Below are 56,415 nucleotides of genomic sequence, written 5' to 3'. Positions count from 1 at the left end.
CCTGGCGGAAGAGAATCCCGACAAACGCAATGGTTTCGCCAATGCGGTGGCCTACTATATGAAGCTTGCTTACAACAACTGGCACAAGGAGACCGTCCATGACGACGCCATCCAGGCCGAGCTTTCGCAGCTGACCCATGGCCAGTTGCAGTTCTCGAATACGCCTTATGTGAAGAGCTTCCGGCCCAACGAAGGCCAGGGCGGAAGAGAGGCCAACGGCAACCGGGCCTATCCTGTCAATGACAATTTCCGGAAGAACCGGAACCAGAAATTCCAGCAGCGGAACAATAACGGCAACCGCAACAATGACCGCAACAACGACCGGGGCGGGAACAAATTCAAAAAGAAACGATACTAGGGGATCAAATCAACGCGCGTGCATTCATTTGAAGTCATCGGCGGCAAAAAGCTCAGGGGCGAGATCATCCCGCAGGGAGCCAAGAACGAAGCTTTGCAGATCATCAGTGCCGTCCTGCTGACACCGGAGAAGATGACCATCTCCAACATCCCAGACATTCTTGACGTCAACCTGCTGATCGACCTGCTGGCCGAGATGGGGGTTAAGATAGACCGGCCGGAGCGGGACACCTGTATCTTCCAGGCCGATGACGTCGACACCGATTATCTGCGCAGCGAGGCTTACCGCCAGAAGAGCGGGCGGCTGCGGGGATCGGTCATGCTGGCGGGTCCCATGCTGGCGCGATTTCGGAAGGCCTTTATCTCCAAGCCAGGTGGGGACAAGATCGGCCGCCGGCGGTTGGACACGCATCTCATCGGCTTCGAGAAACTAGGGGTCCGGTTCCAATATCAACAGGAGGAGGGACTTTTTTATCTCGACGGGCGGGATCTGAAGGGCACTTATCTTTTACTGGATGAGCCTTCCGTCACCGGTACGGCCAATATCGTGATGGCTGCGGCGATGGCCGAGGGCACGACCACGATCTATAATTCAGCCTGTGAGCCCTATATCCAGCAGCTGTGCAAGATGCTGAACCGGATGGGGGCAAAGATCAGCGGTATCGGCAGCAACCTGCTCACGATCGAAGGGGTAGGCCGGCTGGGTGGTACGGATCACCGGATGCTGCCGGACATGATCGAGATCGGGTCGTTTATCGGTTTGGCCGCCATGACCCAGAGCGATATCACCATCCGCAACGTCTCCCTCGAGAACCTGGGCATCATCCCGGATAAATTCAGGCAGTTGGGCATCCAGCTGGAGTTTCGTGGGGATGATATCCGCATACCCGAGCAGGATGTCTATGAGATACAAAACTTTCTCGATGGGTCGGTCCTTACCATTTACGACCATCCCTGGCCGGGGTTTACGCCCGACCTGCTGAGCATCGTACTGGTTGTGGCCACGCAGGCCCGGGGTTCGGTCCTGGTCCATCAGAAGATGTTCGAAAGCCGGCTGTTCTTTGTCGACAAGCTGATCGATATGGGTGCGCAGATAATCCTTTGTGATCCGCACCGGGCGGCCGTAATTGGAATGGCCCGGGAACAGCGATTAAGAGGGATCACCATGAGCAGTCCGGACATCCGGGCCGGGGTTGCGCTGCTGATCGCGGCGCTGAGCGCCGAGGGCCGGAGCGTTATCCAGAACATCGAACAGATCGACCGGGGCTACCAGGAGATCGATCACCGGCTGCGGCAGCTTGGGGCGCAAATCAACAGGATATGAGCGAGACCAACAAGATCATCATCATTACGGCCCCATCCGGTGCGGGGAAAAGCTCCATTACCCGTTACCTGTTGGGGAAATACCCCGACAATCTTGCTTTTTCCGTCTCCGCCGCCACGCGCAACTCGCGTCATTATGAGAAGGACGGTGTAGACTATTATTTCATCGGTTTGGAGAATTTCAAGCAGAAGATACAGCACAACGAATTCGTGGAATGGGAGATGGTGTATGAAGGGAAATATTACGGCACGCTGAAGAGCGAGCTGGAGCGGATCTGGCAGGCGGGCAAGACCCCGTTGCTGGACATCGAGGTAAAGGGGGCGATCCATATCCAGGAGCAATATCCCCAGTCGACCCTTGCCCTTTTTATTGAACCCCCGTCGGTGGACGAGCTGCGCAGCCGGCTGGAAAAGCGGGGTACGGAGACCACGGAAAGCCTCATGGCCCGGGTGAATAAGGCCTCCTATGAGTTGTCTTTCAAACATCATTTCGATCAGATAATCGTCAATGACAACCTGGACAAGGCTTGTCTGGAGGCTGAAAAGGCGGTCACGGGGTTCCTGGGCCTGCGGATGCGCCAGCCTGGGACGCCGGCTACGAAGGCGGACTAGGGGTTTGCCGGACGCGCCTACCTTCAAAATGTCGAATTTTCCGACTATTTTTAACTGTCGAAAGATATGATGATCAATAAATTTACCCTTGCAGGAACCGTGTTTGCATGGCTTATGGTCGCTTTTTTTGCGGGCATCGAGGTGGCGTTCCTACGAGCCAACCGGCTTACCATCGAGCTAAAGAAAAAGCAGGGGCTTCGCAGCGGGATCATCCTTGGCCATTTTACAGACCATCCGACCCAGTTCATCGGCACATCGATCGCGGGTTTTTCCATCTTCCTCGTCCTTTTCGGCCTGCTGGTAGGCGAGACCTTTATACCGGCCTGGGACTACCTGATCAACAAGGTGCAATGGCCGTTAGGCATTACCAACGCGATCCGGCTTTGTGCCGAGACGCTCGTCGCCTCCATCTTCATCCTTTTCTTCGGGGAATTCATTCCCAAAGCCCTTTTCCGGGCCAAGAGCGACTCCCTGCTGAGCTTCTTTGCGAAGACGATGGAGATGTTCAACCGGCTGCTCTTTCCGCTCGCGAACTTCTTTACCGGGATCGCCGAGTGGATCCTGAAATATATCTTCAACGTGCGGATCGACGAGCGGAAGGACACGTTCACCGGCACCGACCTGGAGCGTTTCCTGCAGCAGACGGGCGATCTTGAAGAGGATAGTAAGGACCTGAATAAGAGCCTGTTCGAGGCTGCCCTGGCGCTTCCCAAGGTACGGGTGCGGGAATGCCTCGTTCCCCGCAAGGAGATCGAAGGCATCGATATCCACCTGGGGATGGAGGACGTGCGCAAGAAATTCGTCCAAACGCGGTTGAGCAAGCTGGTGGTCTATGACGGCAATCTCGATCACGTAACGGGATATATTCACCAGCTGGACCTTTTCAAGGACCCGCCTTCTATAAAGACGATCCTCCATCCTATTCCGGCGGTGCCGGAGAGTATGAGCGCCACCGATCTGATCAACAAGTTCAGCCGCGAGCGGAAGAGCATTGCCTGGGTGGTGGACGAATTTGGCGGCACTGCGGGGATCGTGACGATGGAGGACCTGCTCGAGGAGATCTTCGGCGACATCCGGGATGAATATGATACGGAGGAATTCGAGGAGAGAAAGTTATCCAACGACGAGTTCATCCTTTCCGGCCGGCTCGAGCTGGACTATCTCAACCGGAAATACGGGTTCGATCTGCCGGAGAATGGGTCGGAGACGCTGTCCGGCTATATCATCAACCAACACGAGACCATTCCCCATTTAAAGGACCGGATCATCATTGGCGACTATGAGTTCGAGATCCTCGATGTCAGCGATACGCGGATCGAGATGGTGCGGCTCAAGGTGCTAAAATGAATCTTTTGCGCTAAAATTGCGCCATTTTCCAGGTCCCTGTCTTTGATGCGCGTCGGGACGCGCCGTTGGTGAAGCGTTAACGTTGGCCCTTCGGGCAACAAGCCTGTGGCTTGTTAACCCGTGGTTAAGGAGGCCTTATAATTTTTCCATTATAGAGTTTATCAGCAATTTTGTTCTCGTAACGACAACGAAACACTCAAACGTTTTTCATAGGTCAGTTAGGAGTAAACAATGCACTCTGTAATGGAGTGCTTGTTTTTTTTATATATACCCCAAAAAATCGCGTTTTTCTCCACTTTTTGGCATATTTCAGGTTAATTTCGCGGAGCTTTTTTTGAAAGTCTTTTAGAAACCAATGGCTTTAAATCTGTTAAACAGGAACCGGGGCGAGGGCGAGGACGAGATGTCGTTTATCGATCACCTGGAGGCGCTTCGCTGGCATATTGTGCGTTCGGCCTTTGCGATAGTTATCGTGGCGATCGTCATCTTTATCAAGATGAACTGGATCTTCGATACGATCATCCGGGGACCTATCCGCAAGGATTTTATCAGCTATACCGGGCTTTGCAACCTGGGGCATAAACTGCATATGGGGGACGCCCTTTGCCTGGATTCCGTCGCGGGTCTGCAATTGCAGACCACGCAGTTCGGGTCGCAGTTCATTTCCAGCATCAATATTGCCATTGTGGGCGGCTTCGTAGTAGCTTTCCCTTATGTGTTTTGGGAGCTCTGGCGTTTCGTTAAGCCCGCGCTTTCTCCTAAAGAGCTGAAAAGCAGCCGCGGAGGCATTTTCTGGGTCAGCTTCTTCTTCCTGTTGGGGGTGGCCTTCGGTTACTTCCTGCTGGCGCCCTTCACCTTTAGCTTTCTCTTCAACTATTCGATCGGTGCGGCCGGCGCGATCAAGACCATCCCCACGCTGGACGATTATGTCGAGAACCTGGTGGATATCATCATTGGATCGGGCCTTGCCTTCCAGTTGCCGTTGGTGAGCTATGTTCTCACGTCCATCGGGTTGATCACGCCGAGATTCCTGCGTACTTATCGTAAGTATGCGTATGTGGCGATCCTTTTCATTGCGGCGATCATTACGCCGTCACCGGACTGGATGAGCCAGACCATCGTGGCTTTGCCGCTGATCCTCCTGTATGAGCTGAGCATTCGTGTATCGGTTCGCGTCACCAAGCGCCAGGAAAAGCGGGATAATGAAGAATGGAGCTAAGTGATGGGAGGGAAAACCCCGGTGGTATTAAAGCCACCGGGGTTGGAATGACTAAGAGTTATGCTTTTTCGAGATCTCCATTTTCATCTGGCATCTTTCGATGTCGCCGCGGTAGTCCTTGATCTTTTCGTCGTTTTGGCTGGCCAGGATCGCCTTTTCAAAGTAGAAGATGGCCTTGTCGTAGTTGAACCGCAGCTCTTCGGACAGAGCTGATCTTCCATAGACCCACGATTTGTCGATGGTGCGGACCTTCAGGCACCGGTCGAGGTGCTGCCGCAGCTCATCAAAACGCTCCATGTCCATCAGCAGGGCGGCAATATGAAAATAAGAGTGGGGATATAACGGATCGCATTTGATGGCGGTTTGGAAATGGTTCTCCGCCTTCGCATAGTCGTCGAATTGGGTCTTATACAACCAGCCCATCGAGTTATGTGCGGGTGCGCTATCGGGCTCCTCATAGAGGATGCTTTCGTATTTCTTAAATGCCTCGGCGTAGTTGTTGTTCTTTATGTCCGCCTCGGCCTCGAGGTACAGTTCTTCTGAATTTGCGTTCATATCGTTTATACTTTTTTACCAGCCAAGCACCCACGCAAAGATGAGCGGGGCTACGATGGTGGCATCGCTTTCAACAATGAATTTCGGGGTATGGATGTCCAGTTTGCCCCAGGTTATCTTCTCGTTGGGTACGGCGCCGGAGTACGAGCCGAAGGAGGTCGTGGAGTCGGAGATCTGGCAGAAATAACTCCAGAAAGGAACATCGTGCCATTCCAGGTCCTGGTACATCATGGGCACCACGCAGATGGGGAAGTCCCCGGCGATGCCGCCCCCGATCTGGAAGAAGCCGACGCCTTTGCCGCCGCTGTTCTCACGATACCAGCCGGCCAGCCAGGTCATATATTCGATGCCGCTCTTGACCGTGCCGGCCTTCAACTCGTTCTTGATGACATAGCTTGCAAAAATATTGCCCGTGGTGCTGTCTTCCCAACCCGGCACGACGATCGGGATATTCTTTTTCGCCGCCGCGATGATCCAGCTGTTCTTCGGATCGATCTCGTAATATTGTTCGAGGTCACCGCTGAGGACGACCTTATAGAGGAATTCGTGCGGGAAATAGCGTTCGCCTTTTGCTTCGGCGTCCTTCCAGACCTTTACGAGGTGTTTCTGCAGACGGCGGAAAGCCTCTTCTTCGGGGATACAGGTATCTGTTACCCGGTTGTAGTGATTCTCCAGCAGGTTCCATTCATCCTGCGGCGTCAGATCCCGGTAATTGGGCACTCTTTTGTAGTGGCTGTGCGCCACCAGGTTCATCACGTCTTCTTCCAGGTTAGCCCCGGTACAGCTGATGATATCGATCTTCCCCTGGCGGATCATTTCGGCCAGGGAGATACCCAGTTCGGCCGTACTCATCGCACCCGCAAGGGTGACCATCATCTTGCCTCCTTCGAGTAAATGCGTCTCATACCCTTTGGCAGCGTCCACCAGCGCTGCGGCGTTGAAATGCCTGTAGTGATGCTCAATGAATTGTGAGATAGGACCTTTGTTCATGATCGATTTGTTTGAAGATATTTGAGGGGCGAAAATACGAAAAACCGGACGGCCTCCCAAAAGGAGGGAGACACTAAAAACAAATGGCCCTCCAAAAGGAGGGCCACTGCCAACTAAAAACTAACCTCGAAAAATTTTACAGACCAGCGCCCTTCTTTTCTTTCTTGAATTCGCTCCAGAACTCTGTGCCTTGCGATTTCAGGACAACCTTCTTATCGCTATCTTCCAATGTTACATAATAACTGGTCTGGTCGTCGGATACGATCTCGAAGAGATCGGAGATCCAACAGTTGCCATATTCCTTTCTCAGGGAGGACAACAGCGAGATCGGCAGCTGGTCGGAAGTGATGTTCCTTACCACGGCCTGAAGATCGCCGTTATTGTTGTAGTAGGCGAAGAGCACCTGCCCGTGCAGGGAGAAGGTGGCCTTCGTATACGTGTCACGCTGTTCCCAGATGATATTGCTTGCTCCGTTGAAATCTTTCTTGAAGGATTTAACGATCAATTGATTGACGGTACCGTCTTCATTCTTTGCAGCGAAAGCGCTGATACTAACACCCATCATAAGCATGGTAGCGATGGATAAAATGAACTGTTTACTCACCCGCATAATTGATTTTTTAGGGTGTTCGTGAATCTTCGATTTCATAAACTGATTTTTTATAAGTTTTTAAAAGTCTTTTCTTTTTCGCGTTTTGTTCGAGCTCTGTTTATAAGACGCAGGTTTTTGAAGCATGTTGCAGCTGTCTCAAAAAAAATTTTCGCTGCTTGTTTTCTTTGACGCTGCAAAGCTATCTTAGGTTACAGCGATGTGCAAGCCAATCTTGGATAAGTGGAGAGTTCGGCGGTAGGAACGGCGAAATTCGTTAAATTGTAAGAATGAATTATCTCGCACATGCGTATCTCTCATTTGAAATACCGGAAATAACGGTGGGCAACCTGATCAGCGATTTTGTTAAAGGAAAGCAAAAAGAAAAGTATCCCGCAAAAATTCAACAAGGCATCCTTTTGCATCGGGCGATCGACAACTTCACCGATACTCATCCGGCGACTAAAAAAGCAAAGACCTATTTTAAGGAAGAATATGGATTGTATGCAGGGCCGTTGACAGACATTGTTTACGATCATTTCCTGGCTAAAGATAAACTTGTCTTTCCCTCGGGGGAATTGGGTAGTCCGTTGAAGGCCTTTGCGCAAAGGACGTATGAACGGTTAGCGGCGTTCGAAGCCCTGCTGCCGGAACGCTTTGCCCGGATGTTCGGATATATGCGAAGGGAGGACTGGCTCAGCCACTACGGGCATAGGGAACTGATCTTTCAAAGCTTTGAGGGGTTGGCCCGGAGGGCGAAGTACATGCCGCCGGCGGATGCGGCAAAGAGGCTGTTTGAAGCCCACTATGAGCAGTTGGAGAGCTGTTATCTGGAATTTTTCCCGGAGGTGAAAGATTTTGCGCTGCGGACGTTGGGTGAAAGTCAAATGTGATAATTTTGAAGTATGAAGAAGATTGCCTTGATCGCGTGTATGAGCCTGGGTATGACCCTTGTAAGGGCGCAGCTGCCCACGCAGCCTTCCAACCTGGACAGTTCTCCGCTGGATATGAGCTATTACCCTGTGGATTACCCGGTTCTGAAGATCCAGGACAAGATCTCCGAGCCGCTTGTGGCCCGGGTCGTTTATAGCCGGCCGCAGAAAAAGGGCCGGAAACTGTTTGGCGATCTGATCGGCTATGGGCAGGTATGGCGGCTTGGCGCCAACGAGGCGACGGAGATCGAGTTCTTCCGGGATGTGAAGATCGATAAGAAGGTGGTGAAAAAGGGCCGGTATACGTTGTACGCGCTGGTCAATGAGGACAGGTGGACGCTGATCTTCAACAAGGAAACAGACACCTGGGGCGCCTTCCGGTATGACTCTTCCAAAGATGTGCTCCGGACGGTCGTTCCGGTAGAAAAACGGCCCGACATCGCAGAGGCTTTCTCGATGGCCTTTCAGAAGGCCGGTAAGGGGGCTGAACTGCTGATCACCTGGGACGACGTGCTCGTCAGACTTCCTATAAACTGGTAGTTTTATATGTGCGGTATTGCAGGCATTCTCTCAGCCGATGCGGCGAAGATATCTCCAAAGCGGCTCAAAGACATGTCGGCCGCCATCGCCCATCGCGGACCCGATGGCGACGGAGTCTGGACGAGTCCCGGCGGAATGGCCGGGCTGGCTAATCGCCGCCTCTCCATCCTCGATCTTAGTGCTGCCGGCGCCCAGCCGATGCACTATCTCGACCGGTATACGATCGTCCACAACGGGGAACTTTATAACTACCTGGAGCTGCGCAGCCTCCTGCAATCAAAAGGCTATCCTTTCTCTTCCCGCACCGACACGGAGGTTATTGTTGCAGCCTTCGATCATTTCGGAACGGACTGTCTCCAACACTTCGACGGGATGTTTGCCTTCGCCATCTGGGACGAGCGGGAACGGCAACTGTTGATTGCAAGGGATCGTTTTGGCGAAAAGCCGCTCTTCTTTTTCCATGACGACGTGGAATTCCTCTTTGCCAGCGAAATGAAGGCGCTTTGGGCGGCGGGCGTGCCGAAGGTCAGCAATCCGCGCATGATCTTCAATTTCCTGACGATTGGTTACACCCAAAATCCTGCCGACAGCTCGGAGACCTTCTTCCAGAATATCTTGCGGTTGCCGGCCCGATCGTTCCTGGTCTATCGTCCCGAGACGGGGAGTCTCGAGATCTCGGCCTATTGGGATATCGAAGCCGGGCATACCCAGACTATAAAGGAGGATATTGCGATCGACCGGTTCGGCGAGCTGTTGCATGCTTCGGTACACCGGCGGCTTCGCAGCGATGTGCCGATAGGAACCAGTCTCAGCGGCGGATTGGACAGCTCCGCCGTCGTAGCCACCATTCTTCGCCAGCCCGACCGGCCGGCCCGGCTGGCCAGCTTTTCGGCGCTGTTTCCCGGTTTTGAAAAAGATGAATCCGCTTTTATCCGGCTGTTGACCCAGCGCTTCCCGTTGGAAGATCATTCGACGACGCCTACCGCCGCCGACCTGGTCCGTGATCTTGAACGGCTGATGTATCACCAGGAAGAACCCTTTCTCTCTTCGAGCATCTATGCGCAATGGAGCGTTTATGGGCTGGCCGCGCGTCATTCGGTAAAAGTGCTGCTGGATGGGCAGGGCGCCGATGAGGTGCTGGCCGGTTATCATAAGTACTACAGCTGGTATTGGCAGGAGCTGTACCGCACCGATAAGAAGGCCTTTGTGCTCGAACTGGAAGCCGCGCGGCAGTCGGGCGTCAGCGATCGTTGGACCTGGAAGAACCGGCTTGCCGCGTATCTGCCGGTCTATGCGGGGCTGTTCCTGAAGAAACGGCGGTCGGCAGAGCAGCGCCGGAGCAGCGATCTGTCGCGGGAGTTCGTCAGGGAGTTCGGGGTGTCGTATTATGATATTCCACATATCGATAGATTGAGCGGAATTCTGTACTACAACACGTTCATGAACGGATTGGAAGAGCTTTTACGCTACGCCGATCGCAACTCAATGGCTCATGGCGTGGAAATACGGCTTCCTTTTCTCGATCACAGCCTGGTTGAATTTGTGTTCTCGCTGCCTTCGCATTTTAAGATCCGGGAAGGTTGGACGAAATGGTTGCTGCGGCAAAGCATGGAAGACGTGTTGCCGAAGGAGATCGTCTACCGGCGGGATAAGATCGGTTTCGAGCCGCCGCAGCGGCTTTGGATGCAGGACCCCGTGTTGCAGGAGTATATGCATGAGGCGAGACGGAGCCTGGTGAAAGCGGGTGTTTTATCCCCGGGTGTCTTGCAAAAAAAAATTCAGCCGCAGGATGCCCATGCGGCTGAAAATAAGGATTGGCGATATCTGGTTACGGCAGCTGTGGTTTAGCTGGCCTTCTTATATTTCTCGACGACCTGCATCAGTCCATCCACGTTTGACTTCACGGTGATCCAGTTCTGGGCGTCCTCCAGTTTGATATAGTATTCAACGTTGGAGTCCGAAGTGACTTCGGTGACGCCGAACACCTTTTTATCGGCATATTTCTTTTGCAGCCGGCAAAGGATATTCACGGGCAGGCTCTTCTCCGAATAATAACGGAGGGAGTTGAGGAAATTACCATCCTTGTCATACTCCACCTTGGTGAGGATTTCTCCCTGTTTGAAGTTGACCATGTACCGGTCTTCCGTCTCCGCCCATTTCACCTGTTGAGCATCGGGGAAGGTCTTGTGGAAGGCCTGCAATAATTTGTCGCTGATGTTTCCATCCGTGCCTGCGAAGACTCCTGTGGAAAGGGTAAGGAGGCAGCAAGCGAGGAACAATTGGGGGAAGAGACGGCGTACCATAACATTCTATTTTAAGATTTGTTGATAGCGCGAATAGGACCTACTCTGGAAATTAGCCCTATTCGCGCTATCGGCTAATGTCTGACCTTCGGTCGAACCGCCTGTGGCGGTTTAGAACCTGTTTTATTCGATCGACGACATAAAACTAAATCGTATTTAAAGTGAAGTCAAGTGATTCTACACTTCCGGCGATAGTTGTTTGGGATGGTTCGGAGGGCATTGTGAACGACTTCGACCCAAGGGTGTAAAACTTATTTTTAAACCGGCGAAACTTTGCGCGAAACCGCCGGGAGCATGTTGCACTCGGGCGGTTAAGTTTTTGTTAAAGCGGACAACTGGTTTTCGCTTCGTATCTTTAATCAATGAAACTCTCCACCAAACTCATACATGCAGGCGTAGAACCCGATCCTTCGACGGGCGCCATTATGACCCCTATTTATCAAACGTCGACCTATGTGCAGAGCGCGCCGGGTGTGCATAAGGGCTATGAATACGCCCGGTCGCAGAATCCCACGCGTGCCGCGCTGGAAACAGCTATTGCGCAGATAGAGAATGGCAGGCACGGCCTCTGTTTTAGTAGTGGCGTTGCGGCCACCGATGCGGTGCTCCGGTTGCTGGTGCCCGGCGACGAGGTCATCGCGGGTAACGATATGTATGGAGGGACGTACCGGCTGTTCACCAAGATCTTCGAAAAGGCGGGTATCCGTTTTCATTTTGTAAATATGGCGGATGCCAATGCCATTCGTCCTCATATCAATGCCAATACCCGTTTGCTATGGGTGGAGACGCCGACCAACCCGCTGATGAATATCATGGACATCGCGGCACTGGCGGGCATTGCCAAAGAGAAGGGTATCCTGCTGTGTGTCGATAACACTTTTGCCTCGCCCTACCTGCAGAACCCGCTGGACCTGGGTGCGGATATCGTGCTGCACAGCGCCACCAAATACCTGGGCGGACATAGCGACGTGATCCATGGTTGTTTGGCGATGAATGACGACGGGCTTCGGGACAGGCTGTATTTTATTCAAAAAAGCGTCGGCGCCGTTCCCGGTCCGCAGGACTGTTTTTTGGTTCTGCGGGGATTGAAGACCCTGCATGTCCGGATGGACCGGCATTGCTCCAATGGCGCAGCCATTGCGCATTGGCTGCGGGCTCATCCCAAAGTGGGAAAGGTGTATTGGTGTGGGTTTGAAGATGCTCCCGGCTACGCTGTTGCAAAGAAACAGATGAGGGGTTTTGGCGGGATGATGAGCTTCACGCTGAAGGATGACAGCCTCGAGGCGGCGAAGAAGGTGTTGTCCTCCACGAGGCTGATCGCGCTTGCCGAGAGTCTTGGCGGGGTAGAGTCGCTGATCAACCATCCGGCTACGATGACCCATGCGTCCATTCCCAGGGAAGAGCGGTTAAAAAACGGGTTGAGCGATTCGCTGATCCGGTTGAGCATTGGGATCGAAGATGTGGACGACATAAAAGCGGACCTGCGTGAAGCGATCGGGTAAGCGGGCTGCCGCCGGAACGGGTAAGCGGGCGACTGATGGAAGGGGCGAGCTGCAGGCTTTCCTGGACAAGAAGGTGGCGGAATATAATCGGCCGGCGTTTGTTGCCGACGATCCGATCCGCGTTCCGCATGGGTATAGCCGGCAGCAGGACATCGAGATAGCGGCCTTTTTTACGGCGATCTTTTCCTGGGGGAACCGGACGACGATCATTCGGAAGTCGGAGGAGTTGATGCGGTTGATGGACCAGGCGCCTTATGAATTTGTCCTGCATCATACGGATAAGGATCTGAAGCGGCTGCTGGACTTCCGGCACCGGACCTTTAATGCGACGGACCTGCTTTATTTCGTCGCTTTTTTCCGGCATCACTATAGTCATTACGATTCACTCGAGGATGCCTTCCTGCGGCCCTGGGAGGAGCGGGGGTCCGCGAGGGAAGGATGGGAGGCGGAAAGGTCGTTGTCGGCCTTTTATCATTACTTCTTTTCGCTCGACGAGGCTCTCGTCGATCGGCCCGTCGGAAAAGCAGGCCTCCGGCAAGAGCCGGCTAATGATTGGCCTTTGGCCGAGAGGGGCTCCGCACCCCTGGTACCCCCCCGCACGCGGAAGCATATCGCCTCACCGGAGAAGAATTCCAGCTGCAAGCGGATCAATATGTTCCTCCGGTGGATGGTGCGCAAGGACAATAACGGCGTCGATTTTGGCCTTTGGAGGCGGGTCGGGCAGGATCGCCTTATCTGCCCGCTCGATATGCACGTGGCCAGGGTGGCCAAAAAATTCGGGCTCCTGACGCGGCCTTCGTCGGACTGGCTGGCGGCGATAGAACTGACGGGACATTTGCGGGAGTTTGATGCGGACGACCCGACGAAATACGATTTTGCCCTTTTCGGATTGGGTGCGCTGGAGAAATTTTGAGGTATTTATGGAACTACATGCCCTTATAACGGATTTGAATCAAACCCATGCGCTGCAGCTGCGGGAGGTTGCGGCGATCGACGAGCTTGAATCGTTGCTGGCGGAACGGGTCAATACGATGATCCAACGGGACTTTGGGGCGCTGGTCCAATTGCTGTACCGGGTTGATGTCAGCGAATCGAAGCTGCGCGGATTGTTACAGGAGAATGCCGGGGAAGATGCCGCGAGGGTGATTGCCAGGCTGATCATCGAAAGACAATGGCAGAAGATAGAAACCCGGCGCCGGTATCGGCGGGATGTGGGCGGCGATGAAGAAAGATGGTAGTGTCAGATCAGAACATCAGTTCCTTTACCTTCTCTTTATCTTCTTTTTCCTTTTTCAGGTCGAACATGGTGCCGAAGACTCGGTCCCAGAGAGTGCTGCTGACGCCATATCCTTTGTGTTCGTCCTTATAGTGATGAAGGTGGTGGTTGCGCCACAGGGGTTTCATCCATTTGAAAGGAGGATTCCAGGCGTGGATCGCATAGTGCATGCTACCGTAAAGAAGATAACCCAGCATGAAGCCGGGGAAGAACATGAATACGTAGTTGCCGATGATCAGCCTGTAAATGAAAAAGAGCGTCGAGGCGATGATGAGGCTGGGTACGGGAGGCATGAACAACCGCTCTTTGTCGCGGGGGAAATGGTGGTGGTTGCCGTGCATCGTATAAATGAACTTCTGGGCCCGCTCGCTTTCGGCAACGGCATGGAACGCATAGCGGTGCATCAGGTATTCAAAGAAGGTCCAAAAGAACATGCCGGCGAAGAATACAAGGGCAATGCGCCAGGGGTTGAAGCCGAGGTCGGAGCCCGCATGATAGAGGAAGTAAATGATAATAGGCAGGTACATCCCCCAAATCACGAGGGGATGTGTCTTGGTCAACATTTCCAGGTACTGATTCTTAAATAATTGTGCCTGTCCTTTGTTATTGATCTTTTCGAATTTCATGGTTTCCAGTACTTGAGGGTACAAAAGTACGGAATGTGCGGGAAATGCGACCGGAGGAAAAATACGCATTCCCCGCACTTCGCTAATGTCTGTCCTTCGGACAAGAGGCCTACGGCCTCTTAAAGGCCCTTAAATCGGGGGCAACTTTCCGGGGCCGGGTGAGCTCATACCGGTAGATGATCTCCCCCACTTGCTGGAAGAAAGGATAGCCTATCTCGTCATAGTCGTACTTGTCGTCATTGAGCACTCCGTCACTATTGGTATAGATCGTCCCTGTCAGCATGAACTCCACGTTGTGCTCAAAATCGGCGATATAGGCGATATCCGTCAGGAACCCATAGGACCAGCCGGGTTTATTGAAGATACGGATATACGAGGGTATGGGGCGGCGGCCGGCCTTGAACCAGAAGAATTTGGTGTAGCTGTCAAAATATTCGGCCGTATCGTACCGCGGGTGGGCCGATTCGTGGGGCAGCTCGCTCATATATTGATAGAGGAACCGGTAGTCGGCGGCGTTCAGGTGCAGCCGGCGGCCGGCCGGGACGGAACCGGGGAAGAGCACCGACTGAAGGATCTCGCGCGCGTCGGCGAGGGGGAAATTATTATGGCGGGTAAAATCCATCGGGGCATGGATCAGGGAGTCGTGGCGATCGTAGTAGGCATTGCCATAGAGGATGGGGCGGGGGAAGTCAAAAATGAAATGGCTGGTAGCGGCGTCCTGCCGGTAAATCGTTTGGCCGTCGCGGACGAACCGGATGGGGTTGGTGTGGCGATTTTCCTCTTCGGTCATCGGGACAAATCGGCGGGTGATGCGGATATCGGGATAGCCCAGCTGATGGAGGCGGCGGTTGATGGTTTCCTGGCCGAGGAACTCATAGAGCCGGTTGTAGGCGTCATTGTCGCTGACCAGGAATATCTTCCGGATGTATTGGGCGATGGACGGCAGGCCGTTGGCCGAACTGGTATCCGTGGACACGGAGGTCTGGCCGCTATAGGCACTGTCGGTGAGCATGGGTGTTTCTTTGTCGATTCTGAGGCTGTCGAGCTTCTCGAGGGCAAGGAAAGCAAGGGGCATCTTTACCGTAGAGGCAGGGTTGAAATACTCGTTTTCGTCGAGGTGATAGGCGAAGTTGGTAAAATGGGGACGGTTGTGCTTATCCCGGTCGATGCGCGTATAGATCAGTTGATAGTGGAAGGAGTCGGGTTTGTCGAGGATCCTTTGCAGGAGAGGCGAAGCATGGTCTCGAAGCAGGCGGACGAGGAAGCTGTCGGTACGAGGCTGGGCGGAGGCGGTGATGCTGGCCATGAAAAGCAGGCAATAAAGGACAAACCGGTGCATAGAGAACGAAGGTAAACCAAAACCGGCTTCTGGCGGTTCGCCCATGAAATGGGCAAACATTAGCGGGATTGCGGCAAAAAATCATATTTCCGGGAATTTTTTGTCGCAATCCAATATCTTGCGGCTATGAAGCTTGTAACCTATCTCAAAGAAGAGCATGAGCAGCTGGGCGTGCTGGTGAACGATCTTATCTATGATGTCGACCGCATCCATCCCGACATTCCCAATACGATGGGCATGTTCCTCAGCTATTGGGATGAGTTGTATCCGGTCATGCAGGCGGGGGTGATCTCGATAGAAGAGGGAACGCTCCGGTCGGGGCGTCCGCTGCCGGCGGACGAGGTGACGCTGCTGGCGCCGCTGCCGATACCTGCTTCTTGCCGGGACGGTTATGCCTTTCGCCAGCATGTAGCCGCGGCAAGACGCAATCGAAAGGTGCCGATGATCCCCGAGTTCGATCAGTATCCGGTCTTTTATTTCACCAATCATCATTGCATCCAGGGGCCCGGCGAAGTCCGGTGTATGCCCGATCATTTCGAGAAGCTGGATTTCGAGCTGGAAGTCGCCATCGTTATCTCGCGGTTCGGCCGGAACATCCCGGCGGAGGAGGCTGATGACTATATCGCCGGGCTGATGATCATGAACGATCTCAGCGCCCGGACGCTGCAGATGGAAGAGATGCTGTTGAATCTCGGGCCGGCGAAGGGAAAGGATTTTTCAACGGCGACCGGTCCCTGGCTGGTGACCCTGGACGAGTTGCAGGCGTTTGAAACGGCCTGTAAGGAAGGGCATACGGGGAAGGCCTGGAACCTGCGAATGCAGTGCCGGGTCAACGGCGTGCAAGTGAGCGATGGAAACCTGGCGGATATGGACTGGACCTTTGCCGAGCTGATCGAGCGGGCCTCCTATGGCGTCGATCTGTATCCGGGTGACGTCATCGGCAGCGGCACCGTCGGCACGGGCTGTTTCCTGGAGCTGAATGGTACCGGGAAATTGAATGACGCGAATTATACCGAGCAGTGGCTGCAAGAGGGAGACGTAGTGGAGCTGGAAGTGGATGGGCTGGGTATCCTAAGCAATACGATGGTGCGGGAGGACAGCGACCGCTCGTTGCTGGCGCTAAAAAAGAGACCCTCATGATCGTCGATCTCGCCAATTTAGGTCCGATGGAGCGGCAGCATTTTTTGCAAAGCTCGGTAGCTCCCCGGCCGATCTGTTTTGCCAGTACGATCGATCTGGCGGGCCGGGTCAATCTCAGCCCTTTCAGCTTCTTCAACCTGTTCTCCACGAATCCGCCGGTGCTTATCTTCTCGCCGTCGCGGCGGGTACGCGACAATACGACCAAACATAGCTGGCACAATGTGCTGGAGGTGCCGGAGGTGGTGATCAATATCGTCGACTATGCGATGGTGCAGCAGACCAGTCTTTCCAGCTGCGATTTTCCCAAGGGGGTCAATGAGTTTGTCAAGGCCGGCTTTATGGAAGTGCCGGCGACGCTGGTGCGGCCTCCGATGGTGAAGGAGAGCAAGGTGAAGATCGAATGCCGGGTGTTGGAGACGAAGACGCTGGGCGAGGGGCCGGGGGCGGGGAATCTCGTGTTCTGCGAAGCGTTGCGGATGCATATCGATGATGATATTCTCGATGCGGAAAAGAAACATATCGACCAGCGGCGGCTGGCGTTGGTAGCCCGGTTGGGCGGGGACTGGTATTGCCGGGTCGGTCCGGAGAATCTTTTTGCCGTCGAAAAGCCCAATGCCCGGCTGGGCATCGGGATGGATGCCCTCCCCGACCCCATCCGTAACAGCAATATCCTCAGCGGCAACCAGCTGGGTCAGCTGGCCAATGTGCATGAGTTGCCGGTTGTTGATGCCGCCTTTGAGGACGAGCGGCTTACTTCGATCTTCCAATATTATTCGGTTAGCCCGGTGGAAATGGAAAAGGAGCTGCATCTATACGCAGCAGCGCTGCTGGACGCGGGGAAGGTCAGAGAGGCCTGGCAAGTGTTGTTAGCTCTGGCGTGATTGGCGCCTACGGCAACAGAAGGAAATTTGCCTTCGGCGCCAATCGGCCAATGTCGGGCCTTCGGCTGGAGAACCTGTGGTTCTCCCTGTAATGGCTTATCTTCGCGGGCCAAAGCCGCCTCCGGCGGCTTCGCACATTTTTTACGTATGAACACAGGAAATTTATCGGAACAGGAGCTGATCCGCAGGGACAAGCTGGTGGAACTGACCTCGCTGGGCGTCGATGCCTATCCCGCGGCGTTGTATCCAGTCAATACGACAGCGGCCTATATTAAAGAGAATTATCGGGAAGGGGTCAATAACGGGGACTTCGCCGAGGTCGTCGTCGCGGGACGAATTATGCGACGAAATGATATGGGAAAGGCTTCTTTTGCCGCGATCCAGGACAGTACCGGAAGAATACAGATCTATGTCAAACGGGATGAGATCTGTCCGGGCGAAGACAAGACCCTTTATGATAATGTCTGGAAGCGTCTCCTTGACCTGGGGGACTTCATTGGCGTAAAGGGGTATGTTTTTACGACCAAAATGGGTGAAGTATCGATTCACGTGAAGGAGTTCAACCTGTTGGCAAAGTCCTTGAAGCCATTGCCCGTGGCCAAGGAAAAAGAGGGAGAGACCTTCGATGCGGTGACCGATCCGGAGTTCCGTTATCGTCAGCGCTATGCCGACCTGATCGTCAACCCGCAGGTAAAGGATGTTTTTGTCCGGCGGACGAAGATGATCAACGCGATCCGGGCCTTTCTGAACGAACGGGGGGCGCTCGAGGTGGACACGCCGGTGCTGCAAAGCATTCCCGGTGGGGCGGCGGCAAGACCTTTTATCACCCATCATAATGCCCTCGACGTGCCGTTCTACCTGCGGATCGCCAATGAGCTCTACCTCAAGCGACTGATCGTCGGCGGTTTCGACTGGGTCTATGAGTTCTCCCGCAATTTCCGGAATGAGGGCATGGACCGGACCCACAATCCCGAGTTCACGGTGCTCGAGTTTTATGTCGCCTATAAGGATTACCTGTGGATGATGGAGACGACCGAGCAGTTGCTCGAACATGCGGCCGTCGCCACTAACGGAAGCACCACGGTCGAAGTGGAGGGGAAAACGATCGATTTCAAGGCGCCCTACCGCCGCATTTCGATGTATGATGCGATCAAAGAATATACGGGCATCGATATCAGCGGCATGGATGAGGATGAACTGCGCAGGGTCTGTCACCGGTTGCAGGTCCACGTGGATGCCAGTATGGGCAAGGGAAAGCTGATAGACGAGATCTTCAGCTCGAAATGCGAGGAGCATTTCATCCAGCCGACCTTTATCATCGATTATCCCGTGGAGATGAGCCCGCTTACCAAGAAGCACCGGAGCAAGCCGGGGCTGGTGGAGCGATTCGAGCTGATGGTCAACGGTAAAGAGATCGCCAACGCCTATAGCGAGCTGAACGACCCCATCGATCAGCGCGAGCGATTTGAAGCGCAGTTGCAATTGATGGAGCGGGGGGATGACGAGGCCATGTTCATCGATCATGATTTTCTGCGGGCGTTGGAATATGGGATGCCCCCGACCGCGGGTATCGGTTTCGGGATCGACCGGATCGTGATGCTGATGACCGGGCAGCCGAGTATCCAGGACGTGCTGTTCTTTCCGCAAATGCGCCCCGAGAGGATCGGCGAGCAGACGCTTGAGGAGCCTAAAGCAGACGCCTAGCGGCGGTTGGAGCCGCGAAACTACCGGCAACGCTTATCCTTGTGCATAATTTATCCATTGTTACATGGCAATTTTTGGTTATATTAGAAGTAGCTAAAAACGATTGCCATATGGATAATGCAACCCTCTCCAGGATCGGGACGATCTTCTATGCCCTGGTTATTGGTTTTTTTGGTATCAACCACTTCGTATATGGTACCGGCATGCAAAAGATGGTTCCCTCCTTCCTCCCCGGTGGCGTGTTCTGGGTCTATGCCACCGGCACCTGCCTGCTATTAGCGGCAATAGCTTTTCTGATCGACAAACAGGTCCGGCTGGCGGCCCTGTTATTAGCCCTTTTCCTTCTATTGATCGTTTTGACCGTGCATCTTCCGGCGGTGCTACACGCGGAGGACAGCAACGCGAGACGGTTCCCCCTCACCAACCTGATCAAGGACACGGGACTTGCCGCCGCGGCCTTGTTGTTGGCGTCGAGGCGATAGACTGACGGGGTATATCTATGAAACAGCTCCTCCCGCGCGAGGCGGGAGGACATTTGCTTTTTTTACCCAAGGATTAAAATGAAAAAGAGTTGAGTTGTCCTATAGGTCAGAGGAACAGGTCGTTCATTAGTTTTTGGTCGGGATTGATGGCATATTTGCCGAAGTCGCTGATCCCTTCCTGTTGTAAAACGTCCTCATCTATAAAAAAATTGCCTGTCGATTCAAAAGACGGTCGCTGCAATACGTAGAACGCCGCGTCGGCAACGATCTCCGCGGTGCGGCTGCGTTGCATGAGGAAATCCCCGCCCAGCAGGTTCTTTACGGCGGCGGTGGCGATCGTCGTCTTTGGCCAGAGCGCGTTTGCGGCTATCCGGTATTGCCGCAGCTCTTCGGCGAGACCCAGGATGATCATACTCATTCCGTATTTGCTCATCGTATAGGCGAGATGGGGAGCAAACCAGCGGGGGTCGAGGTTGAGGGGCGGCGAGAGATTGAGAATATGCGGGTTATGCGCCTGTTTGAGGTGGGGGATACAGGCCTGGCTCATCAAAAATGTCCCGCGGACATTTACATTTTGCATCAGGTCATAGCGTTTGAGCTCCAGCTGTTCGGTCGTGGCCAGGTTGATGGCGCTGGCGTTGTTGACCAGGGCGTCGATGCTGCCGAAGGTTTCAACCGTCTTCGCGACGATGGTCTTGATCTGGTCTTCAAAGCGGATATCACCCTGGAGCGGCAGGACCTGGCCGTTGCCGGCGGCGGCGATCTCTTCGGCCGCGGTATAAATGGTTCCTTCCAGTTTCGGATTGGGCTCGGCGGTTTTGCCGACGATGGCAATATTGGCTCCTTCCCGGGCGAGCCGGAGGCCGATGGCCTTTCCGATGCCCCGCGTGCCGCCGGTGATGAGGACTGTTTTGTTCTCGAAATTTTTCATGAAATATTGATCTCGATCATTTTACTACCTACAAAATAGGGGAATTTATGATGCTTCCCAAAAAAACGCTTAGTCTGGGGACCGGCCACTGCCGGTCCTGCGGGTGAATCCCGTGGCGTCTCTCGTAATTCTACGATCCGGACGGTAAATTCATCAACAAGGAAATATAGCATTATTTCTCTTGCACTGATTAACACCCTATTGTATGTTTGTATCGTTAAGTATGATCGATGGGTGATTCAATCCAATGTCCGAATGAACGACCACTGAATGAATGAAAAAATCCGAACGAAAAACCAAGATCCGCTCCGAACGAAAAACCAAGATCTAACATCCTTAACAAAAACCAACAAGAATCCAAGATCCAGTAAAACCCTCGAATCCTTAATCGATCAAGACTTTAGTAAATCCAAAATCCAAGTTGATCCAAATCCTAAGAACAAGCCGAATTAAAATTTGTACCTATTGATGGCCGAGAACTGTTGGTTAAGTATCGTACAAGTAATTGAAAAGTCCTGAAGAGATTCAGGACTTTTCTTTTTGCATGGAGCGTTGGTTTGATCTGTTGGTCTGATGCCTTTCCGTTGTTCTTTTTCCTATCTAAGAAGTTTGTGTTTGTGTTTGGTTTAATGGGCGTCGACGGGCATGGCCACAGGTTTCTTTTTAAAGGGCTGCAGGAAGATCAGGGGTACGCAGCAAAGGGTGAAGACCCCGATGAGCAGGTACATGCCATCGTACGTGGTCAGCATGGTCTGCCGGGTAACGACCCCTTCGATAGCCCCGTAGGCCATCTGCTGAGCCTGCGAGAGGGAGATGCCCTGACCGAGGAAGCCTTGTACGGTCTGGTTATATCTTGCCAGAAACTCCGGGCTATAGTTATGGATATGTTCCAGCATGATATTTCGGTTCTGGCCCATCCGGATATGGATGATCGTGGTCATGATCGCGATTCCGAAGGATCCTCCCAGTTGCCGCATCATATTATTCAAACCGGTGCCCTGGCCGATCTCGGGGCCTTTCAGGTCGGCGATGGCCAACGTAGTCAGCGGCACGAAGAGGATGGCCATCCCGATACCGCGAACGATCAGGGGCCAGAAGAAGTTGCCGGTGCCCGATTCCAGCGTAGAGCCTGACAGCATCCAGCAGAAGATGAAGAAGAGTATGAAGCCGCCGGCGGACAGGATCTGGGCCGGGAAGCCTTTCTTCAGCATATTCCCCACGAAGGGCATACACAGGATGGTGGCCAGGCCGCCCGGGAACAGGATCAGGCCGGTCTGTTGGGCGGTGAAATGCAGGAGATTTTGACAAAACACCGGGAAAATAAACGTACTGCCATAGAGCGCAACCCCGAGCACAAAGGAGGTGAAGATACCGATAAAGAAACTTCGGTGCCGCAGGATCCTGAAGTTGACGACGGGGTAGTCGATGCTGGTCTCCCGCCAGACGAAACAGACGGCGGAGATAATGGTCGTCCAGATCAGCGCGGTGATCCACCAGGTCTGTGTCCAGTCCTTGTCCTCTCCTTTTTCCAGCACGACCTGGAGGGCGCCGACGCCGATCGCCAGGAAGAGGATGCCCCACCAGTCGATCCGTTTACCCTGCCCGTATTTTGGAGATTCCCGGACGAATGTTGACACACAGAAGGCTGCGACGGCGCCTACGGGGATATTGACGTAGAAGATCCACTGCCAGGACAGGTTGTCGGTGATGAAACCGCCGATCGTCGGGCCGACGGTGGGGCCGACGACGGCGCCGAGGCCGAACAGGGCAGTGGCCATGCCCACCTCGCTGGGCGGCCAGGTTTCCAGCAGGATCGCCTGTCCGGTAGAGATCAGGCCGCCGCCGGCGAGACCTTGCAGGAGACGGAAGGAAATGAGTTCCGTTAGGCTACCCGAGTTACCGCAAAGCCAGGAGGCGATGGTAAAGATGAGGATCGAGGCGAGGAAGTAGTTCTTCCGCCCGAACCGGTCCCCGAGCCATCCGGACATCGGCAGGATGATGACATTCGCAACGGCGTAGCCGGTCACGATCCAGTTCGCATCTTCGAGGGTCGCGCCCAGGTTACCCATGATATTGGGCAGCGCCACGTTCACGATCGTCGTATCGATCAGTTCCAGCAGGGCGGCGGTGATAACGGTGAAAGTGATGATCCACCTTCTAAAGCCATATTCTGCCATAAAAAGAGATTATTAAGTTATTTGGTATGCACGACGACATCGACGCTCATCCCCGGCCGCATGCGGCGTAAGGTAGCGGTGTCCGAATCGATGTGGATACGGACCGGGATACGCTGAACCACCTTCACGAAGTTACCCGTGGCGTTATCCGGGGGAAGGAGCGAGAATTTTGCGCCTGTCGCGCCGGAGAAGGATTCGATGGTGCCGGGGATCACCTGTTTGTCGAAGGCGTCCACGCGGATATCGACCTTTTGGTTCAGTGCTATATCGCGCATCTGGGTCTCCTTGAAGTTGGCCGTGATATACACGTCCTCATGAACGATGGAGAACAGCGGTGTACCGGCCTGGACCAGTTGTCCGATCTGGATATTCCGTTTGGAGACGGTACCGCTGGCGGGGGCCGTGATGACGGTATAGCTCAGCTGTAATTTGGCATATTCCACATCGGCCTTGCGGGTATCTATCTGCGAGGTACTGGCGACCGTCTGTACGCGGCTGACGTTCACCCGGGTATTGATCACCGGGACCTGGCTCTTGGCGGCGTCGAGCGCGGCCTGGGCGGCATCGCGGTCGGCGGTCACCTCGTCGAGCTGGGCCTTGGTGATGGCGTGGTCGTCGTAGAGGTTCTTGTAGCGTTCGAAGTCCTGCCGGGCCTTCCACAAACGAACCTGGGCTGCTTCGATATTCGCCTTCTGTACGGCAAAGTTCGACTGCGCCTCGTTGATGGCGGCGCCGGTAGCGGCGGCCGTTTTCTGCGCGGCGGACTGGGCGGCAAGCGCCTGTTCCAACTTGATCTTATAGTCCCGGTCGTCGAGGATAACGAGGGTGTCCCCTGCATGTACATATTGGTTATCCTTGAATCGGATTTCCTGCACATACCCGGATACCCTTGCGATCACGGGGCTGATATCCCCATCCACCTGCGCGTCATCGGTTTCCTCGTGCGACTGTAAGAATACATATTCTTTTATTGAGAAGAACAGCGCTCCGACCAGGACGAGACCCAGGATAATCGGGAATACGAGTTTTTTACGCGGCTTTTTTGTGTTATTCTGTTCCATATGCTTTGATAATGATCTTGTTTGAATTGTTTTGGTTGCGTTCGATTTTCGCCTTCGGACCTGTTGTCAAATTTGGGTCCTCCGGCTCAAATATCTTATCTCTGGCCTTCGGCCGATGGGCACGTGGCCCATCAAATGTGCACCTTACCGGTGGCTTTCAGGATATCATAATAGGAGATCGTCGCATCGGACTTGGCCAGCTCGAGATTGATGCGGGCCTGGTATAATTGGGTCTGCGCATCGATCCGGTCGGTGGTATTCACCAGGTTGTTCCGGTATTTGGATTCGGTGATCCGTTCGTTCTCCTGTGCCTGCTGCACCGCCACTTCCAGTACCTTGATCTTTTCCAATGAGCTTTGATATAAAATGAATTGTTTATGAACGTCCTGCTTGATATCGTCGAGGGTCCGGTCCCGGACATCGTTGAGTTCCCGGCGTTGCACGGCCGCTTCCCGTTCTTTGTTCTTGTTCTTATAAAGGGTACCGATGTCCCAGGAGGCGCCGATGCCCAGGGTGATCGGGGCGATCAGGTTGTTATGGGTCGGGATCACCTGGCCGGTCGGGTTGATATAGTACATCCCGCCCGTTGCAGCCACGGTCGGCAGGCGTTTGTCGCGTATCTGCCTGACATTGACATCGGCCAGCTTTGTCTGATAGCCCAGGTCGAGCAGCTCGCGGCGGTTGGTCTCGGCAGTCTGTAACAGATCGGTATACACCAGCTGCTCGTTGGTGCGATAGACCACCGGAGGAAGCATGATCGTCGTGGTATCGGGCAGACCCAGGACGATATCCAGGTTATAGTTGGCGATCTTCCGGTTGTTCTCCAGTTCGATCTCCGTCAACTGTTGCTGGGACTTCTGAAGCTGATACCGGAGAACATCGTTCTGCGTGGCGAGACCCTGGCTTTCGTATTTGGTGATCTCTTCCAGCTTGCTTTGTACGTCCTGCATGTTCTGCGCGACGATGAGCATATTCTGGAGGATCTTATTATAGTTAAGATAGGAACTGATGACGAGATAGGTGATATCGTCCTTATCCTTGTCGGCATCGAGCCGGCTCAGCTGTACCATCAAATCGGCCGACTGTTTGGCGTATTTGAATTGATTGCCGTTGAAGATCGGCTCCGATACCGACAGGGTGCCGAGATATGCCGGGAAGTCGAAGGGGATCTTGATGGGATCCTTTGTTACGCCGGGGATCTGGATCACGCGGGAAAGCATCAGGGCGTGGAGATATTGAAAGCTGACCTTTGCGTCGGGATACCTGAGATCCCTGGCCTGGTCCAGCCTCGTCAGCGCCTCATCGATCTTGTCCTGTGAAACTTTCAATTGCTTGCTGTTCTGTAAACCCAGCTGCACGGCTTCCTCCATCGTGAGGGTCCGCTGTGCGTGGGACGAAAGGATTGTAAAAAGTAAGAAGCATAGAACTCCTGCTAACTTTTTTTCCATGTTGTGCTTGTATTTTACTTTCGGTTCAATTATTTCGTGGTCTCATTGCGGATGTCCAGGTGCGCCCTCAGCAATTGCTTGAGATGCACCTTCAACCGGGGACCAAGCTTCGCGCGATAGGCGTCGTCATCCGAATCTTCTCTTATGGCAAGAATATTACATCCGTACGATCTGGATTGGGTATAGGAGGAGATCGTTCCCATGATGGTTCCGACCGTCAATGGAATGTCGACCTGGCGGAATAGTTTCTTTTGCTGACCATCGGTGATGATCTTCGTGATCTGTTCGAGGTTGCGCATTTTTATCGCGATGATCCTGCTCTTGATGTCTTCACTCCGGACGGCGGTAGCCTCCTGGTACATGATATTGTGGAACCGGAGGTTGTTGAGGATACGGTCGACATAAAAGTCCACCAGCCGGTCGATCTTATCCCAGGGGCTAAGGGACTGGTCCTTGTTCAATTCTTCCAGGATGCCATAGGCATATTCGGCACGGTAGACGATCAGGGCTTCGAGCAGCTTCTCCTTGGAGCCAAAATAATAAGAGATCATCGCCAGGTTCACCCCGGCCTTTTGTGCGATATCCCGGACCGAGGTCCCGTCAAATCCCTTTTCTCCAAAAAGCTCCTCCGCTACAACGAGGATATGTTCTCTTTTATCTGACATGTAAAAAGTGCTATTGCCTCACAAAGTTAAACAAACGTTTGAATTAAACAAACGTTTAATTGATTTATTCGCAAAAAAAATCCCCGCACCGGCGGGGACTCTCCGTTAAATCGTTGATTATCACTTTGGCATTCCGGACGTAAGCACGGTGCCGGTCAGTTTTTTGATAGTATACCAACGGAAATTCTGATCAGCTTCCATCCCGGTTCCGTACAGAATCTTATCTGGCGTATAAATGCGCACCGGTTTGTCCGTGGTAAATCGCTCCGTATGCTGGTCCCACCAGAGCTCCTGGCAGCGTAGGGTATCTCCCTTTGCGAGGTTCTTCACAACGACCGAATCCCGTAGGTAGACCTTGTCAAAGCTCGAGAAGTATTTTCCATAGCGGGCATCCAGCTGGCTCTCCGTTTTCAGGCTGTCGTTGTAAAAATCCACGTGCAGGGTGCGGGGGAACTCCGTGTAAGGGCTATCGGCCCGGTCGTAGCGTTTCATATAGGGGGCCGTCAATTTACCTTTTACCTGTGCGCCCAGTTTCCCTGTGGAATCCTTTGTGGGCTCGCTGAGCAGGCTTTCGAGCGAGTCGGCTTCTTCGGGCACCAATTTGCGCGGACCGGCCTGCGGTTTTGCGACTTTCTTATCGTTGCAGGCGATGCCGGTGAGACAGATAAGCCCCAGGATAAAAAGCACTTTATTGATTGTACTCACTGATAGCATATAGGCCTTTATAGATCAGGTATGGGTCCGCAAATATCTTCTTTTTCAGGTGACGGGTAAAGAAAACGCCGTCCCCGCCGCTCAGTAACACGTTAAAGTTGTCATATTTCTCCTCGTATGCCTCGATCATCCCGTCGACTTCCTTGGCCATTCCGAGGATCACGCCGCTGAGGATATTTGTGCGGGTGTCGTAGCCGGCGAGTGGGAAGTTCCAGTCGGCCTTGACCAGCGGCAGTTTGGCGGTAAAAGCGTTCAGGGATTTGAATCGCATTTCCATGCCCGGGGAGATGCCGCCGCCAATGAATTCGCAGTATTTGTTGACGTAGTTATAAGTTATCGCCGAGCCGAGCCCGATAACGAGGTTATTCTTACCCGGGAAGAGGGTCACAGCCGCTACGACGAGGGCCAGCCGGTCGGCTCCGATGGTCTCGGGTTTACCCACAGGTGTCGTGACCGGGAGTTTCGACTGGTGGCCCAACCGGTGAAACTTCGTGTGTTGCCGGAGCAGCGTTTCCATCCCGGGATTGTGATTGATCACCGAGGACAGGATCGTCCGGCCGGGATGATGTCGATCGAGGAGTGTTCTTATCGTTTCTTCGCTGTCATCCGCCATCACCTCTTCCTTCAGGAAGCTCCCATCGGTAAAGACAGCGCATTTCATCCGGGTATTACCAAAATCGAAGCAGAGGGTCGTAGCCATGGCTAATCTTCAAATTTGAACGAAGATAGGTTTTTGAAATGTCCGTTCAATTTTACCCTTTCTTTCAGTGTTTCCATTTCGGCGATCACCGGCAGCACTTTCCCAAGGTGGCGCTTGATGTATTCCTGCCGCTGTTCTTCGCGGAGCAGACCCAGCAGCTCATATTCCTGTTCGAGGGAGAGGCCGACATGGTGGGCGATATCGTAGCTGGCCAGTTCATCATCCGGCTTTTTAAAATCCTTTTCGATATTCAGCAGGCGATGCAGCTCGCGGATGGCGTTGACCACGCGCTGCATGAGATCCCGCTTGCCGGGGCCTTCGATATTATCCGGATAGTTGACGATGGCGCCGCTGAAGAGTTTGTCCGGGACGGATTTTATCAGTTCGAGCACGCGGAATACCCGCATACCCTGGGTGCGAATATCCATTTCGCCGTTCTCGTGAACTTTTACGAGCTCGGTTATTTTAACCAGGGTACCCATTTCGTTCAGCTTGTTGTCGATCACCGTCGGAATGCCGAAGGGTTTTGCTTCGGCATAGCATTCGTTGATGAGTTGTTTATAGCGCGGCTCGAAAATATGCAGGTTGACTGTCTCCCCCGGATACACAACGATCCCTAAAGGAAACACGGGAATGAAATTCGTCATACCTACAAAAATAAATTATTTTGAAGTTAGGGAGAGCAGGTAATCTTTCAACATTCCGGCGCGTATCTCCCTGATGCAGTGACAGTTCCCGGTCTTTCTGCAATCCTCGCATTCCCCTTCTTTTACGAAGACCTTTGCTTTTGCCCCGATCGGCGCCCAGCGGCCGGGGTGCATGGGCCGGATGGGCGGATAGATGCCCATGGCGTTGATGCCGACGGCTGCGGCCAGGTGCAGGGGACCGGTGCTTGCAGCCACGAGACCATCGGCGCGGGAGAGAAAGCTGACCAGTTGACTTAGGGTGAGGCGGCCGGTGAGGTCGGTCAAAGAGGGAAATTCATCGAACAGGGATCGAACGAGCTCGCCTTCGGCGGCGGTCCCACTGATAAAGATCTTGAAATGATCCTGCGGCAGGAGGCGGATCAGCTCGCGGAAATTATCCAGCCCCCATTCGCGGGCGCTGCCCCGGGATTTTGGGTGAAGGACGAGATTGAAGCGGTGTGGCTCTATTTGCGCGGCGACCTCCGCGGGCAAGGGAGCCACGCGCGTGAGACCATAGTATTGGCCGATCTCTTCCAGCGAGTATTGCGCCGCTGCGCCGAGCGGCCGTAGCAGCTGCAGATTGAGCTGCGCTTCGTGCAAGGGGGAATGACGGCGGGACAACTTCACCAGCCGGTTGCAGGTCCACCAGTGATAGATCCGGTTAGTGGTGCCGATGCGTTCCTTTATATTCGCCTTTTTTGCGAGCCGCGCGATGTCTTTGTCGGGAAAGACGTGGATAATGGTGTCGGCGTTGAAGGCCGACAGGTCTTTACATTCGTCCCAATTGATGAAACCATCGATGTGCTCCGAGGCCATTACCACTTCTTCCGTATAGGCCCGGCCCAGAAAAAGGATCCGCGTATCGGCGCAGAGCTGTTTCAGGACGCCTGCCATCGGTAAAGTCAGGACTACGTCCCCGATAGCATCGGTGCGGCTGATGATAAAGGTTTTCATTTACCGGCTTTATTTCCTCCGAATAACCGCTTGCGGAATCGCCGGAAACGGACATAGAAGTCCATCCAGGCCAACTGCCGTTTTTCGGCGCCCGTGATGGGGAAGGCCCCCTTTTTATAGTAGACGATGTCGGTCTTGTCCATGTACCATTTCTCATAGCCTTCGCGTGCCATCCAGGCGGCGATGTCGCTGTAGTAGGGATTCAGGTAGGATTTGCCGTGCATCTCGACCGAGATGACAAGCGGCCGGCTTTTCAGGTAGTGGATGACATACCATTCACTGCCTTCGGTGTCGACGCTGAGCAGGTCGATGGTGGCGTCATCCAGTTGGTCAAACCGTCGGCACTCCACGGTGAACGTGTCTTCGGGTTTTATTTGGTAATGGTCATTCACCTGTGCGGGGCTATATGGGAGAGTGGAGACGAAAGTGGAGGCGTTGCGTTGCACCAGCTCGAGGGTTCCATCATGATCGAAGGCGGCATAGGGCAGCAGTTGGACGTTGGGATAGTCTTTAAAATAGCTTCGGATGGCGGCGATGCTTTTGGGATCGGGTTCGACCAGGGTGGTTCGCAGACGATCTTTGATGATAAAGTCGAGGATATTGGACATCTCCGGAAGCCAGACCCCCACTTCGCATACGTGCTTTACTGCAAGGTTTTTCGATCGGACCTTTTCGTAGAGTTTTTTTTCTGTGCCGGCTCTCATAGCGGCGAAAGTACTTGTTTTTTATTTGATCTTGACCAGCATCTTGAGGCAGAACAGCCATTTCCGGGGGGTGGAGTAGTTCTTTACCACGAGAAGCCGCCGATAGTTGGCGAAGAAGAGGAGCATGCGCCGGATATCGTTCAACGGTGAGAAATCGCGATAGCTGCGGACCAGGGCCCGGAGCAACCTCTTCTGCGGCACGAGGGATTCGGGACAGGCGTCGCAGTAGGCTTGCATGCGGACGCGGATGCGTTGGAGCTCGCGCTTCTTCAGGACGGCTTTGTCTTCGGTCGCGGGTTTTTTCTTTTTGCGGCCGACGACGCCAAAGACATTGGCGGCATGCTGGCGATAGTTCACGAGGACTTCCGGCAGATACAGAACTCCGCCATAGAGCGTGGCATGGTAGGCCAGCCAGCCGTCGTGGGGCACTTCTTTGAGGAAGGGACGCGAGCGTGTGAAAAGGTCGCGCGTGATGAGCGTGGCGTGCCCATACATCCTGGAGAAGACGCAAAGCTGGCGGGGATCGTCGAAGGACTGGTAATGGACCAGGTCGGAGATGCGGGTACCGAGCGGCCGGAGGTTTTCGTCGCAGAGGATGGAGTCGCAGTAGACCATGGGGTAGTCGCCGATGGCTTCCACCATTTTTTTGATCTTATCCGGCAACCAGTAGTCGTCCTGGTCGCAGAGGGAGATCCAACGGCCAGTAGCCAGCGAACAGCCTTTTTCGAAGTTGCGGATGAAGCCCAGGTTCTGCTCGTTGACGACAACTTTTATGCGGGTATCGCGGGCGGAGTATTCTTTTAGAATGGCGACGGTTGAATCCGAGCTACCGTCGTCGATGGCGATGATCTCGAGGAAGGGATAAGTTTGAGCGAGGACGGAGTCCAGCTGCTCCCGCAGGTAAGCTTCCCCATTATAGGTGCCCAGCACAACGGAGACGGTCGGGGCGTTACTCATGGTGTTCTTCGCTCTTCCACCAACGATAGCCGATGATCCCAAAGATAGCGAGGGGAGTGACTGCCAGGTAGATGATGCCTTTGTTGAGCGCTTTGGCCGGCCGTTCTCCCAGCTGCTGAGCCGTACGGGTGCAGATGGAACATTGTGCCCGTGCCGGCAGCGCGGAGGCTGCCAGGAGCAGGGAAACGATGACTATAAACATCAGTTTCATATACCAAAGATACGACTTATCAGCCAACCTGTTCCGACTTCATCGACTTGGAGACGCGCTTGCGCTCTTCTTCGTCGAGAATGGATTTGCGCAGGCGGATCTTCTTGGGCGTCACCTCGATACATTCGTCCTGCTGGATGTATTCCATGCATTCTTCGAGGGTCATCTGCTTCTTGGGGACGATCCGGACCGAGTCATCGCTGCCGCTGGCGCGCATGTTGGTCAGCTTCTTTCCTTCCGTCGCATTGACCACGAGGTCACCGGGTTTGATATGCTCGGCGATGATCTGGCCGGCATATACATCTTCCCCCGGGTCGACGAAGAAGGTACCGCGTTCCTGCAATTTATCAATGGAATACGCCGTTGTCTTCTCCTGGTTCTTGCTGAGAAGCACCCCGTTGTTACGACCGGGGATGGGGCCTTTCCAGGGTTTGTATTCCAGGAAGCGATGCGCCATAACGGCTTCGCCGGCGGTATTGGTGAGCATATTGCTACGCAGGCCGATCAGCCCGCGGGAGGGTATCTCGAATTCCAGATGCTGCATTTCGCCCTTGCTTTCCATGACCAGCATTTCGCCTTTGCGTTGGGTGACCATATCGATCACCTTTCCGCTGAACTCGGCGGGAACGTCGACGACAAGGATCTCATAGGGTTCGTGCTTCTTCCCATCGATCTCTTTTACGAGCACCTGGGGCTGACCCACGGTAAGCTCGAAGCCTTCGCGGCGCATGGTCTCGATAAGGATACCGAGGTGAAGGATGCCGCGGCCATAGACGAGGAAGCTATCGGCGCTGTCCGTGTCCGCTACCTTCAGAGCAAGATTCTTTTCGGTCTCTTTCAACAGGCGGTCACGGAGGTGACGGGAGGTGACGAATTTACCGTCCTTGCCAAAGAAGGGGGAGTTATTGATGCCGAAGAGCATGCTCATGGTCGGCTCGTCCACGCTGATGATCGGGAGGGCTTCCGGATTTTCCGCATCGGCGATGGTATCCCCGATGTTGAAGTCTTCCAGGCCAACGACGGCGCAGATATCGCCTGCTTCGACCTCGGTGGCCCTCTTCTTGCCCATCCCCATGAAGGTGTACAGCTCTTTTACTTTGGAGCGCTTGATCGATCCGTCGGCCTGCATCAGTGCGATGGGCTGGCCTTCTTTTATCGATCCGCGGGCGACCTTACCCACGGCGATGCGGCCGAGGAAGGACGAGTAGTCGAGGGAGGTGATCTGCATTTGAAGCGGACCTTCGGCGACCTTTGGCGCCGGGACATATTGCAGGATGCCGTCCAGCAGGGGCGTGATATCGGCACACTGTTCATTCTTGCTGTTGAACCAGCCGTTCTTTCCGCTGCCGTAGAAGGTGGGGAAGTCGAGCTGGTCTTCGGTGGCGTCGAGGTTGAAGAAAAGCTCGAATACGGCGTCATGCACTTCGTCCGGACGGCAGTTCGGCTTATCTACCTTATTGATGACCACGATGGGTTTCAGGTTCAGCTGGAGGGCTTTTTGCAAAACGAAACGGGTCTGCGGCATCGGGCCTTCAAAGGCATCGACGAGCAGGAGGACCCCATCGGCCATCTTGAGGACGCGCTCTACCTCACCGCCGAAGTCGGAGTGACCCGGAGTGTCTATAACGTTGATCTTAACACCTTTATATTCCACCGCAGCGTTCTTGCTAAAGATGGTGATGCCTCTTTCTTTTTCGAGGTCATTATTGTCCATGATCAACTCGCCAGTTTCCTGGTTCTCACGGAATACATGGGTAGCATGTAATATCTTGTCTACCAGTGTAGTCTTACCGTGGTCGACGTGGGCGATGATCGCTATGTTTCTGATTTGCATATATTTACTCCTTTATCTCGGGCCGGTCCCGGTCTTTTCCCGATGCTTTTGGCATCGCATTTTTAACCGCTAATATCAGGCCTTCGGCCAATCGGCCCGTGGCCGATTTTGGGCCTGCAAAATTACGCGTTTTCGGCGTCATTTCCTAACCGGATCGGATCGATCGGGGAGAAATAACACAAAAACCATAAATTCAATACAAATATAATCCCATGCGCAAGCGCAAAAAACTTTGGCTCCTGATCCCGGTCCTTCTGATCGTTATCTATTTCGTAGGTCCGCACCCTTCGAAGCCCGTTTATTCTTCCGCCCAGCCGGCCGTGCCGGCGGAACCGGCAGCCCTGGAGAGCTATATCCGGTCGCAGGAAGCCGGGCACCGGCTCAAACCCGACAACGAGGCCCGCATTGTCTGGGCCGACAGCACGCGTAAAAAGACGCCCTACTCCATTGTGTATCTTCACGGCTTCTCGGCGTCGCAGGGAGAGGGCGACCCGGTCCATCGGTACATCGCCGCGAAGTATGGCTGCAACCTGTATCTGCCGCGGCTGGCCGAGCATGGCATCGACACCGTCGATGCCATGGTGAATCTGACTCCTGATCGCTACTGGGCCTCGGCGCAGGAGGCGCTGGCGGTGGGCCGCCAGATAGGTGACAAAGTGATCCTGATGGGCACTTCCACAGGCGGGACGCTGGCGCTGCAGCTGGCCTATACCTATCCCGACCAGGTGGCTGCGCTTGTGCTTTGTTCGCCCAATATCGCCATCAACGATCCGAACGCCTGGCTGCTGGACGACCCCTGGGGATTGCAGATCGCCCATCTTGTCACAGGTTCGGACTACATCATTGCCAAGGATGATTATGGTCCGCAGTGGCGGCAATACTGGTATCCGAAATACCGGACCGAGGCGGCTGTTGCGCTCGAACAGCTGGTGGAGACGACGATGAAAAAAGAGAATTTTGCAAAAGTCACCCAACCGGTGAGTTTGTTCTATTATTACAAGGATGAGACTCACCAGGACAGTACGGTAAAGGTCTCGGCCGAACTGAACATGTTCGATCAGCTGGGGACGCCGGCGGCGCTGAAATACAAGGAGGCGATGCCCGAAGCGGGCACTCATGTGCTGACCAGCAGCATCCGGAGCCATGATATACCCGGCGTGGAAAAGGGGATCAGCCATTTTCTTTCGGATATCGTGCATCTGCCGGAGGTTTCCAGTAATAAATGATCGATCTTTGCGCCGCATCGGCGGAATTATGCCAAAAAGAAACATCATTTACCTGGTCAATCCCATTTCCGGCACGAGAGGCAAGCATTCGCTGCAGGAGATGATCCGGCAAAAGACCCAGGAGAAAGGAATCACCTACAGCATCTTACCCACCAATATCGAGGGTGATTATGCCTTCCTGCTGCCTTTTATCCAGCAGGCAGCCGTCACCGATATAATAGTCTGCGGGGGCGATGGTACGGTCAGCGCCGTCGCTGCCGCCCTGATGGGTGTCGATGTGCGGGTGGGCATCATCCCGATGGGATCGGGCAACGGGTTGGCCTTTGCCGCTGGCATTCCCAGGGATGCGGAGAAGGCGCTGGAGATCGTTTTTGCCGGGAAGGCCTCGCCGATCGATGGATTCCTGATCAACGGTCAGTTCTCGTGCATGCTTTGCGGTATCGGTTTCGACGCCAGGGTGGCGGAAGAATTTGCGGAGCAACCTACGCGGGGATTACAGACCTATATCCGGGTGACGATGAAGAATTTCTTCAGCGCCCGCCCCTATCCTTTCCGGCTGCAAATTCCCACGGGTAACGGGCATGAGCCGTCCTTCCGGGAAGAGGCCTTTTTTATCAGTATCGCGAACGGCAATCAGTTCGGTAATAATTTCACGATCGCTCCCCGGGCCAGTCTGCAGGACGGCCTGCTCGATATCGTCATTGCCAGGAAGACGAACCGGCTGCGTTTTCTGTTGTCGGTGGTCCGCCAGGTGCTTGGCGGCTACCGGATACAGTCCGAACCCGAAAAACGGGGGAAGGAGAAGATCCTTTATTTCCAGACGGCGGCGTTGGTGATCGAGAATCCCGGCGCGGCGCCTTTGCATATCGACGGAGATCCCAAGGCTTCGGCCAGTGAGTTTCATATCAGCGTGGTGCCGAAGGCGATCCGGCTGATAATGCCATGAAGGCACGAAAAGCCCGTTGATTGTCTGCGTTGTCCAGCGATCCCGTGATGTTGAGCTTTTCCTGTTTCGTAAGATGGAAATTCAATGCGGCGCCCGCATCTTCCGACCTCGGGACATATTGGAATACCAATTTCCGGAAGGGGAAGCCCATACCGTTCTGTGCGAGGCTAAGGAGATCGTCCTGGTTGTATTCCTGCATCTTGTACCAGTTGTCCTGTAACAGCAGTAAGGGTTTGGTGATGATCTCGGTGATATCGTCGGACTCATAGGGGTTCTCCCAGCCGCCGGCCTTGCGGTCGCGGATCTGCAGCAGCACTACTCCGCTGGTGTTTTCCTGCAGCCATTCGCGGAAAGCGTTGAGGAACCGGATGGCATTCATCTCCCCGAAATTGTCGCGGAAACCGGCGTCCATAACGTCGACGACAGGCCGCGTGGGCAGCCACACATTGGGCAGTACATAGGGGAACGTGGCGTTCATCCGGAGGGCGGTCAGCAGGCGGAGGTCCATCGGCCCCTGCCTTGCGAAGAGTGCGCCGAAATCGACGGCATCGGGATCCATAGCGGGAAGCTTGGTGCTGTCGAAGCGGGGCCGCATCAGGAAGCTTACCGGCTGTGTGGAGATCACCAGCGCACGGCTGTCGCGGGTGATGACGGGGTTGAACAGGAGGACCGGCATGCGGGCGGCCGCCTCATCGGGAGCCAGATCTTTCAACTGGCGGTTGAGGATGCCGTGCGTGTTCTCATTCAGCTTTTGTTCGAACGCAAAGCCCCGGTCCTTGACATATTCATGATCGCCCACGGTGAATTTCTGTGCGGGGGAGGCGAGGTCGCGGGCCACGAAGGAAGAGAAGAGGGTGTTTAGCAGGTCGCCCGAGATATCGTTGACATAGCGGTGGGCCTGCAGGTGAATGGAGGTGTCGCCCGAGTCGCGCCGCCGGGAGAGCTCGCGGAAGTAGGCGGCGCCGAGCATACCGCCGGAGGCGCCGGTGATGAGAAAGGTCTTGCGCATGAGCTGCCCGCCGCTGAGGCTGTCCAGGCGCTGGAGAATACTGAAGGTGAACGTCGCGCTGCGGCTGCCGCCGCCGCTGGTGTTGACGAGGAACAGGACCGGCTTTTGCGATGACTGACGGGCCTTCCAGCGATTCAGGATGCCGAGCATATTCTCCTCATCGCGGCGGACGTTCCGTTCGGAGCATAACTGGAGCAGGGTCTGCTGATCGTACAAGGGCCGGTCTTCCAATTCGGCATAGTTGAGCCCGTAGGCTTTGTTCGTTGGGTCGATGACGTTATACTTGTAGAGCAGGTTGAGGACAAAGAACAATACGACGAAAAAGGGGATGCTCCAGGACTGGAGGAAATAGGAAAAGGCGCCGGAGAGCGAGATGAGGATGGCAAAGAAGATGAGGATGCTTGCGGCGGCGGGCAGTTGAAAATACCTGCTATCCATGAAGAAGCCGATAAATATCAGCGAGATGAACGCGATGAAGATGCAAAGGACGGCGGAGATATGATGCCGGTTGAAGATGCTTTCGATAAAGGCCTTGCTATAGTGCGCCACGTCCCGGGTCTTTCGGATCGTCGTCAGGGAATTGAGATAATACCCGACGTGCATCAGCCGGCTTTCGTTGAGCTTTACTTCTTCTTTCGAGAACTGGGATTTGAACAGCTTGGGGTTGCTGATCACCGGCGTCATCCGCCGGATGATCGTCTTGTCGGCGCGGAAGAAATACAGCAGGGAGACCGTGATCAGAAAGCAGAACCCGGCAAGGAATCCCAGGGAAAGGAGGACGATGGAACGGATGGGCAGCAGCTCGCGGTTGAGGCTGAACTGGAGCGCCCGTATAAAATAAAAGATCAGGAAGATGATCGGAAGGATGGAGTTGTTGATGCAATATTTGAGGAACGGCTTTGTCGTCGTCGCCAGGAACCGGAAGTGGCGGCAGAAGATGATAAAGGTGGTGATGTTCCAGCTCATGATAAAGATACCCGTCGCGACCCCGACGATAGCCGTGCTGACGGGGCTGACGTCCCCCATGTATTCGGGCGAAAGAAAGAGGGCGGCCGCGCCATAGGAGTGCATGAATCCTCCGTTGAGGGTGCTGAAGAGGATGAGCCAGAAGATCAGCAGGACCTGGAACTTCTTTACATGCAATAGAAGCAGCTGGACCGGGAAGAACTGGTAAATGGTTTTAAGGATTCGCATCATACGGTTACAGAATGACCTGCTCTTACAGATACTACAAGATACAACATCCCGACCATGGTCACAAGGAATAAGAGACCTGTTGTCTGGTGAATGAGAGCCAGCCAGTCGAAGGCTACCCATTGACGGGCAATGATCCCGGGACTGGTGAGCAGGCTGCTGATGCCAAGCCCGATCTGGAGGGTGACGATGGCGAGGGGCAGCCGGCGCCAGCGGGTAAATGCCGCGGTAGCGTTCCTGATGCGGAACGCCAGGAAGGTCCAGACGAGGACCATTACAAAGAGGATATAGGCCAGTCCGCGGTGGATGAATTGAACGGTGATGGTATTGCCTACCAGGTCTTGTTTCAGCGGGCGCCGGCTAAACAGTCCATCGGGGATCCAGGACCCGTTGATCGTAGGCCAGGTCGGCGCTACGGCCGCGGCTTTATGCCCGGCCATCAGCGCGCCGTACAGGAGCTGAAAGAAAAGCAGGGCGAGGATCGCCCAGGTCCAGCCGCGAAGCGTGGCGCCGTTGTTGCCGGCCAGCCGTGCGCCGGGTGCAACGGAAAGATCGAGGGCAAACCAGAAAGCGTATACGATCAACCCCATTGCGAAGACGAAGTGCAGTGCCAGTTTAAGGGGTGCGACGTAGATGGCGTCTCCGGTAAGCCCGCTTGCCACCATGATCCAGCCGACGGCGCCCTGTAAGGCGCCGAGCAGGAAAAGGATGATCAGGGGTTTGATCATCGCCGGCTGCAGTTTCTTCTTCCATAAGAGCCCCGCAAAACCGACGAGGAAAACTACGCCAACCAAACGGGCCCACAGGCGGTGGAACCATTCCCAGAAAAAAATGAATTTAAAATCGGCCAGCGTGAAGTCGGAATTGATCAGGCGGAACTGCGGAGTCTGGCGATATTTGTCAAAGGTCTGCTGCCATTGGATGGAATTGAGAGGGGGGAGCGCGCCCGTGACGACATTCCATTCCGTTATGGACAGTCCCGAGCCGGAGAGACGGGTGATGCCGCCGAGAATGACCTGGATGAGCAGCATGATGACTCCGGCGTATACCCAGATGGCGACCGGGCGGATGAGAGCCTTTGATGTCTGGCCTACGGCCGGCGAACCTCCGGCCCGTTTATTCGAAGAGGATTCCATAGCGGGCGTAAAGTTCTCGATTTTTATCCAGATACTGTTATTACGATTGGGAAGGATCGTATTTTTGGCGAATGGAGAATCCGCTGAGAAGCCATTACCAGGACGAGCTGATCGAAGCCGGGTGCGATGAGGCCGGGCGCGGTTGCTATGCCGGACCGGTATTCGCATCGGCGGTGATCCTGCCGGCGGGATTCTTTCATCCCCTGCTAAACGATTCCAAGCAGGTAACCCCCGAGAACCGGGATGAGTTGCGGATCTTTATCGAGGCGAATGCGATCGCCTGGGCTGTAGCGAGGGTTGATCATGACGAGATCGATAAGATGAATATCCTGAAGGCTTCATTCAAGGCGATGCACCTGGCCCTCGACCAGTTGAAGCCGAAGCCGCGGTTGTTGCTGATCGACGGGAACCGGTTCACCAGGTACAAGCGCGTTCCGCACCGGTGTATCGTCAAGGGGGATTCCCTCTTTGCTTCCATCGCGGCGGCCAGCATTCTTGCCAAGACCTGGCGGGACGAATATATGCAAGGGCTTCATGCCGAGTTCCCACACTATGGCTGGAATACGAATAAGGGATATGGGACGAAGGAGCACCGGGACGCCATCGAGCGGTTCGGGCTTTGCAAATACCACCGGAAAAGTTTTAATATCTCTCCGAACGGGGATATGCAGGAAGAGCTCGCTTTTATGGATTAGCGGATCGCCTGCTCCTGCGGCTTCAGGATTCTGTCCCGACCCATTCTCCAAGACCTTTACGGATGAGAACCGGCTCGTCGCCGGTACAATCGACCACCGTCGAGGGAACCATTCCGCCGATGCCGCCATCGATAATGATATCCACCTGGTTCTCGAATTTTTCCCGAATCATATCCGGGTCGGTATATTCTTCTACCCAAAGCGACGCAGTCGCGGCCGAAGGGCCATCATCAGAGCCTTTGCGGCCATGGGCTATTTTTTCTTCGTTGCCCTGGCTTGCAAAGGCGCCGGGGAGGGAGGAGCTGAGGATCGGGTGTCCCAATTCGTGGATGAGGGAGCGGGCAATAATATTGTCGGGGATCCTAAGTCCGATGGTGTCTTTGCGGCTTTTCAGTATCTTCGGGACTTGTTTGCTCGCAGGAAGGATAAAAGTATAGGGCCCCGGCAGGTAGGTTTTTAGCAAGCGGTACAGGGGTGTCGAGATGCTCTTTGTATAATTGCTGAGATCGCTGAGGTCGTAACAGATGAAGGACAGTTGCGCTTTGGCAGGGTCTACCTGTTTGATCCGGCAAATGCGCTCCACGGCCTTATGTTGAAAGATATCGCACCCCAAGCCATAGATCGTATCCGTAGGATAGATGATCACACCACCGTCCAGCAGGCATTCGACGACCATCTTAATGTTCCTGATCTGGGGATTCTCAGGGTGCAAATGCAATAACATAGGGTAAGTTAGGAATTCTTTAACATAGAATTATTTTTAAATTTGCGCACAAGAGCCGCTGGAAGCGGCTTGACCGAAGGTCAGATTTTAGCCCTTTGCGCGAATAGGGCTAATTTTTGCAAAAGCATTATTCGCGCAAATAAACCAGATGTCCCGAATGCAATTACAGGCGGTAAATACCGTGGACAGCATTAGCGCCGAAGATTTTAAAAGTCAGTACTACGCTCCGATGAAGCCGTTGGTGATCCGTGGGCTGTCCAGGCAGTGGCCTGCTTTCGAAAAGTGGAACTGGGATTATTTCAAATCCATCGTGGGTGAGGTTAAGGTGGGGGTTTACAACAACGTCAAGAGTGATGCTTATACGCCGATCAATACCGCCGATGGATACATGAAGTTTGGGGAGTATATCGATATGGTCCGGCAGGGTCCGGCGGAATGGCGCATCTTTCTCTTCAATATCTTCGAACATGCGCCGGAGCTCATCAGGGATTTCGAATGGCCCGAGCAGCTGATGAAGGGGTTTGTGAAGCGTTTTCCCATGTTGTTCGTGGGCGGCAAGGGTTCCGTTACCCATATGCATTTCGACATCGACCTGTCGCATATTGTCCATACGCAGTTCGTCGGCCGCAAGCGGGTGCTTCTGTTCCCTTTCGAGGAGCAGCACAAGTTGTATCGCAAGCCCTGGGAGGTGCTGAGTTTTGTCAATTTCGAGAAATATTTCGACGAGGACGAGAACAAGCTGGATCTGGAGAAATATCCCGCGGTCCGGCTGGCGAAGGGGTATGAGGTGATCCTGGAGCATGGGGATACCCTGTTCATGCCTGCCGGCTACTGGCATCATATGGAATACCTGGACAGCGGGTTTGCTATGAGCTTACGGGCGCTGCAGTCGTCCTTTTCGGGCAAACTGAGGGGGATCTGGTACCTGATGGGCATGCGGAACATCGATACCCTGATGAAGAAAACGGCCCCCGAATGGTGGTTTAACCGGAAGCGGGAAAAGACGTTCCGGTACGCCGATCGGGAACTGGCTTTCACGGACGTTTGATGTCTTTGAACGGGGTCCCCCCGTGTCGGTGAAACCCTTGTTCAGTAAGGGATTAGGCTGCTTCATCATTGCGGAAAGGCACCGCCCCTGCAGGGGGTGGACAAAAATTAAAAAAAAATATTGCTTTTTAACGAAACTGTCTTTATTTTTACCGCGCTTACTTACTCTGAATCACTCGCCGTCCAATTTCCATCCGAAGATTCCAATCCATCGATATCCGGGTTTCAATGCCTCCTTATGAAGCGATCGCTTCATAGTTTTGAGATACCTAACATCCCCTGTCCTGACGAGAATCTCTCTTCGTTACCCTCTTTGAAGCAACTTCACCCGGTAAGTGCAGTCCCGGCTGTCTACCGACACTAATCGACCCGATTACTTTGATCACTTTATTGTTTTGCGTCTTGTCCTTTTGGGGCGGGATGGAAAATGTAACCGATACTAACAGCAAGGTATAGAGTATGTCTGTCTAACGACAGTTCGTGCGATAATAGAATAACAGGACAATGAAAAATATTTCGAACTTTTTCTTTTTGTGGTTTCAGAGGTAAGCACAGGCCGGCGATTTCTATCGCTGGCTCTTTTTTTTATACCTTTTTGACCACATCTTTCCCTAAAAGAAAAGACATTTCACTGTGAAAAAACCAAAGTAAAGTCAAAAAAGAGGCTGGCGCAAGACCCGTTTAAAAATCGCGCCGCCTCTTTTTTATTTATATCTTAATGGGAATTCTTCCGATGGCTTGACCCGCCTATACGATCGTCCACGTCTCCCGGCCCCGCAGCAGCTTATCCAGATCACCCTTCCCCTTCGTCTTCACTACCTCTTCTATCTGCAGGTTCAGCATATCTTCATAACACGACCGCTCCGTCTCATAGAACACCCCAAAAGGCCTGGGTAAATGTCCTTCCACCCGTACATCATCGAACATCCGGGTCAGGATCTGCGCTTTATAAAAATCCCGCTCATCATGTATCCACAGATCATCCTTGCTGGCTCCATCCCCCAACGTGACGACGACAGGCTTTAACCCATCCAGGCGAATACCCTTATCCTGCTGGGCGCCGAATACCAGCGGCTTGCCCTGTTCCAGGAACAAGGTCTCGACAGGCTTGGACCCCTTTTCCGTAAAGATCTCGAAAGCGCCGTCATTGAATATATTACAGTTCTGATAGATCTCCAGGAAGCTGGCCCCCTTGTGCTGATGGCTCCGCAACAGCATCTGCTGAAGATGCTTGGGGTCCCTGTCCATGCTCCGGGCTAAAAAGCCGGCATCCGCCCCCATGGCAAGGGCCAGGGGATTGAATGGATGATCAATGCTCCCGAAAGGCGTGGACTTCGTTACCTTATTCTCTTCCGATGTGGGCGAATACTGCCCCTTCGTCAACCCATAGATCTGGTTGTTGAACAAAAGGATATTCATGTCGAAATTCCTCCGGAGGAGATGTATGGTATGATTGCCGCCGATGCTAAGGCTGTCCCCATCACCCGTAACGATCCAGACGCTCAGCTCCGGACGGGTGGCTTTCAGTCCCGACGCAATGGCCGTGGCGCGCCCATGGATGCTGTGCATGCCATAGGTGTTCATATAATAAGGGAACCGGCTGCTACAGCCGATCCCCGATATGATAACGATATTTTCCTTTGGTATACCCAGCGAAGGCATCACCTTCTGCACCTGGGCTAATATGGAGTAGTCTCCGCACCCCGGACACCAGCGTACTTCCTGGTCCGTAGCAAAATCCTTTGCCGTGAGGGCGGGTGGATTGATGGTTGTCTCGCTCATAGTATTATTAGTAATACTACAAAACTACTAATTAAATACATCCTAGTGCAATCTTACATCTATCCCCAGCTGAAGCACCCTGTTGGAATAGGTATAATTGTCGTCGCGGGTTACATCCGACAGTCCGAGACCATACCGCATGTAAAAGCCCAGCTGGTCGGTGACCCGGATACCTGCGCCCAGGTTGAGGGTAGCGTCAGCCTTCTTGATCCCGTCGCTGATATCCGCATTGTAGCCATGTGGACCTTTATCCCGCGCAGCTACCAGGATACCCAGCTGGGGACCGAATTCAAGATAGAACCTGCGAATGGGGTAGTATTGGAACATCAGCGGGATATTTACATAATTCAGCGCCCAGGTATAATGAGCGCTGCCATCCCAGTACTTATCGCCCTGTCCGCTATAAAGGATCTCCGGCTGAAAAGCCCAGCCCCTGGCGATCTTCGTATGTAAAAAGAAGCCGATCTGCCCGCTGATCCGGTTGTCGTCAGTGGCGTTCGAAAGATTCGTTACATTGAGTCCCCCTTTAAATCCGGGGATAATAGTTTGTGCTTGTGTGGCAGCGAAGGTCATACATAATAAGGCTAATACGCATGCGTGCTTGGTTACTTTCATGACTATCTCTTTTTAGGGTTTCGAAAAACAACTTTTTTGATTAATGTAGAGAATTTACCCCTCAGGGACAAAGGATATGCCATACTAGCCCTGCAAGGGTCAATTTGTTGATTATCAACGATAAAAAATGTCGTTTTATTGTGTTCCCGACCCATGGCACGCTATTGGACCACATACAGGTATATAAAAATCATCAACTATGACAAAGCAACTATTACTGGCTATAGCTATTGCCGGAAGCCTTATGGGCCTCACCGGCTGCGCGGTGGACGGATATGTTGAAACCCAACCCGCTGACGTAGTATACACCCGCCCCGTGGCCCCTGGTCCCGACTATATCTGGATAGAAGGAGATTGGATATATAGTGGAGGAAGATATAACTGGCATCCCGGATACTGGCGCCGCGGCCGTCCCGGCCGCGCATGGGTGGGCGGCTCCTGGTCACACACCCCCCATGGCTATCACTGGAACAGAGGTCACTGGCGCAGGTAATACCATACATCTCAATCTTTTAGCCCGGTAAGGACAGTTCATACTCCTTCCGGGCTTCTTTTTAAGTAGTTCCCTCTACAGCTTATTAATTGATCACTGTATTCGCCCTCTTTTTCGCATTTTCCCGCACATCTTTACGTTTTGCAGCCGTTATTTTATGGTAATTTAATTGCTATTTAATATCTTCAAAAATCCAATAGACGTTAAGGCTATGCATAGTGAGATCTCCCTGCACCACTTCGTGGATGAGTTGACCCTTGGGCTATTGCCCCTGGCTGTCAGTCGCAAAACTATAATCATCAATCAGATAGATAAAAATTTGCGCGTTGGTTCCGATGAGAATATGCTCGCGTATGTCCTGTGGAACCTCCTGGACAGAGCCGTCAGCAGCACCCGGAACGAATGCATCCACATCGAATCCGTAACGGAGGGCGATACCACCCATATCCGCGTGAGGAATGCCGGTGTTTATTTCTATCGCACCATCTGCCACGGATTCCGCCAGGTGCAGCACGCCGCCGAAAAGCTGGGCGGTACCATCAGCATCGATTATAATACGGATACTACGACAACCATCGCACTTACGTTAAAAGCTGCCTGACCGGCCAAAAATTGAATTGACAAGGTTAACACATTCATTTGCAATTATTAGTCTCCTGATGTATTGCTTACAAGGGCACTAATACTGATCTGGAGTAAAGCATTTTGGTTTAAAAAAACATCGATTTTAATACTTTAAATACTAAGATTAGATAAATAATAAACCAAATTGCCACCCCCGTTTAAACATAGCCCCAATTTTTATCCATCTGCCAATAAAAAAGGGCGCCCTTTTGAGGCGCCCTGTTCCGAGTAGGAATACTAACTTTTAATATCTGCTATTGCTATAGTTATTGTTCCTGCGTTGGAAAGATCCACCGGGCTTGTTACCCCTGTCTTCCCTGGGCTTTGCTACGGATACACCGATAGTCCTTCCGTCAACAGATGCACCGTCCAGTTCCTGGATGGCTTTCTGAGCAGCTGCGTCATCAGGCATTTCCACAAATGCAAACCCACGGGATTTGCCGGTGAATTTGTCCATGATAACCTTGGCGGAAGATACTTCGCCGTACTCTGCAAAATAATCCTGTAAGTCCTCGTCAGTGACGTTGAAACTTAAGTTCGAAACGTAAATGTTCATAAATTAACTAACTGGTTAAAAAAATAAATAATGCGAATCTGAGAAAATATAGCAGAGAGTAAAGAAAACTAACGATACCGGAGATGGTTTAGCGGAAGCGATCATTCAATTACTAATGCTGTAAGCTCAAATTAACTGCACAAAGATACGCTATTTACATCAAACCGCCAACGATTTAACATTCTTTGTCTTCCGGTATGTCGCTGAAAAAATAATAAAGGCCAGTGACGCCAAAACCATCCCCGCCACACAAACTCCCGTCCAGCCTGCCCGCTCCCAAACATACAGTCCGATAAAAGACCCCAGCGACGTCCCGACGAAACTAACGGTCATGTATACAGTATTAAGCCGGTTGCGCGCCCCGAGTATCAACGCATACACCCGGCTTTGGTTCGACACATGGACACATTGCATCGCCAGGTCCAGCAGGATAATGCCTGCAATGATCCCGACCACGCTGCCCCGGAATATATACAACAGAATAAAGGAAAAGAACAATAATCCCAGCCCATACCCGATGGCGATACGCGGATTACGCTTGTCCGCCGAACCACCCACCAGCGGCGCCGCCAACGCCCCCGCCGCGGCAGCCAGCCCAAACAGGCCGATCAGATCACTCTTGAAATGGAATGGCGTCCCCGATAAATGCAGCACCATCGTCGTCCAGAACATGCCAAACGTGGCAAAACCCAATGCATTGATGGATGCCGCCTCCCGCAACACCGGCTGCTCCCGCACCAGCGTCCCCAGGCTCCGCATCAGACTCCCGTAAGACCCCGTAAAAGCAGGCACGCTGACAGGGAACGCCCGCCGCATGACCACCAGCATGATAAAGCTAAGACCCGCCGCTACCCAGAACATCCCTCTCCAACCCAGCCAGGCGCCCACCAGCCCGCTCAATGTACGGGACAACAGGATCCCGATCAGCAGCCCGCTCATGATCGATCCAATGACCTTGCCCGTCCGCGCCGGCGAAGCCAGATGCGCCGCCATCGGTAATATCAGCTGCGGGATCACACTGGTAGCGCCTATCAGCAGACAGGCGACCTCCAGACTCCACAAGCTGGGAGCCACCGCCGCAAACGACAACGACAGCACCGCACACCCCGTCATCCACAATATCTGTCCCTTCCGCTCCAGTTTGTCGCCCAATGGCACAAAGAACAAAAGCCCCAGCGCATACCCCGCCTGGGTAAAAAAAGCAACCCTTCCCGCCTCGCTTTCCGCGACCCCAAAACTTTTACTGATCAGTACGATCAGCGGCTGACAATAATAAATGTTGGCCACGATCAACCCCGTGCACACCGCCATAAGCGCGATAAGTCCTTTCGATAGCTTGTCTCCTGATGATTCCATAATGTTGGCAAAGGTAGTTTTGCCAGATAACAAACCCCAACTGCAAAAGTTCTTGGCCGCCTGGCCGGATCCTAATATCCAATTGTCAAAATATTGTCATAAATTCGAGCATAAACCAACTACAAAGTCCAAAAAATCACCTCCTTATGTTCCACGGTAAAAAACTAATGGTTGCATCCGCACTGATAGCCCTGATGATAATTGGCATGGCCGCCACCCGCCCCGCAGATGAGAAGCCCCACCATAAAAATCTCAAGGTTCTCCCCAAAGACATCAGCCATGAGGACCTGGACAAGGTCATGGACAATTGGAAAGCCGCACTGGGCGTAAAATGTAACTTCTGTCACGCCCCTTCCGCCGACAGCACCTCCCATCACCTGGACTTTGCCAGCGATGCCAAGCCGGAAAAGGACATCGCCCGTCATATGTTCAAAATGACAGGCAAGATCAACAAAAAATACTTCAACTTCAATAAGGATGACAAAGGCAATATGGTCCCCACCGTCACCTGCATGACCTGCCACCGTGGCAACCCGCATCCGGAAGAAAAATAACGATAAGATCATCATCATAGGAAGGGGCGCCCGCGGGCGCCCCTTCCGCTAAATATAAATTGCCTAAATTTACGGCCTCTTAATGCGGACCGCAAGTCCACAAACTCGTTCTAAACATGGCAAACACTTCATTTAAATTCGGAATGATCGGCCTTGGCGTTATGGGTCGCAACCTATTACTTAATCTCGCCGACCATGGCTTCGCCGTCGTTGGCTTCGACAAAGACGCACAAAAGACCAGCACCCTGGAGTCCGCTGCCACACCCGGCACTACGGTCAAAGGCGTCAATACACTGGCTGAAATGATACAGGCGCTGGAAAAACCACGCAAGCTGATGATGCTCGTCCCCGCCGGTAAACCCGTCGACGACGTCATTCACGATCTGATACCCCTCATCGACAAAGGCGATATCGTCATCGACGGCGGTAACTCCCATTGGACAGACACCCTGCGCCGCGTACAGCTGGCCCAAAAAACAGGCTTTCATTTTATGGGAATAGGCATTTCCGGCGGTGAGCAGGGCGCACGCACAGGCCCCAGCATCATGCCCGGCGGAGATCCCGAAGCCTATCGCCATGTCCAGCCCCTGCTGGAAGCCGTAGCCGCCAAGGTCAACGGCTCTCCCTGCGTCGCCCATTTAGGCAAAGGCGCGGCAGGACACTATGTAAAAATGGTGCACAATGGCATCGAATACGCCATCATGCAGCTCATCAGCGAAACATACGATCTTCTTCACCGTGGCCTCGGTCTCGATAACGACGAGCTGCATAAGATATACAAGAGCTGGAACGAAGGCGAACTTCAATCCTTCCTGGTAGAGATCACCCGCGACATCTTCCTCAAACAGGATGATAAGACCGGCAATCGTCTCGTAGACATGATCCTCGACAAGGCCGGCGCCAAAGGCACCGGCAAATGGACATCACAGGACGCCATGGACCTGGGAATTCCCATCCCCGTCATCGACATGGCCGTCGCCATGCGCGAGATCTCCGCCTATAAGGACGAAAGGACAAAAGCCGCCACGATGTACAAAACATCTACCGTAGATATCCCCGTACCCAAGGAAGTATTTATCCAGCAGGTGCACGACGCCCTTTATTTCGCTACCATCATCAGCTACGCCCAGGGCCTGGCCATGCTTCATAAGGCATCCGGCGACCTGGATATGCAGATCCCCCTGCCCGAGGTCGTACGGGTATGGCGCGGCGGCTGTATCATCCGCAGCTCCCTCCTGGAAACATTCTACAAATCCTTTACAAAACACCCCGAGCTCCCGAATATCCTGCTGGATGGCGACATCTGCCAGCTCCTCTCCGCCAAGCGACAGAACATGCGCAACGTGATCATCCATGCCATCCACATGGGCTATCCCGTAGCAGGCCTGATGGCCGCCCTCAGCTACTTCGACGCCTATCGCAGCGAAAGGCTGCCGACCAATCTCATCCAGGCGCAGAGAGACTATTTTGGAGCCCATACTTACCAACGCATCGACGAACCCGGCACCTTCCATACGGAATGGAATAAATAAATGAATCAACAGACAGTATATGCAAAACCATAAAAGACCACCTGCCTCCATCATCTTTATCTTCGGAGGTAGTGGCGACCTCAATTTCAGAAAACTTTCTCCTGCTTTATATAACCTGGCCATCGACGGCTGGATGCCCGAAAAATTCGCCATCATCGGCATCGGCCGCAGCCCATACAACGACGAAGACTACCGCAAACGCCTCCTGGACGGCATCCAGCAATTCAGCCGCCGTAAGGGAGAACAGAACGGCCATTGGTCCGAATTCTCCCAGCACGTGTCCTATCTCCAGATGGACGCGGAAAAGGACGGTGACTACCAGAAGATCGCCGACATGGTAAAGAAAAAGGAAGAAGAGTTCGGCGAACATCCCAACGTCATCTTCTACTTGTCGGTAGCGCCTCAGCTGATGCCCGACATCGCCAAAAAGCTGGGCGATCTCAACCTCTGCTCCGACACGCGCCAGACACGCATCGTCATCGAAAAACCCTTTGGCCATGACCTCAAGAGCGCCCACGAGCTCAACGAGCTCCTCATGAGCAAGTTCAAGGAAGAGCAGATCTACCGCATCGACCACTATCTTGGCAAAGAATCTGTCCAGAACATCCTTTCGCTAAGATTTGCCAACGCCCTGTTCGAACCCATCTGGAACAGGAACTATATCGAATACGTACAGATCACGGCTTCCGAGACAGTCGGCGTAGAAGGTCGCGGCGGCTACTACGAACAGTCCGGCGCCCTCCGGGACATGGTGCAGAACCATATCCTTCAATTGATGTGCATGGTCGCCATGGAAGCGCCCGTGTCCTTCGAAGCCAACGAGATCCGTAATAAAAAAGTGGATGTCCTCAACGCCATCCGCAAGATCAATAAGGAAGACGTCAACGCCATTGCCGTGAGAGGTCAATATGGCGACGGATGGATGAAAGGACAAAAAGTACCCGGCTACAAACAGGAGAAAAGCGTCAACCCCGCTTCCTCCGTCGAGACCTTCGCCGCCGTTAAATTCTACATCGACAACTGGCGCTGGCAGGGCGTTCCCTTCTACGTCCGCACGGGTAAAAGAATGAACCAGAAGACCACCAATATCACCATCCAGTTCAAGACGGCCCCCAGCTACGCCTTCCCCCCGGAGGCGGCGGATACATGGAGAGCCAACAGACTGACCATCAGCATACAGCCCGAGATGGAAGTGCGCCTGCGCTTCCAGGCCAAACGCCCCGGTCAGTCCATGAACCTGGACCCCGTGGACATGATCTTCAGCTCCGACAGTACCCACGAGCCCGAAGCATACGAAACCCTTCTCCTTGACGTCATGGAAGGTAATCCCACCCTCTTTATGCGCGCCGACCAGGTAGAAGCCGCATGGAAGATCGTGATGCCCATCCTCGAGACATGGGAAAGCCGCCCGCCCGTGGACTTCCCCAACTATACCCCCGACGGATGGGGACCCGAGGACGCGGAAGCGCTCATCGCAAGGGATGGACATAACTGGATCAATATTCCGCAGCCCAGTCAGGACGGCGGTCACAAATAACCAGCACGTGGAACTACATATATTCAAGGACTCCGAAGCATTGAGCAGCGCCGTCGCGGAGTGGATCGCCGATATCATCGGGGATACCCTTAAAAAACAGGACCGTTTTACCATCGCCCTCTCCGGAGGCAGCACCCCCGAACGCCTGCACCGGTTGCTGGCGGCAGCGCCCTATAAAGAACGCATCGACTGGTCCAGGCTGCATATATTCTGGGGCGACGAACGCGCCGTTCCCTTCGAGGACAGCCGCAACAACGCAAAGATGGCGTACGATACCCTGTTGAACTTTGTCCCCGTACCCGCCGCTCAGATCCACGTCATGCGCACCGACATCCCGCCCGACCAGTCGGCCGCCGAATATGCAAAGATCCTCCACGAATACTTCGGCGCCACAGGCCCCAGCTTCGACCTCATACTGCTCGGCATGGGCGACGACGGACATACGCTCTCCCTCTTCCCCGGGACAACCGTGGTCCACGAAGAAATAGCCTGGGTGATCGCTTTCTTCCTAAAGGCCCAGGACATGTATCGCATCACGCTGACCCGTCCCATCGTCAACAGGGCCGCCCGTATCGCATTCCTGACGACAGGTCCAAAAAAGGCGCATGCGCTGAAGGAAGTGTTGAAAGGCCCCTATAACCCCGACATGTATCCGTCCCAGACGATCATGCCACAGGCCGGTGAGCTTCACTGGTTCGTGGACGAAGCAGCGGCGGCGGGACTGAAATGATAGCGTACGATTGTGCACGAGGAATCCCGCCAGATAATTGATGCCATCGGTTGCTTACATTCCATATTAACTCTGTATGAAGAGCGTTTGCAGCGCGGCTTTCAACGATGCACGCGGATCGTTCACCATGCCTTTACTTTTCCATAGTATAAAACCGTCAGGCCTTACCAACACGGCCCCGTCTGGTTTTATCCCCAACTTTTTATACGCCGCCCCCGCCTCATGTACCATAATATTCCCCACCGGCAACGCCGCCTCCTTCCAACGCTGCTCGCTGGTCAACAATACAAACCCTTTTCCTACCAGGTCCAGTGTAGAAATATCCCCACTCATCCGGAGGTGTGGCAGCCGCACCCCTCTGCCAGATCGCCCGCCGTTCCCATACCGATACACCGGCAGACCCGCCAGGTCTCCGATCCCCTTCCACGCAGCCCGCCGTCCCAGCGCGCGTAGTCCCAGCAGGTTCAACAGCTTTACAATAAGCACCCAACCGATCATCTTCATCACCATAACAGGGTTTCTCTTCAGCAACCCATATCGATCCGCCCACCTCCCCGAACGCAACGCATTACGCAACCCCACCGGCTGCCGCTCACGACTATATGTTTCCAACAATAAAGGATCAGCCTGTCCTCTCGATACAGCCGCCAGCTTCCAGGCCAGGTTATGCACATCCTGCACGCCCGTATTCGCGCCCTTCCCTCCATAAGGTGTCATGACATGGGCAGCGTCTCCTGCCAGGAACACCCTCCCATGCTGCATATTCTCCACCACTTTCACCGTCGGCTGCCACGGCAAAATGCTGAGGATGCGCACGTCCACACCCCGTATCCCGATCACTTCCTGCAACACCTCCTTTATCTCCTCCTCCGAACACCCCTCCCCATTATATAAATGAAACACCCACCGGTCATCATTGTTGATGGCTGTCAGCATCCCTCGCAGATGCGGCTTCCTGATCAGCAGTATGCTGAACTCCTTCCCCCGCACATATTCCCCCAACGGCGCTTCGAAATAGATATTCAGCAGGGAAGAAATAGCGCCCCGTCCCACCGTCCCGGCCTGCAAGGCGCTACGCACAGGGCTCTTGGCCCCGTCACATGCCAGCATATACGACGCTCGCACCGCTTCTTCCACACCACTCTCCCTGTCGCGTAGCACAGCCGATACACCTGTCGCGTCCTGTGTAAAGGATACCAGCTCCGTGTAGAACCGAATATCCGCTCCTCTTTCCCGGGCGGCCGCAAGCAGCACCGGCTCGGAGAGGTCCTGTGTACAACGCGCTCCCGTCGTCGGGCTTAGCTCGGAAAGACCGTTCCGGCCAAATAATTTCTCCGGACCGCCGCCATCTTTCGCCGGTTTTCTTTTTTGTAATGCCGACGCCAGGCTGTCGTCATTCAATATACCCCAGGCCGGAGCCAGCGCCTTACCTGCCTCCCGGATAGCTTCGCCCAGCCCCAGCTCCCTGAAAAGCTCCATGCTGCGTACATCGAACCCTCTGGCCCGGGGATGGATGGAAGTGCCTTTATGCCTTTCTACCAAAAGCGGTTTTATGCCTTGCTGCAAAAGAAAAAGCGCCGCCGATAATCCGACCACGCCGCCGCCTACGATCAGTACTTCGTGTTTCTCCATGCGCCCAAAGGTCGTACCGCTCATTCACGCGCTTTTGCACAAAACGGATTTTTTTGTACCTTATCGGGATGGCCGATAATACCTTTCCAACCTTCGAAGAATTCAGCAGCCTGCCCGATTCGGAAGAACCCTATGTGTTTTCCATAACCCTGCCGGAGATAAAAGGACATCTCCGTATGCAAAAACAGGGCGCTATCACCCTCTCGGACGGAGGACTGGAGCTGTCCGGCAAGATGGCCGATCTCAGCGGTCTGCGGCATTACAACGATATGCCCCTGGTGGAAATGAACTTTACCCTGGAAGGAAAGATCATCCAACGGCAAGGTCATATAAAAGAGGAGCTGCTGTTTACAAAAGGCTATCACAACATCATGTACAACCAGGGGGAGTGGGAACATAACCGATTCATGGGCGGAGGCATTCACAATACCTTCACCGTGAACATCCACATCGACAGATTTGCGCAATTGTTTGCGGGACATTCCAAAGAAATGGACCTGCTGACGGACAATGTGCGAACACAACGGCCTTTTCTTACCCACCGCCCCGGCCGGTCCTTTACACCCGCCATGCAATCCGTCATCCGGCTATTATGGAACAACCCTTTCCGTGGCGGACTGAAAGGTCTTTATATGGAGGCAAAGACCATGGAGCTGCTGCTACTGCAATGGGAGTCATTCCACGCGTCCGCTCCCTATGCAAAAAACCCGTGGCGAAAAGAGGATATCGACAAGCTGCACGCTGCAAAAGAGATCTTGCAACAACGTATACAGGACCCGCCCACCCTGACTGCATTGGCGCGTTGTTGCGGTCTGAATGAGTTCAAATTGAAGAAAGGCTTTAGGGAAGTATTTGGCGTCACTGTCTTTGGATATTTCAATACCCTCCGGTTGGAACAGGCGCACCTGCTGTTACGCACCACCAGCTCATCGATCTCGGAAATCGCCTTTCAGACAGGCTGGGCCCATCCGCAGCATTTCCACCGCGCTTTTAAAAAACAATATGGTATCACCCCCGGTGCGTCGCGATAATGCTTATTGAGATCAACAGGAGGAACAAGATCAGCTGCATCGGATAGAACCTGTTCATGCTGACCCTGATATCCATCGTATATCGGGCAAAATCCGCCACATGGGCAGAAACGGTATCCCTGAGCTGGTTTCCCTGCCGGTTGCCTACCAACATTCCGTTCAATACCAATACAACGGTCAGCGCCATCTTTATCCGGAACCAGGACTGACCCCAAAACAAACCTTTTTCCTGCATTGACAGCAAAAGACCCGTTAAGATGATCATTACAGCGCCGGCCCGGACAAACGCACCATACTTCGCCATCAACGGGATCAGACCCAGCCCCCGGGCATCTCCGGCGTCAGCCAGCTTCCAGAATGTTTTATAGGTCAGATAATCTATCATGGTAGTGCCCGCCATAACGACGATCCCCATAACATGCAAAGCCAGTACAGCTCGAAAGAAAAAGTTCATATTTATTTCTATTTAGTAGCAATACATACAAAATAACTACGATTTCGTTATAAAAACAAGGATTAATAGCTAATTTTACACGGATGACGCTAGGCTCACATATCAGGGAGATAAGATTGAATGCGAATTGTTCGCTTGAACAGTTTGCACGGACAAACCATATATCCGTACCGGAACTGCTTAACATGGAACAGGGACGTATGCTGCCGACCAAATGGCTGCTGCTTCAAATGGCCACCCTGTTCTCGCTGGATGAGCATTCGCTGTTTGCCGCACATCATATCGAACTGATCAAAAAGGGTAAAGGGCAGGGCAGGCCCGTTTCACCACAGCTGGAGCTTCTTACTATCCGCAACTTCCCTGTCGCGGAGCCGTTGAGCAGTTTTGTGGAAAGTATCATCTATTACAACAACCCGCACCAATCCTATATAGCTGAAATTGTCATGCCGGATGGAATGCCGATGCTGGTTATCGATCTGCACAGATCTTCCGCGCTGCTGATTGGCCAGCGTGACACACCGATGTCCCTATCATTGGATAAGGATATCCGCAAGATCATTATCCGATTCCATCCCGATGGTCTGTACCGGCTCAGCGGTATCGCGCAATCCGATCTTTTGAATGAGATATTGGATGCGGAACATATTTTTGGCAAGCCGATACGCACGCTGTGCCGGGAGATGACAGGCCAGGCCGATCCCGATAAGCTCCGGCGCTGCATTGTAAAAGGCTTAACCTTTCTGCTGCCGGACAACGATAAAGACATGCTCTCAGGCGAGGTCATACGATATATGCTCCGCCATATTGCGGAACCCATTGCCGCCCTGACACGTCAAACAGGCTATTCTCAAAAACACCTGGCCCATCTTTTCCGGGTTCATGTAGGCCTTACGCCAAAAGTATTTCAACAGGTGATAAAGTTCAAGACTGCTATCAACGACCTTTCACTCCTGCCTACCCAACAGCTTTCCGGTTACAACTGGAGCGGGAACTATTTCGACCAGGCGCACTTTACACGCCAGTTCACCCGTTTCTCTGGCTTTACGCCTGTAGATTATCTCAGGACGGGAAATACCTGCCCCCGCATGGTCCTGATCAGGAGGTAAATTTTATACAAAGAACCCCGGTCGCCGTTAAATAGTTTTACACTAAACATTTAATGATGAAGGAACAAAAAAGGTTCTTCCTATCCACGATGTATATCATGGGTATGACGACGTTGCATCACTTCTATGGAGCAGTTATATACCCACAGATATTCAGAGCGTACGTCGCGCTGGGAGCCATCGCTATTGGGTTTCTTGAATACATGCTCTACAGGCTTCACCTTAAAAAGAAAGAAAAATTATCCGGCGTACTGTTCCAGCTTATCGCCTGTATCGTTCCCGTATTGATGATAGGGTTTTATGAAGGAGGATATAACCATGTCCTGAAAAATATCCTATTCTTCTCAGGGGCCGATAGGAACGTTTTGACCAAACTGTTTCCCCCGCCGGAATATGAAATGCCCGATAATTTTCTTTTTGAGTGTACAGGAATCCTGCAGTTTGTGCTGGCTGTGATGGCCCTGATCTTTTTTATACGCTGGAAGAGGTCCGCTAGAACAGCCGGCTGATCAGCTCATTGGTCAGCTTCCTGTCCCCCTGTGTCCATATCTCGTTGGGAGGAGGGAATTCATTGATGCTATAGCCGCCATGCGCCTCGAAATCGAAGATGGCCTGGCAGTACCCATCCAGCACCAGCGCGCATTTCATCCAATCCCTGGACCACACGATCAGGAGCTTGGAGGTCTCGCCCCCGGGTTCCTCATAAATGTGCAACGCATCCAATATCTTCATCCCACCGCCACTCTCATCCATTTCCATCGCATAGAAATAGGCTGTTTCCCCATCATCCTCGAAGACCACCGCATTACGATTCTCCGGGGAGACGCTCTCGATAAAAGTATCCTCCCCACGGACAATATCCTTTTCCTGCATTAAGTATCCTTTCATAGATTGCCTTTATAGCCTTATCATTTTTTGCCGGTCGCCCCTCCCATTTGCTGCAACCATTCGACTATGCCGGCATAGATCTTCCTCGCCACCGCCTTATGGAACCTGGGGTTCAGGATCTTCTTCTCATCCTCCGGATTGCTGAGAAAAGCCACTTCCACCAGGGCATTGGGATAATCCGTAGGACCGCTAAGGGAAAAGTTGAAATTCCCTACGTTCCCATACTCTTTCAAGCCCAGCGTCAGCATCTGGTTCAACAGCGCCACGCTCAGCGGTCGAAATCCAATGTAACGGTAATAGGTGCTCGTACCCTGCGTCGTATCATTACCCGCGGAATTGAGATGGATGCTTACCAGGAAATGAGGGTTGAACTGCTTCAATAGCTCCATCCTTTCCGGCATGGAGAGGGTAGTATCTTTGGTCCGGGTCATAAAAACGCTCTTCACACCCATTTTCTTCAGCTGCTTTTCCACCTCCTTTGCGATCAGCAAGGTATAATCCTTTTCCAGCACATGACTCGTAACGCCGTCCGCACCGATGTTGTCGCCTCCATGTCCCGCGTCGATGGCGATACGCAGCTTTTTGATATCCAACACAGGAGGCTGTCGTTTGACCCTTACCATCAGGTGTCTTCCCGTGCTGTCGTATGCCAGGCTATAGCCCCAATGCTGGGGATGCTTCAGTTCTATATAGACGCGAAATACATCATCCTCCACCTGCTCATACCAGACATTCTTTATCTCCCTGGTGGTCCGCAGCTGCGTGATCCAGTTCGTATTGCTGTTCACG

At 53.5% G+C, this 56,415-nt stretch carries 58 protein-coding genes (1 of these 58 only partly in view); 28 read left to right on the top strand and 30 right to left on the bottom strand.

Features of this window, described 5'->3' with window-relative positions; translation table 11 throughout:
• The 5 genes from VHE34_RS26475 to tatC form a co-directional block, all read left to right on the top strand.
• A protein-coding gene (locus VHE34_RS26475) for a DUF4290 domain-containing protein (RefSeq protein WP_325593639.1) crosses the window boundary here: on the top strand, positions 1–358 show its 3' portion. Its footprint begins 356 nt before the window's first position; 358 of the gene's 714 nt are visible here — the last part of the coding sequence; the start codon falls outside the window, past its left edge; it ends in the stop codon at positions 356–358.
• An 18-nt stretch (positions 359–376) separates the two neighbouring features.
• Positions 377–1,681 carry a UDP-N-acetylglucosamine 1-carboxyvinyltransferase gene (murA, locus tag VHE34_RS26470; RefSeq protein WP_325593637.1) on the top strand — a complete coding sequence of 435 codons (1,305 nt, stop codon included), beginning with the start codon at positions 377–379 and terminating at the stop codon, positions 1,679–1,681.
• Positions 1,678–2,292: a guanylate kinase gene (gene gmk, locus VHE34_RS26465; RefSeq protein WP_325593635.1), complete on the top strand. Its 615-nt coding sequence runs from the start codon at positions 1,678–1,680 to the stop codon at positions 2,290–2,292. Before murA ends, gmk begins: the two co-directional genes overlap by 4 nt.
• A 66-nt stretch (positions 2,293–2,358) precedes the next feature.
• Positions 2,359–3,639 (top strand): hemolysin family protein, encoded by a 1,281-nt coding sequence (locus VHE34_RS26460; RefSeq protein WP_325593633.1) that lies wholly within the window; start codon positions 2,359–2,361, stop codon positions 3,637–3,639.
• 355 nt (positions 3,640–3,994) lie between these two features.
• On the top strand, positions 3,995–4,858 hold the full coding sequence (gene tatC, locus VHE34_RS26455; protein ID WP_325593631.1) for a twin-arginine translocase subunit TatC: 864 nt from the start codon (positions 3,995–3,997) through the stop codon (positions 4,856–4,858).
• 51 nt (positions 4,859–4,909) lie between these two features.
• Here the strand turns inward: tatC and VHE34_RS26450 are convergent, their stop codons facing one another.
• The 3 genes from VHE34_RS26450 to VHE34_RS26440 form a co-directional block, all read right to left on the bottom strand.
• On the bottom strand, positions 4,910–5,413 hold the full coding sequence (locus tag VHE34_RS26450) for a hypothetical protein (protein WP_325593629.1): 504 nt from the start codon (positions 5,411–5,413) through the stop codon (positions 4,910–4,912).
• A gap of 15 nt (positions 5,414–5,428) precedes the next feature.
• Positions 5,429–6,403 carry a deoxyhypusine synthase family protein gene (locus VHE34_RS26445; RefSeq protein WP_325593627.1) on the bottom strand — a complete coding sequence of 325 codons (975 nt, stop codon included), beginning with the start codon at positions 6,401–6,403 and terminating at the stop codon, positions 5,429–5,431.
• A gap of 136 nt (positions 6,404–6,539) precedes the next feature.
• Complete coding sequence (locus VHE34_RS26440; protein WP_325593625.1) at positions 6,540–7,052, bottom strand: hypothetical protein; 513 nt, start codon at positions 7,050–7,052, stop codon at positions 6,540–6,542.
• A 230-nt stretch (positions 7,053–7,282) separates the two neighbouring features.
• Between VHE34_RS26440 and VHE34_RS26435 the strand changes: the two genes are divergently transcribed.
• From VHE34_RS26435 to asnB, 3 genes are read left to right on the top strand one after another with little or no spacing between them, the layout of a single operon-like run.
• Positions 7,283–7,885 (top strand): ACP phosphodiesterase, encoded by a 603-nt coding sequence (locus VHE34_RS26435; protein WP_325593623.1) that lies wholly within the window; start codon positions 7,283–7,285, stop codon positions 7,883–7,885.
• 12 nt (positions 7,886–7,897) lie between these two features.
• A complete protein-coding gene (locus tag VHE34_RS26430; RefSeq protein WP_325593622.1) occupies positions 7,898–8,464 on the top strand; it encodes a DUF2911 domain-containing protein in 567 nt (188 codons plus the stop codon).
• 6 nt (positions 8,465–8,470) lie between these two features.
• Positions 8,471–10,312, top strand: a complete 1,842-nt coding sequence (asnB, locus tag VHE34_RS26425; RefSeq protein ID WP_325593620.1) for an asparagine synthase (glutamine-hydrolyzing) — start codon at positions 8,471–8,473, stop codon at positions 10,310–10,312.
• On the opposite strand, the gene VHE34_RS26420 is transcribed toward asnB, so the two are convergent.
• Positions 10,309–10,767, bottom strand: a complete 459-nt coding sequence (locus tag VHE34_RS26420) for a hypothetical protein (protein ID WP_325593618.1) — start codon at positions 10,765–10,767, stop codon at positions 10,309–10,311. The genes asnB and VHE34_RS26420 overlap by 4 nt on opposite strands.
• 362 nt (positions 10,768–11,129) lie before the next feature.
• Here VHE34_RS26420 and VHE34_RS26415 point away from each other — a divergent pair, with 362 nt between their 5' ends.
• Genes VHE34_RS26415 through VHE34_RS26405 form a run of 3 tightly spaced genes read left to right on the top strand, consistent with a single transcriptional unit; the run spans position 11,130 to position 13,507 of the window.
• Positions 11,130–12,269, top strand: coding sequence for a cystathionine gamma-synthase (locus VHE34_RS26415; protein WP_325593616.1), 1,140 nt, complete (start codon positions 11,130–11,132; stop codon positions 12,267–12,269).
• Positions 12,253–13,182 (top strand): TIGR02757 family protein, encoded by a 930-nt coding sequence (locus tag VHE34_RS26410; RefSeq protein WP_325593614.1) that lies wholly within the window; start codon positions 12,253–12,255, stop codon positions 13,180–13,182. Before VHE34_RS26415 ends, VHE34_RS26410 begins: the two co-directional genes overlap by 17 nt.
• Positions 13,183–13,189: 7 nt before the next feature.
• Complete coding sequence (locus VHE34_RS26405) at positions 13,190–13,507, top strand: hypothetical protein (RefSeq protein ID WP_325593612.1); 318 nt, start codon at positions 13,190–13,192, stop codon at positions 13,505–13,507.
• Between the two features lie 7 nt (positions 13,508–13,514).
• On the opposite strand, the gene VHE34_RS26400 is transcribed toward VHE34_RS26405, so the two are convergent.
• Positions 13,515–14,171: a sterol desaturase family protein gene (locus tag VHE34_RS26400; RefSeq protein WP_325593609.1), complete on the bottom strand. Its 657-nt coding sequence runs from the start codon at positions 14,169–14,171 to the stop codon at positions 13,515–13,517.
• Positions 14,172–14,280: 109 nt separating this feature from the next.
• Positions 14,281–15,510: a serine hydrolase gene (locus tag VHE34_RS26395; protein WP_325593607.1), complete on the bottom strand. Its 1,230-nt coding sequence runs from the start codon at positions 15,508–15,510 to the stop codon at positions 14,281–14,283.
• Positions 15,511–15,636: 126 nt separating this feature from the next.
• Between VHE34_RS26395 and VHE34_RS26390 the strand changes: the two genes are divergently transcribed.
• The 4 genes from VHE34_RS26390 (at position 15,637) to VHE34_RS26375 (ending at position 19,717) form a co-directional block, all read left to right on the top strand.
• On the top strand, positions 15,637–16,650 hold the full coding sequence (locus VHE34_RS26390; protein ID WP_325593605.1) for a fumarylacetoacetate hydrolase family protein: 1,014 nt from the start codon (positions 15,637–15,639) through the stop codon (positions 16,648–16,650).
• Complete coding sequence (locus tag VHE34_RS26385) at positions 16,647–17,531, top strand: flavin reductase family protein (protein WP_325593603.1); 885 nt, start codon at positions 16,647–16,649, stop codon at positions 17,529–17,531. The genes VHE34_RS26390 and VHE34_RS26385 overlap by 4 nt, the downstream gene beginning before the upstream one ends.
• A gap of 147 nt (positions 17,532–17,678) precedes the next feature.
• The gene (gene lysS, locus VHE34_RS26380; protein WP_325593601.1) at positions 17,679–19,235 is read left to right on the top strand and encodes a lysine--tRNA ligase; all 1,557 of its coding nucleotides are present in this window, start codon (positions 17,679–17,681) and stop codon (positions 19,233–19,235) included.
• 110 nt (positions 19,236–19,345) lie between these two features.
• A complete protein-coding gene (locus tag VHE34_RS26375) occupies positions 19,346–19,717 on the top strand; it encodes a DoxX family membrane protein (protein ID WP_325593599.1) in 372 nt (123 codons plus the stop codon).
• A 106-nt stretch (positions 19,718–19,823) separates the two neighbouring features.
• On the opposite strand, the gene VHE34_RS26370 is transcribed toward VHE34_RS26375, so the two are convergent.
• The 13 genes from VHE34_RS26370 to typA form a co-directional block, all read right to left on the bottom strand.
• Positions 19,824–20,648: an NAD(P)-dependent oxidoreductase gene (locus tag VHE34_RS26370; protein WP_325593597.1), complete on the bottom strand. Its 825-nt coding sequence runs from the start codon at positions 20,646–20,648 to the stop codon at positions 19,824–19,826.
• Positions 20,649–21,274: 626 nt separating this feature from the next.
• On the bottom strand, positions 21,275–22,825 hold the full coding sequence (locus tag VHE34_RS26365) for a DHA2 family efflux MFS transporter permease subunit (RefSeq protein ID WP_325593595.1): 1,551 nt from the start codon (positions 22,823–22,825) through the stop codon (positions 21,275–21,277).
• A gap of 17 nt (positions 22,826–22,842) precedes the next feature.
• Complete coding sequence (locus VHE34_RS26360) at positions 22,843–23,886, bottom strand: HlyD family secretion protein (protein ID WP_325593593.1); 1,044 nt, start codon at positions 23,884–23,886, stop codon at positions 22,843–22,845.
• A 131-nt stretch (positions 23,887–24,017) separates the two neighbouring features.
• Positions 24,018–25,334: a TolC family protein gene (locus VHE34_RS26355; RefSeq protein WP_325593591.1), complete on the bottom strand. Its 1,317-nt coding sequence runs from the start codon at positions 25,332–25,334 to the stop codon at positions 24,018–24,020.
• A gap of 29 nt (positions 25,335–25,363) precedes the next feature.
• Positions 25,364–25,999 carry a TetR/AcrR family transcriptional regulator gene (locus tag VHE34_RS26350; RefSeq protein WP_325593589.1) on the bottom strand — a complete coding sequence of 212 codons (636 nt, stop codon included), beginning with the start codon at positions 25,997–25,999 and terminating at the stop codon, positions 25,364–25,366.
• A gap of 120 nt (positions 26,000–26,119) precedes the next feature.
• Positions 26,120–26,704 (bottom strand): LPS export ABC transporter periplasmic protein LptC, encoded by a 585-nt coding sequence (gene lptC, locus VHE34_RS26345; protein ID WP_325593587.1) that lies wholly within the window; start codon positions 26,702–26,704, stop codon positions 26,120–26,122.
• The gene (locus VHE34_RS26340) at positions 26,688–27,413 is read right to left on the bottom strand and encodes a type III pantothenate kinase (RefSeq protein WP_325593585.1); all 726 of its coding nucleotides are present in this window, start codon (positions 27,411–27,413) and stop codon (positions 26,688–26,690) included. The genes lptC and VHE34_RS26340 overlap by 17 nt, the downstream gene beginning before the upstream one ends.
• A gap of 2 nt (positions 27,414–27,415) precedes the next feature.
• A complete protein-coding gene (locus VHE34_RS26335) occupies positions 27,416–28,060 on the bottom strand; it encodes an LON peptidase substrate-binding domain-containing protein (protein ID WP_325593582.1) in 645 nt (214 codons plus the stop codon).
• Positions 28,061–28,075: 15 nt separating this feature from the next.
• The gene (locus VHE34_RS26330) at positions 28,076–29,053 is read right to left on the bottom strand and encodes a glycosyltransferase family 9 protein (protein WP_325593580.1); all 978 of its coding nucleotides are present in this window, start codon (positions 29,051–29,053) and stop codon (positions 28,076–28,078) included.
• Complete coding sequence (locus VHE34_RS26325; RefSeq protein ID WP_325593578.1) at positions 29,050–29,757, bottom strand: FkbM family methyltransferase; 708 nt, start codon at positions 29,755–29,757, stop codon at positions 29,050–29,052. The genes VHE34_RS26330 and VHE34_RS26325 overlap by 4 nt, the downstream gene beginning before the upstream one ends.
• A gap of 21 nt (positions 29,758–29,778) precedes the next feature.
• Entirely contained in the window at positions 29,779–30,714 is a 936-nt protein-coding gene (locus VHE34_RS26320; RefSeq protein WP_325593576.1) for a glycosyltransferase family 2 protein, read from the bottom strand.
• Complete coding sequence (locus VHE34_RS26315; protein WP_325593574.1) at positions 30,707–30,925, bottom strand: hypothetical protein; 219 nt, start codon at positions 30,923–30,925, stop codon at positions 30,707–30,709. Before VHE34_RS26315 ends, VHE34_RS26320 begins: the two co-directional genes overlap by 8 nt.
• A 19-nt stretch (positions 30,926–30,944) precedes the next feature.
• Positions 30,945–32,759 carry a translational GTPase TypA gene (typA, locus tag VHE34_RS26310; protein WP_325593572.1) on the bottom strand — a complete coding sequence of 605 codons (1,815 nt, stop codon included), beginning with the start codon at positions 32,757–32,759 and terminating at the stop codon, positions 30,945–30,947.
• Between the two features lie 212 nt (positions 32,760–32,971).
• On the opposite strand from typA, the gene VHE34_RS26305 reads away from it, so the two are divergent.
• Together VHE34_RS26305 and VHE34_RS26300 are read left to right on the top strand one after the other, a co-directional pair.
• Positions 32,972–33,985 (top strand): alpha/beta hydrolase, encoded by a 1,014-nt coding sequence (locus VHE34_RS26305; RefSeq protein ID WP_325593570.1) that lies wholly within the window; start codon positions 32,972–32,974, stop codon positions 33,983–33,985.
• 28 nt (positions 33,986–34,013) lie between these two features.
• Positions 34,014–34,931 (top strand): diacylglycerol/lipid kinase family protein, encoded by a 918-nt coding sequence (locus tag VHE34_RS26300; protein WP_325593568.1) that lies wholly within the window; start codon positions 34,014–34,016, stop codon positions 34,929–34,931.
• On the opposite strand, the gene VHE34_RS26295 is transcribed toward VHE34_RS26300, so the two are convergent.
• Both VHE34_RS26295 and VHE34_RS26290 read right to left on the bottom strand, forming a co-directional pair.
• Complete coding sequence (locus tag VHE34_RS26295; RefSeq protein ID WP_325593566.1) at positions 34,891–37,137, bottom strand: patatin-like phospholipase family protein; 2,247 nt, start codon at positions 37,135–37,137, stop codon at positions 34,891–34,893. The two genes, VHE34_RS26300 and VHE34_RS26295, sit on opposite strands and share 41 nt — an antisense overlap.
• Positions 37,134–38,270: a COX15/CtaA family protein gene (locus tag VHE34_RS26290; protein WP_325593564.1), complete on the bottom strand. Its 1,137-nt coding sequence runs from the start codon at positions 38,268–38,270 to the stop codon at positions 37,134–37,136. The genes VHE34_RS26295 and VHE34_RS26290 overlap by 4 nt, the downstream gene beginning before the upstream one ends.
• Before the next feature lie 71 nt (positions 38,271–38,341).
• On the opposite strand from VHE34_RS26290, the gene VHE34_RS26285 reads away from it, so the two are divergent.
• On the top strand, positions 38,342–38,965 hold the full coding sequence (locus VHE34_RS26285) for a ribonuclease HII (RefSeq protein WP_325593562.1): 624 nt from the start codon (positions 38,342–38,344) through the stop codon (positions 38,963–38,965).
• A 22-nt stretch (positions 38,966–38,987) separates the two neighbouring features.
• Here the strand turns inward: VHE34_RS26285 and VHE34_RS26280 are convergent, their stop codons facing one another.
• The gene (locus VHE34_RS26280; protein ID WP_325593560.1) at positions 38,988–39,689 is read right to left on the bottom strand and encodes an L-threonylcarbamoyladenylate synthase; all 702 of its coding nucleotides are present in this window, start codon (positions 39,687–39,689) and stop codon (positions 38,988–38,990) included.
• Positions 39,690–39,837: 148 nt separating this feature from the next.
• Between VHE34_RS26280 and VHE34_RS26275 the strand changes: the two genes are divergently transcribed.
• Complete coding sequence (locus tag VHE34_RS26275; protein WP_325593558.1) at positions 39,838–40,737, top strand: cupin-like domain-containing protein; 900 nt, start codon at positions 39,838–39,840, stop codon at positions 40,735–40,737.
• A gap of 746 nt (positions 40,738–41,483) precedes the next feature.
• Here the strand turns inward: VHE34_RS26275 and VHE34_RS26270 are convergent.
• Both VHE34_RS26270 and VHE34_RS26265 read right to left on the bottom strand, forming a co-directional pair.
• Positions 41,484–42,518: a 2-oxoacid:ferredoxin oxidoreductase subunit beta gene (locus VHE34_RS26270; RefSeq protein WP_325593556.1), complete on the bottom strand. Its 1,035-nt coding sequence runs from the start codon at positions 42,516–42,518 to the stop codon at positions 41,484–41,486.
• Positions 42,519–42,560: 42 nt separating this feature from the next.
• The gene (locus tag VHE34_RS26265; protein ID WP_325593554.1) at positions 42,561–43,133 is read right to left on the bottom strand and encodes a porin family protein; all 573 of its coding nucleotides are present in this window, start codon (positions 43,131–43,133) and stop codon (positions 42,561–42,563) included.
• Positions 43,134–43,332: 199 nt separating this feature from the next.
• Here VHE34_RS26265 and VHE34_RS26260 point away from each other — a divergent pair, with 199 nt between their 5' ends.
• Both VHE34_RS26260 and VHE34_RS26255 read left to right on the top strand, forming a co-directional pair.
• Positions 43,333–43,626, top strand: coding sequence for a hypothetical protein (locus VHE34_RS26260; RefSeq protein WP_325593552.1), 294 nt, complete (start codon positions 43,333–43,335; stop codon positions 43,624–43,626).
• Positions 43,627–43,945: 319 nt separating this feature from the next.
• Positions 43,946–44,227: a hypothetical protein gene (locus tag VHE34_RS26255; protein WP_325593550.1), complete on the top strand. Its 282-nt coding sequence runs from the start codon at positions 43,946–43,948 to the stop codon at positions 44,225–44,227.
• Between the two features lie 267 nt (positions 44,228–44,494).
• Here VHE34_RS26255 and VHE34_RS26250 read toward each other — a convergent pair whose 3' ends face one another.
• Positions 44,495–44,806: an RNA recognition motif domain-containing protein gene (locus VHE34_RS26250; protein WP_325593548.1), complete on the bottom strand. Its 312-nt coding sequence runs from the start codon at positions 44,804–44,806 to the stop codon at positions 44,495–44,497.
• Between the two features lie 159 nt (positions 44,807–44,965).
• Complete coding sequence (locus VHE34_RS26245) at positions 44,966–46,162, bottom strand: MFS transporter (protein WP_325593545.1); 1,197 nt, start codon at positions 46,160–46,162, stop codon at positions 44,966–44,968.
• A gap of 146 nt (positions 46,163–46,308) precedes the next feature.
• Between VHE34_RS26245 and VHE34_RS26240 the strand changes: the two genes are divergently transcribed.
• The 4 genes from VHE34_RS26240 to pgl all read left to right on the top strand — a co-directional run bounded on the left by VHE34_RS26240 (position 46,309) and on the right by pgl (position 50,515).
• Positions 46,309–46,716 carry a c-type cytochrome gene (locus VHE34_RS26240; RefSeq protein WP_325593543.1) on the top strand — a complete coding sequence of 136 codons (408 nt, stop codon included), beginning with the start codon at positions 46,309–46,311 and terminating at the stop codon, positions 46,714–46,716.
• A gap of 116 nt (positions 46,717–46,832) precedes the next feature.
• Positions 46,833–48,248 carry an NADP-dependent phosphogluconate dehydrogenase gene (gene gndA / locus VHE34_RS26235; RefSeq protein WP_325593541.1) on the top strand — a complete coding sequence of 472 codons (1,416 nt, stop codon included), beginning with the start codon at positions 46,833–46,835 and terminating at the stop codon, positions 48,246–48,248.
• 19 nt (positions 48,249–48,267) lie between these two features.
• Complete coding sequence (gene zwf, locus VHE34_RS26230; protein WP_325593539.1) at positions 48,268–49,785, top strand: glucose-6-phosphate dehydrogenase; 1,518 nt, start codon at positions 48,268–48,270, stop codon at positions 49,783–49,785.
• A 7-nt stretch (positions 49,786–49,792) separates the two neighbouring features.
• Positions 49,793–50,515 (top strand): 6-phosphogluconolactonase, encoded by a 723-nt coding sequence (gene pgl / locus VHE34_RS26225; RefSeq protein WP_325593537.1) that lies wholly within the window; start codon positions 49,793–49,795, stop codon positions 50,513–50,515.
• A gap of 66 nt (positions 50,516–50,581) precedes the next feature.
• Here pgl and VHE34_RS26220 read toward each other — a convergent pair whose 3' ends face one another.
• The gene (locus tag VHE34_RS26220) at positions 50,582–52,171 is read right to left on the bottom strand and encodes an FAD-dependent oxidoreductase (protein ID WP_325593533.1); all 1,590 of its coding nucleotides are present in this window, start codon (positions 52,169–52,171) and stop codon (positions 50,582–50,584) included.
• Positions 52,172–52,215: 44 nt separating this feature from the next.
• Between VHE34_RS26220 and VHE34_RS26215 the strand changes: the two genes are divergently transcribed.
• Positions 52,216–53,178 (top strand): AraC family transcriptional regulator, encoded by a 963-nt coding sequence (locus VHE34_RS26215; protein ID WP_325593531.1) that lies wholly within the window; start codon positions 52,216–52,218, stop codon positions 53,176–53,178.
• Here the strand turns inward: VHE34_RS26215 and VHE34_RS26210 are convergent.
• Entirely contained in the window at positions 53,156–53,632 is a 477-nt protein-coding gene (locus tag VHE34_RS26210; protein WP_325593529.1) for a hypothetical protein, read from the bottom strand. The genes VHE34_RS26215 and VHE34_RS26210 overlap by 23 nt on opposite strands.
• A gap of 185 nt (positions 53,633–53,817) precedes the next feature.
• Here VHE34_RS26210 and VHE34_RS26205 point away from each other — a divergent pair, with 185 nt between their 5' ends.
• Positions 53,818–54,738: an AraC family transcriptional regulator gene (locus tag VHE34_RS26205; RefSeq protein WP_325593527.1), complete on the top strand. Its 921-nt coding sequence runs from the start codon at positions 53,818–53,820 to the stop codon at positions 54,736–54,738.
• Between the two features lie 53 nt (positions 54,739–54,791).
• Positions 54,792–55,247 (top strand): hypothetical protein, encoded by a 456-nt coding sequence (locus tag VHE34_RS26200; RefSeq protein WP_325593525.1) that lies wholly within the window; start codon positions 54,792–54,794, stop codon positions 55,245–55,247.
• Here the strand turns inward: VHE34_RS26200 and VHE34_RS26195 are convergent.
• Complete coding sequence (locus VHE34_RS26195; protein ID WP_325593523.1) at positions 55,231–55,626, bottom strand: DUF2251 domain-containing protein; 396 nt, start codon at positions 55,624–55,626, stop codon at positions 55,231–55,233. The two genes, VHE34_RS26200 and VHE34_RS26195, sit on opposite strands and share 17 nt — an antisense overlap.
• Positions 55,627–55,646: 20 nt before the next feature.
• Positions 55,647–56,415, bottom strand: a 769-nt coding sequence (locus VHE34_RS26190; protein ID WP_325593521.1) for an N-acetylmuramoyl-L-alanine amidase, incomplete at its 5' end; no start/stop codon positions are given.

The sequence above is a fragment of the Puia sp. genome (assembly GCF_035546395.1).
In the GTDB taxonomy this organism is placed as follows: Bacteria; Bacteroidota; Bacteroidia; order Chitinophagales; family Chitinophagaceae; genus Puia.
This window is presented reverse-complemented; position numbering and strand designations above follow the sequence as displayed.

Coding starts and splice junctions, on each gene's coding strand:
- gmk (WP_325593635.1), top strand. CDS start 1,678: ATGAGCGAGACCAACAAGATCATCATCATTACGGCCCCATCCGGTGCG.
- VHE34_RS26460 (WP_325593633.1), top strand. CDS start 2,359: ATGATGATCAATAAATTTACCCTTGCAGGAACCGTGTTTGCATGGCTT.
- tatC (WP_325593631.1), top strand. CDS start 3,995: ATGGCTTTAAATCTGTTAAACAGGAACCGGGGCGAGGGCGAGGACGAG.
- VHE34_RS26450 (WP_325593629.1), bottom strand. CDS start 5,413: ATGAACGCAAATTCAGAAGAACTGTACCTCGAGGCCGAGGCGGACATA.
- VHE34_RS26445 (WP_325593627.1), bottom strand. CDS start 6,403: ATGAACAAAGGTCCTATCTCACAATTCATTGAGCATCACTACAGGCAT.
- VHE34_RS26440 (WP_325593625.1), bottom strand. CDS start 7,052: ATGAAATCGAAGATTCACGAACACCCTAAAAAATCAATTATGCGGGTG.
- VHE34_RS26435 (WP_325593623.1), top strand. CDS start 7,283: ATGAATTATCTCGCACATGCGTATCTCTCATTTGAAATACCGGAAATA.
- VHE34_RS26430 (WP_325593622.1), top strand. CDS start 7,898: ATGAAGAAGATTGCCTTGATCGCGTGTATGAGCCTGGGTATGACCCTT.
- asnB (WP_325593620.1), top strand. CDS start 8,471: ATGTGCGGTATTGCAGGCATTCTCTCAGCCGATGCGGCGAAGATATCT.
- VHE34_RS26420 (WP_325593618.1), bottom strand. CDS start 10,767: ATGGTACGCCGTCTCTTCCCCCAATTGTTCCTCGCTTGCTGCCTCCTT.
- VHE34_RS26415 (WP_325593616.1), top strand. CDS start 11,130: ATGAAACTCTCCACCAAACTCATACATGCAGGCGTAGAACCCGATCCT.
- VHE34_RS26405 (WP_325593612.1), top strand. CDS start 13,190: ATGGAACTACATGCCCTTATAACGGATTTGAATCAAACCCATGCGCTG.
- VHE34_RS26400 (WP_325593609.1), bottom strand. CDS start 14,171: ATGAAATTCGAAAAGATCAATAACAAAGGACAGGCACAATTATTTAAG.
- VHE34_RS26395 (WP_325593607.1), bottom strand. CDS start 15,510: ATGCACCGGTTTGTCCTTTATTGCCTGCTTTTCATGGCCAGCATCACC.
- VHE34_RS26390 (WP_325593605.1), top strand. CDS start 15,637: ATGAAGCTTGTAACCTATCTCAAAGAAGAGCATGAGCAGCTGGGCGTG.
- VHE34_RS26385 (WP_325593603.1), top strand. CDS start 16,647: ATGATCGTCGATCTCGCCAATTTAGGTCCGATGGAGCGGCAGCATTTT.
- lysS (WP_325593601.1), top strand. CDS start 17,679: ATGAACACAGGAAATTTATCGGAACAGGAGCTGATCCGCAGGGACAAG.
- VHE34_RS26375 (WP_325593599.1), top strand. CDS start 19,346: ATGGATAATGCAACCCTCTCCAGGATCGGGACGATCTTCTATGCCCTG.
- VHE34_RS26370 (WP_325593597.1), bottom strand. CDS start 20,648: ATGAAAAATTTCGAGAACAAAACAGTCCTCATCACCGGCGGCACGCGG.
- VHE34_RS26365 (WP_325593595.1), bottom strand. CDS start 22,825: ATGGCAGAATATGGCTTTAGAAGGTGGATCATCACTTTCACCGTTATC.
- VHE34_RS26360 (WP_325593593.1), bottom strand. CDS start 23,886: ATGGAACAGAATAACACAAAAAAGCCGCGTAAAAAACTCGTATTCCCG.
- VHE34_RS26355 (WP_325593591.1), bottom strand. CDS start 25,334: ATGGAAAAAAAGTTAGCAGGAGTTCTATGCTTCTTACTTTTTACAATC.
- VHE34_RS26350 (WP_325593589.1), bottom strand. CDS start 25,999: ATGTCAGATAAAAGAGAACATATCCTCGTTGTAGCGGAGGAGCTTTTT.
- VHE34_RS26340 (WP_325593585.1), bottom strand. CDS start 27,413: ATGGCTACGACCCTCTGCTTCGATTTTGGTAATACCCGGATGAAATGC.
- VHE34_RS26335 (WP_325593582.1), bottom strand. CDS start 28,060: ATGACGAATTTCATTCCCGTGTTTCCTTTAGGGATCGTTGTGTATCCG.
- VHE34_RS26330 (WP_325593580.1), bottom strand. CDS start 29,053: ATGAAAACCTTTATCATCAGCCGCACCGATGCTATCGGGGACGTAGTC.
- VHE34_RS26325 (WP_325593578.1), bottom strand. CDS start 29,757: ATGAGAGCCGGCACAGAAAAAAAACTCTACGAAAAGGTCCGATCGAAA.
- VHE34_RS26320 (WP_325593576.1), bottom strand. CDS start 30,714: ATGAGTAACGCCCCGACCGTCTCCGTTGTGCTGGGCACCTATAATGGG.
- VHE34_RS26315 (WP_325593574.1), bottom strand. CDS start 30,925: ATGAAACTGATGTTTATAGTCATCGTTTCCCTGCTCCTGGCAGCCTCC.
- typA (WP_325593572.1), bottom strand. CDS start 32,759: ATGCAAATCAGAAACATAGCGATCATCGCCCACGTCGACCACGGTAAG.
- VHE34_RS26305 (WP_325593570.1), top strand. CDS start 32,972: ATGCGCAAGCGCAAAAAACTTTGGCTCCTGATCCCGGTCCTTCTGATC.
- VHE34_RS26300 (WP_325593568.1), top strand. CDS start 34,014: ATGCCAAAAAGAAACATCATTTACCTGGTCAATCCCATTTCCGGCACG.
- VHE34_RS26295 (WP_325593566.1), bottom strand. CDS start 37,137: ATGATGCGAATCCTTAAAACCATTTACCAGTTCTTCCCGGTCCAGCTG.
- VHE34_RS26290 (WP_325593564.1), bottom strand. CDS start 38,270: ATGGAATCCTCTTCGAATAAACGGGCCGGAGGTTCGCCGGCCGTAGGC.
- VHE34_RS26285 (WP_325593562.1), top strand. CDS start 38,342: ATGGAGAATCCGCTGAGAAGCCATTACCAGGACGAGCTGATCGAAGCC.
- VHE34_RS26280 (WP_325593560.1), bottom strand. CDS start 39,689: ATGTTATTGCATTTGCACCCTGAGAATCCCCAGATCAGGAACATTAAG.
- VHE34_RS26275 (WP_325593558.1), top strand. CDS start 39,838: ATGTCCCGAATGCAATTACAGGCGGTAAATACCGTGGACAGCATTAGC.
- VHE34_RS26270 (WP_325593556.1), bottom strand. CDS start 42,518: ATGAGCGAGACAACCATCAATCCACCCGCCCTCACGGCAAAGGATTTT.
- VHE34_RS26265 (WP_325593554.1), bottom strand. CDS start 43,133: ATGAAAGTAACCAAGCACGCATGCGTATTAGCCTTATTATGTATGACC.
- VHE34_RS26260 (WP_325593552.1), top strand. CDS start 43,333: ATGACAAAGCAACTATTACTGGCTATAGCTATTGCCGGAAGCCTTATG.
- VHE34_RS26250 (WP_325593548.1), bottom strand. CDS start 44,806: ATGAACATTTACGTTTCGAACTTAAGTTTCAACGTCACTGACGAGGAC.
- VHE34_RS26245 (WP_325593545.1), bottom strand. CDS start 46,162: ATGGAATCATCAGGAGACAAGCTATCGAAAGGACTTATCGCGCTTATG.
- VHE34_RS26240 (WP_325593543.1), top strand. CDS start 46,309: ATGTTCCACGGTAAAAAACTAATGGTTGCATCCGCACTGATAGCCCTG.
- gndA (WP_325593541.1), top strand. CDS start 46,833: ATGGCAAACACTTCATTTAAATTCGGAATGATCGGCCTTGGCGTTATG.
- zwf (WP_325593539.1), top strand. CDS start 48,268: ATGCAAAACCATAAAAGACCACCTGCCTCCATCATCTTTATCTTCGGA.
- VHE34_RS26220 (WP_325593533.1), bottom strand. CDS start 52,171: ATGAGCGGTACGACCTTTGGGCGCATGGAGAAACACGAAGTACTGATC.
- VHE34_RS26215 (WP_325593531.1), top strand. CDS start 52,216: ATGGCCGATAATACCTTTCCAACCTTCGAAGAATTCAGCAGCCTGCCC.
- VHE34_RS26210 (WP_325593529.1), bottom strand. CDS start 53,632: ATGAACTTTTTCTTTCGAGCTGTACTGGCTTTGCATGTTATGGGGATC.
- VHE34_RS26205 (WP_325593527.1), top strand. CDS start 53,818: ATGGAACAGGGACGTATGCTGCCGACCAAATGGCTGCTGCTTCAAATG.
- VHE34_RS26200 (WP_325593525.1), top strand. CDS start 54,792: ATGATGAAGGAACAAAAAAGGTTCTTCCTATCCACGATGTATATCATG.
- VHE34_RS26195 (WP_325593523.1), bottom strand. CDS start 55,626: ATGAAAGGATACTTAATGCAGGAAAAGGATATTGTCCGTGGGGAGGAT.